Genomic DNA, 56,314 nt, shown 5'->3' with positions numbered 1-56,314 from the left:
ACGAACACCACTTTTGCGCCGTCAAGGTTGTCGGAAATCCCCTGTAGATCCAGCTGCCAGTTTTCAAGCGCGGGAACCGTCCGGCGCTCTACGCCAATGGTTTCGGCGCTGACGCTGTACATACCGTAAGTGGGCGGACAGTAGAGAATGGCGTCTTTCCCCGGTTCGCAGAAGGCGCGGATCACCAGTTCGATCCCTTCATCCGCGCCGCGGCTGACCAGCACCTGCTCCGGCTTTACGCCAGCATATTGAGCGTAGTTTTCAATCACGGCCTTTGGCTGGCATTCCGGGTAGCGGTTAAGCGTTTGTTGGGTGAGCTGAAACTCCACCGCTGTCGGGAATTCATTCGCGTTCAGCCAGACATCGCCATTACCGCCCAGACGGCGGGCAGACTGATACGGTACCAGGTTGCGGACATTTTCACGGGCTAAGTCAGCGACGCTGAGAGTGTTTTCAGTGCTCATGCTTGCTCCTTGAGGGCGTTTACGCGCAGGGTCACGGCATTTTTATGGGCGGTCAGACGTTCTGCCGCCGCCAATGTTTCAATGGTTGATGCCAGAGCGGAAAAGCCCGCTTTCGACAGTTCCTGAACGGTCATCCGTTTCTGGAAATCCGCTAACCCAAGGCTGGAACAGGTAGCAGTATAGCCATAGGTCGGTAAGACATGGTTGGTTCCGGAAGCGTAATCACCGGCGGATTCCGGCGACCAGTCGCCGAGAAATACCGAGCCTGCGCTGGTAATCGCATCCACCAAATCGCGCGCATTGCGCGTCTGGATGATTAAGTGTTCCGGCCCATACTGATTAGAGATGGCGACGCACTGCGCTAAATCTTTGGTCACAATCAGACGACTGGCGCTCAGGGCCTGCCGGGCGGTGTCCGCGCGCGGCAGCTCCGCCAGTTGACGTTCTACCGCCTCCGCCACCTTGCGGGCAATGTCAGCATCAGGCGTCAGCAGAATCACCTGGGAATCCGGACCGTGTTCTGCCTGGGAGAGCAGGTCAGAAGCGACGAAATCCGGTGTTGCGCCGCTGTCGGCGATCACCAGCACTTCAGACGGCCCGGCTGGCATATCGATAGCCGCGCCGTCGAGGCGTTGGCTGACCTGACGCTTGGCTTCGGTTACAAAGGCGTTGCCGGGGCCAAAAATTTTATCCACTTTCGGTACGGACTCGCTGCCGAAGGCCAGAGCGGCAATCGCCTGCGCGCCGCCGACGTTAAAGATTTCCTGCACGCCACACAGTTGCGCCGCATAGAGGATTTCATCAGCGATGGGCGGCGGCGAGCACAGAACCACGTTCTGGCATCCCGCAATGCGCGCCGGCGTCGCCAGCATCAGCACCGTTGAGAAGAGCGGAGCCGAGCCGCTGGGAATATACAGACCGACAGACGCGACGGGACGCGTAACCTGCTGGCAACGCACGCCTGGCTGGGTTTCCACATCTACAGGCGGTAGCGTCTGCGCGGAATGGAACGTTTCAATATTTTTGACGGCAGCGGCCATCGCCTGTTTTAATTCGTCGCTCAGACGCGCGCCGGCGGCGGCGATCTCTTCAGGGGTGACGCGTAGCGCTGTCACTTCTGTTTTATCAAATTTAGCGCTGTATTCACGCAGGGCATCGTCACCGCGCGTTTTTACATTATCCAGAATATCGCAGACCGTCCGGGTAATACTGTCAGAGGCGGAAATCGCCGGACGTGTCAGCAGCGCACACTGCTGTTCAGGGCTACAGCTGTTCCAGTCAATCAGGGTATTGAAGCTCATGGTCTTTACTCCATCACAGGGTTCCGCCTTATCCGGCCTACAGAACCCAAAATATCAACGCATTACGTAGGCCTGATAAGCGCAGCGCCATCAGGCGTCAGATCACTCCATCATCTTCTCGATCGGCAGTACCAGAATCGAGCTGGCGCCAAGCGCTTTCAGTTTCTCCATGGTTTCCCAGAACAGCGTTTCGCTGCTGACCATGTGCATCGCCACGCGCTGTTGCTCGCCCGCCAGCGGCAGGATTGTCGGCCTTTCGGCGCCTGGCAGCAGGGCGATAACCTCTTCCAGGCGTTCACTTGGCGCGTGCATCATGATGTATTTCGATTCGCGCGCCTGAATCACGCCCTGAATACGGGTCAGCAATTTATCGATCAGCTCTTGCTTGCTCTGTGCCATCTCACCGTCGCGCTGAATCAGACAGGCTTTAGAGCGGTAGATAACTTCGACTTCACGCAGGCCGTTAGCTTCAAGCGTCGCGCCAGTAGAGACCAAATCGCAGATAGCGTCGGCCAGCCCCGCGCGCGGCGCGACTTCGACAGAACCATTTAACAGACACGATTTAAAAGAGACGCCTTTCTGGTCGAGGTAGCGTTTGAGGAGGTGCGGATAAGAGGTAGCGATACGTTTACCGTCCAGCGCGGCCGGGCCGTCCCAGGCTTCGTCAACCGGCGTTGCCAGCGATAAACGGCAGCCGCCGAAGTCAAGACGGCGCAGGGTAAAATAGCGCGGATCTTCGCCCTGCGCGCGGCGGTTGAGTAGCTCTTCTTCCAGCACGTTCTCGCCGATAATGCCGAGATCGACCACGCCATCCATCACCAGACCCGGAATGTCATCATCACGCACGCGCAGGATATCAATCGGCATGTTTTCCGCCATCGCAATCAGGCGCTGAGTGTGTAAATTAATTTTTATGCCGCAGCGGGCCAGCAATTCTCGTGAATCATCGCTTAAACGGCCTGATTTCTGAATAGCTATGCGTAAGCGGGTGTTGTCTAACATTCTGCGTTCCTCTTTATCCTGTCTGAACCGGTCTGTATCGCGCGCCAAAAAAAAGCCCCCGGAAGATGATCTTCCGGGGGCTTTCTCATGCGTTCATGCACCACTGGAAGATCTGAATGTCTTCCAGCACACATCGCCTGAAAGACTAGTCAGGATGATGGTGATGATGGTGGTGTTTAAATTGAACGCGTGTCATAAAAATTCCGATGAATGCTTATTCATTTGATACCTTTTAACCTAAACCACTTTTACGCCTTAAAGCAAGCGCTTTTTTCATTTCGCATTTATAGTATGAATTGTCAGTCACGGCGGGCTGGCGTAGCCTTATGTATAAGGCGTTAAAGTCAGGAGAAAATGGATGAAAAAGGTCGCAATTGTCGGTTTAGGTTGGTTAGGCATGCCGCTGGCAATGTCGCTGGCAGCGAGAGGCTGGCAGGTTACCGGCAGCAAAACCACCCTTGACGGGGTGGAAGCGGCCCGTATGAGTGGAATTGAAAGCTATCCGCTGCGTCTGGAGCCGGAGCTGGTCTGTGAGGCGGACGATCTTGACGCTCTGCTGGATGTCGATGCGCTGGTGATAACACTGCCCGCGCGCCGTAGCGGTCCGGGAGAGGATTTTTATCTGCAGGCGATGCAGGAACTGGTCGACAGCGCGCTGGCTTATCGTATCCCGCGTATTATTTTTACCAGTTCGACGTCTGTTTACGGCGATGCGCAAGGCGTGGTGAAAGAGAATACGCCGCGTAATCCGGTCACGGCCAGCGGGTGTACCCTGAAGGAACTGGAAGATTGGCTGCATAATCTGCCGGGCACGTCAGTGGATATTCTGCGGCTGGCGGGGTTGGTCGGGCCTGGACGCCACCCCGGACGTTTCTTTGCTGGAAAAACCGCGCCGGATGGTCAACACGGGGTCAATCTGGTGCATCTTGAAGACGTGGTTGGCGCAATTACCCTCTTGCTACAGGCGCCGAAAGGGGGGCACATCTATAATATATGTGCGCCGGCGCATCCAGCCCGCAACGTGTTTTATCCGCAAATGACGCGTTTGCTGGGAATGGCGCCGCCGCATTTTCGTGACGCACCGGACAACGGCAAAGGGAAGATTATCGACGGTAGCCGGATTTGTAATGAGCTGGGATTTGAATATCAATATCCCGATCCGCTGGTGATGCCGATGGAGTGAGTCGCTGTCCAGCAGGTGGTCGCCATATAGCGCAAGGGGACGAGTATGAAACCACTGCTGGACGTTCTGGTTATTCTTGATGCGTTAGAAAAAGAAGGCAGCTTCGCGGCGGCGTCGGCAAAATTATTTAAAACGCCGTCCGCCCTCAGTTATACCGTTCATAAGCTGGAAAACGATCTTAATATCCAACTGCTCGACCGTAGCGGGCATCGCGCGCGATTTACGCGAACCGGTAAGATGCTACTGGAAAAAGGCCGTGAAGTGCTGCACACCGTTCGCGAGCTGGAAAAGCAGGCGATTAAACTGCATGAAGGCTGGGAGAACGAACTGGTCATCGGTGTGGATGATACCTTTCCCTTTTCTCTTCTGGCCCCGCTTATCGACGCTTTTTATCAACGCCACAGCGTGACGCGCCTTAAATTTGTTAATGGCGTTCTCGGCGGTTCATGGGAGACGCTGACGCAGGGAAGGGCGGATATCATTGTTGGCGCCATGCGCGCGCCGCCGCCTGACACCGGCTTTGGCTTTGCAAGACTGGGCGATCTTGAACTGGTGTTTGCTGTCGCCCCGCATCATCCGCTGGTTCATGAAGAGGAACCGCTTAGCCGCCAGACGATCAAACGTTTTCGCGCGATTGTGGTTGGCGATAGCGTCCATTCCTCGCGATCAATAGGGTCTGAACTGCTCGACGCTCAGGAAGCGATTACCGTGTTTGATTTTAAAACCAAGCTGGAGCTGCAAATTAGCGGCCTGGGATGCGGCTATTTACCGCGTTATCTGGCGCAGCGATTTTTGGAAAGCGGCGCGCTTATAGAGAAGAAAGTGGTGGCGCAAATCGTCTATGAACCGGTGTGGGTTGGCTGGAATGAACAGACCGCCGGGCTGGCCAGCGGCTGGTGGCGGGATGAAATTTTAGCAAATAATGCTATTGCTGGGGTGTATGCAAAATCGCCGGTTTAAAAATCAATCGCTTATGAAAAATAATTTTTTGAACGCGCTCGCATTCTCTTGTCATTTCACTTCAATTTAGGGCAGAATACGCCGCTTGCAAAAAATGACACTAACCGACGTTTTAATACGCGTCGGTTATTTTTTTGCTTCAAACACATCATTCAATACCAAGAGGCCGGGCTTCGTACCGGATAGATACTTACTTAAAAATCGACAGTTGTTGTCGCTGAGGAATCCAGAAAATGGGGCAATTTTTTGCTTACGCGACGGCATTCGCCGTAAAGGAGAATGACCATGTCGCATAACGTTACTCCAAACACCTCTCGCGTGGAATTACGTAAAACGCTTACGTTAGTTCCGGTTGTAATGATGGGTCTTGCCTATATGCAGCCGATGACGCTGTTCGATACATTTGGTATCGTTTCAGGCCTCACTGACGGTCACGTACCGACGGCGTATGCATTCGCGTTAATCGCGATTCTGTTTACGGCGTTGAGCTACGGGAAACTGGTGCGTCGCTACCCTTCCGCGGGTTCGGCGTACACCTACGCCCAGAAATCCATCAGCCCGACTGTTGGCTTTATGGTGGGTTGGTCTTCTCTGCTCGATTATCTGTTCGCGCCGATGATCAACATTCTGTTGGCGAAAATTTATTTTGAAGCGCTGGTGCCCTCCATTCCGTCATGGGTGTTTGTCGTGGCGCTGGTGGCCTTTATGACGGCCTTTAACCTGCGCAGCCTCAAATCGGTCGCTAACTTCAACACCGTGATTGTAGTGCTACAGGTGGTGCTGATTGCGGTCATTCTGGGCATGGTGGTTTATGGCGTATTTGAAGGCGAAGGCGCCGGTACGCTGGCGAGCACCCGTCCGTTCTGGTCCGGCGATGCGCACGTTATCCCGATGATTACGGGAGCGACGATCCTGTGCTTCTCCTTTACCGGCTTTGACGGCATCAGTAACCTGTCGGAAGAGACCAAAGATGCTGAACGCGTGATCCCGCGTGCGATTTTCCTGACCGCGCTGATTGGCGGCCTGATCTTCATCTTTGCAACCTATTTCCTGCAATTGTACTTCCCGGATATCTCTCGTTTTAAAGATCCGGATGCGTCTCAGCCGGAAATCATGCTGTACGTGGCGGGTAAAACCTTCCAGGTGGGCGCGCTGATCTTCTCTACTATCACCGTACTGGCTTCCGGTATGGCGGCGCATGCAGGCGTAGCGCGCCTGATGTACGTTATGGGGCGCGACGGCGTATTCCCGAAAAGCTTCTTCGGTTACGTTCATCCGAAATGGCGTACGCCAGCGATGAACATCATCCTGGTCGGGGCGATCGCGCTGCTGGCGATTAATTTTGACCTGGTGATGGCGACGGCGCTGATTAACTTTGGCGCGCTGGTCGCGTTTACCTTCGTTAACCTGTCGGTGATTTCGCAGTTCTGGATCCGTGAGAAGCGTAATAAGACGTTGAAAGATCACTTCCAGTATCTGTTCCTGCCCATGTGCGGCGCGCTCACGGTTGGCGCGTTGTGGGTTAACCTGGAAGAGAGCTCAATGGTACTGGGCCTGATCTGGGCGGGTATCGGGCTGATTTATCTGGCCTGCGTAACTAAAAGCTTCCGCAACCCGGTTCCACAGTACGAAGACGTCGCGTAATCGCGCGTATTATCGGCAATAGTAAAACCGGAGGCAGTGCCTCCGGTTTTTTGTCTGTCATCCAGCACGTTTACCAGATGGCTGCGTCACTCTTTATCCGCTCTGGATTAACAATGCCCGTCAGGCATTGGTCAATTACACAATCTCAGTTGCGTACTGCCACAGTGATTTCAGCAACCCCAGCTTCGTTTTATCTTCCGCATACTGCTGAGAAAGCATCTGCAATTCGTTGGCATACTGTTGTAAAAACTCCGGCGTCAGTACCTGACGGCGATGCTCCAGCCAGCGCTGCTGCTCTGCGTCATCCAGCGTACCGGGAAAATTGCGTGCGCGGTAATTAAACAGCAGCTTCTCAATGCGCTTATCGACAAAGGTAATGTCCAGCGCGGGCAGGTTACGTGGCTCGGTTTCGAGTACGATTTTCATGGCTGCGCGATCGGCATCGCTGAAAAAACCATCATAGAGCTGGGCATCAACGTTATCCGAGGCGGCAAAAGGTTCGGCTTCGGCAAAAATCGCCACCACTTTGTCGCGGACCTGCGGGTTTTCACGCAACACTTTCAGGTTATCCAGGCAGTGCTGGCGGTTAATTCCCAGCCGGTCGGCATCCTCCGGGCGCAAGGTATTCGCCTGCGCCAGTACCGGACATTTATTGATATGCACCAGCTTTACCGGCACTGCGGCGAGATCGCCAAGATCGGCTTTGGCCGTATAAAGCCGCTCGCGAAGGGTGTCGCTGTCCAGCTCAAGAAGAGGAGAAATATCGCCTGCTAAATCGACCATGATCACCGCGTTACGGTTTTCAGGATGCCACGCCAGCGGCGCGACCCAGCTTGTATTACCGCGCCACGCGCCAAACATGCCGGAGACATGCACTAGCGGCTTCATTTGCGGAACGTCAATCAGCGCCGCCAGTTTATGTTTACTGCGGTGGCTATAAAGATAATCAAACAGCCGCGGCTGGCGTGTTTTCACCAGTTGCGCCATCGCAATAGTGGCGTAGACATCCGCCATCGCATCATGCGCGTTGCTGTGTTCGATCCCGTTCGCCTGGGTTAAATGTTCCAGACGAAAGCTGGGCAGGCCGTCGTCGTTTTCCGGCCAGTTAATTCCCTCCGGGCGCAGCGCATAACAGGCGCGCATGACATCCAATAGATCCCAACGTGAATTATCATGCTGCCAGCTCCAGGCATAGGGATCGTAAAAGTTGCGATAAAAAATATTGCGCGTGACTTCATCATCAAAGCGCACATTGTTGTAGCCCACAACGCAGGTTTTAGGAACGGTAAACAGCGCATGAATGCGTCTGGCGAAAGCGGCTTCGTTTTCTCCTTTCTCACGCGCTTCCTGCGGCGTGATGCCGGTAATCAGCACTGCGCCGGGCTGCGGTAGATAATCATCGGCGGGTTTGCAATAAAACACCTCCGGCTCGCCAATAACGTTGAAGTCGTTATCCGTACGGAGCGCGGCGAATTGCGCAGGTCTGTCGAGGGCCGGATGCGTACCGAAGGTTTCGTAATCGTGGAAGAGGAATGTGCTCTGTATGCTGTCGTTTTTAACTGTCACTTGATGTACACGCCTGATGTTATATGTATATGAAATATTTTATTCTTTTATTTTGTCGTTGATTGATTGTATTTGTACACCAATTGATATTGTTGCTAATGTTCGTACATGCGATGGTGAGTACAAAATACTAAAATGACCATCAGCGACACTAAGCTACGCTCCCTCTATGGTAAACCATATTCCGGTTCATCTGAAATTACTGATTCCGATTTAGTACTGTATGGAATTTAGGCCAGGGTCAATCTGGCCGGGATCTCAAAAAATGCATGGACTAAAACGGGTCTATTTACAGAGGGACACAACGCTGTGTCCCTTAATTCCATACGGGTTAAGGCTGGACTACGCCCAGGCCAGTGGCAGGATGGATGACAGAACACTCGGGAAATATTTTCTGGCATGACGTTGCATACTATCCGCCACAACGCTGGTACAGGTAAAGGCGCCATGGAGGCCGTGAAAACGGTCGGACCAGTCGGTAAACTGTTCGCTGGACGGGAAGATCGCCGGAGACAGCTCCCAGGCTTTCTGCATCAGCGCCTCCGCATAGCCTCTCAGGGCCGGCGGAGAGTCATGCTCAGTGCCGAAAATGGCGCTGGAGGAATAGCGTGCGAATGCGGTACTGAGACAGAACAGGGTTTCCGCCTGCTTCTGTGGGGTGGCGTCAGTCAGGTGATAAGCACTGAGGATGTGCTGGTAGTGTGCCGGGCTGAGTTTGCCTTCAGGAAGCAGGGGGTCAAAAATGGTGTTCAGACGCGACACTGAGGCATCATCAATCAACTTCACGGTGGAATGTTTCTGGTTCGTGGCGGCAATAAACTGCTGGTTCAGCTCCCCGTGCTCTTCAGTGCTGAGGATGATATCAATCAGTTCCCCAAAGCGTCGCTGCACGGCCTGCTGATTAAATGCGGCGAGAAACACCGGAAAGTCATGACGGAATAACTCTACCGGAGAGATTTGCGCGGTGGAAACGTTCTCTCCGGCTCGCAGCAGGTAAAAGTTGTCCCATGCAGTGTCAGGAGTAGGGTTTAGCATTGTTAACAGCGTGTCAGTGGAGAGCATCATCGCCGTGTCTGAATCCTGGGAGGAAAGCAGCAGGAAATTATCTGCAGCGCGGGTTGTCCAGTCCGGGCTGCCGTCATAATTGCCGAAGAGCCCATTATGGATGTGGGGAGACACCGCCGGGTGAGCAAGATACTGTTCATAAAGCGCTGCAGCTTTCTGGCGGATGCCATCAGTGCAGTCCACGCCTGTCATACAGTGTAAAATCACCTGATTAAAGAGTCCGCTGTGAGTGGTCATGGCGGCGCTGTTCCTGTCAAACGAATCCAGCAACACAGGCAGTATGCGCTGCTGATAATATGTGTCAGGAGCCGGCAGGGGAACGTCATTATAGGTCTGGCACTGGTGGGCAAAAAAACGTTCCTGAACAGGCCTGATCCACTCGCTGATAAGCGCACTTTGCGTATAGGGGGGGTGGGCCAGTACGCTCACCAGCGAGCTTTCAACTGGCCGGATACGTGCCTCTGTTAAGCGGCCACTCCGAAATGACTTTACCAGATCTTCCATTGCCCGGACTTTTTCCTGTCTGTATTTATCGGGCAGGTTGTTAATGGTCATCAGAATACTTTTACCATTATTATGTTCATGATTTAAAAATCCATCCACAGCGTTCTCAGTCCAAAGGAGTGGCATTTGCAGCCAGATATCACCTAGACGAATAAAATTTCCGCCCCCTGACACTGACGGAGGTGATGAATTATCCGGTTCATTTAAAATAACGTCGGAGAGGTTGGCTTTGTGAGGTATAAGCGTATTTTTTAAGGTTGTATTAATAAAAGAGGGCTGTTGTTGTGTAGTAATTGAATACAGTAAAGACACTTCATTCATGTCTGAATTACTAAATTTCGTATTACTGCAGACTACATCATTCAGTGTCGAATAAGTGAATCGGCATTCGTCAAAATGTAAATGAGATATATCAGAATAAGTAAATTTTGAATTTGAAAAGTTGAACCCCTTGATAATATCGCCGTCTCGCTTCATGAAGTTGGGGGGCAATATTTTGCTGAATTTAATATTACGGAAATCTGCGTTTGAAAAATCGCGATCTGCGGTCGTAAGGGGTTCTCCGGCTTGCTGTCGTAAAACTGCATCCGTGAGTTTCTTAGCCCAGTCGGCAGGTGATGACGGGGAAGACGTAGCCTGAAGTGAGAGGGAGGGGGATACTGGTGGTGTTCTACCTTCAGAAACCGTTGGCCTGTTATTGGCTGATACAGAGACTCCACCGGGGAGCGGGGCCGCACCTGTCACTCTGTAATTATAATCACGTGATTGATTTGCAATATGCTTGCGCATGAATGCTGCAGTCATTTTTGAGGCATCTTCTTCTGAAATATTTTTCTTACCTGTATTATTTGTATCTTTAATATTTTTAACAGTAATCAATGTTTTGTTTAAGGTGTTTTTATCTTTCCGCTGAAAGAAGTCTTTTATTTTTTGTGGTAACGTGAACTCAATCGGTGAGTCCTTTCCTGTTTTAAATTTTTCATTTAAAGATGTATGCGTGTTTTTAACACTGGTTATTTTTGAGGCGATCCCGTTTTTCGTATGTTCACGAATAGAGGTAATTAATTTTTTAACCTGGTTAGGAATAGTAGAAAAATTAATTGTGCCTGATGATATTTTCATTAGAATTCCTTATCAACATCATTATGGAAAAACGGTCTGGATTTTTAACGCCTTAGAAGTAAGTTTCATATGTCGGTATGGCGATGGAGATCACAATTCACCATGTTATCTGGCAGGTTTCTTTCAGAAAGTGTCCATCCTGCCATCATGTCACCGTATTGTGGGATGCTGACGTATCTGCGGAAAAATCCATGCATAAGAGAGCGGGTCGGGTAATGAAGCCTATAAGTGCGCAAAAGTAAACCCGCTTTGATGCTCAATCAGCGTTTTTTCGCCGGCATTCGGGATATCGTCGGCGGACGGTCCGGCGCGTATGAGAAAGAACTGCGAAAAGCCGCGCGAAATCGCTTTTCAGGAACTAATCGTTTTTTTTAAAATATTATTACGTGTTATTGGAGTTGTATCATTTTTATAATTAACAGTGGGTTGTTTGATAATTCTGCTGATTATTCAATGACAGTCGATGTGCGTGTTCAGAAAATATAAAATTTTTATAAAACAAAAGGTTTTATCGTGTTGGCGTGTTCATTTTAACAACTATTTCAAATTGTGATTGAAGCCGACATTTCATAATACAAATTAAATATAATCTTCAGCTATATCTAATAACAGGAGGTTATATGAGCATTAGTCGTCGTTCTTTTTTGCAGGGGGTAGGCATCGGCTGCTCTGCCTGCGCGCTGGGCGCTTTTCCGCCCGGGGCGCTGGCGCGCAACCCGATTGCCGGCATTAACGGTAAAACCACGCTAACGCCAAGCTTGTGCGAAATGTGTTCCTTTCGTTGCCCTATTCAGGCGCAGGTAGTCAATAACAAGACCGTTTTTATCCAGGGCAATCCTTCTGCGCCGCAGCAGGGGACGCGCATATGCGCCAGGGGCGGGAGCGGCGTCAGCCTGGTCAATGACCCGCAACGGATTGTAAAACCTATGAAACGCACCGGGCCACGCGGCGACGGTGAATGGCAGGTGATTAGCTGGCAACAGGCTTACCAGGAAATCGCGGCGAAAATGAATGCCATCAAAGCGCAGCATGGCCCCGAGAGCGTGGCTTTCTCTTCCAAATCGGGCTCGCTCTCCAGCCATCTTTTCCATCTGGCTACGGCCTTTGGTTCGCCTAATACCTTTACTCACGCCTCAACATGCCCTGCCGGGAAAGCCATTGCGGCAAAAGTGATGATGGGCGGCGATCTGGCGATGGATATCGCTAACACGCGCTATCTGGTTTCGTTTGGCCACAATTTGTATGAAGGGATTGAAGTTGCCGATACCCATGAGTTAATGACCGCGCAGGAGAAGGGGGCCAAAATGGTGAGCTTCGATCCGCGTTTGTCGATATTTTCCAGCAAGGCGGATGAGTGGCACGCTATTCGTCCCGGGGGGGATTTAGCGGTTCTGCTGGCGATGTGCCACGTCATGATTGATGAACAACTCTACGATGCGTCTTTTGTTGAGCGTTATACCAGCGGATTTGAACAGTTAGCACAGGCGGTAAAAGAGACGACGCCGGAATGGGCCGCCGCGCAGGCCGATGTCCCGGCCGACGTTATTGTCCGGGTGACACGCGAACTGGCCGCCTGCGCGCCTCACGCTATTGTCAGTCCTGGTCATCGCGCGACGTTCTCGCAGGAAGAGATCGATATGCGGCGTATGATTTTTACGCTTAATGTACTGCTCGGTAATATTGAGCGCGAAGGCGGGCTATATCAGAAAAAAAACGCGTCGGTTTACAACAAACTGGCCGGAGAAAAGGTCGCGCCAACGCTGGCGAAACTCAACATTAAAAATATGCCGAAACCGACGGCGCAACGCATCGATTTGATCGCACCGCAGTTTAAATATATCGCCGCTGGCGGCGGCGTGGTGCAAAGCATTATTGACGCGGTGTTAACCGAGAAGCCTTACCCGATAAAGGCGTGGATTATGTCGCGGCATAATCCTTTCCAGACCGTCACCTGTCGTTCGGACCTAGTAAAAACCGTTGAGCAACTGGATCTGGTGGTCAGTTGCGATGTCTATTTGAGCGAGAGCGCGGCATATGCCGACTATCTGCTGCCGGAATGCACCTATCTCGAACGGGACGAAGAGGTATCGGATATGTCGGGACTGCACCCGGCTTACGCTCTGCGCCAACAGGTCGTAGAGCCGATTGGCGAGGCGCGTCCGAGTTGGCAAATCTGGAAAGAACTTGGCGAGCAGTTGGGATTAGGGCTGTACTATCCGTGGCAGGATATGCAGACGCGCCAACTCTATCAGTTGAACGGCGACCATGCCTTAGCGAAGGAACTGCGACAGAAAGGGTATCTCGAATGGGGAGTTCCGCTGCTATTACGCGAACCAGAATCCGTTCGCCAGTTTACGGCGCGTTACCCCGGCGCTATCGCGACGGACAGCGACAACACCTATGGCGAACAGCTTCGCTTCAAATCGCCCTCCGGCAAAATCGAACTTTATTCCGCAACCCTGGAGGAATTGCTCCCAGGCTACGGCGTTCCGCGCGTTCGTGACTTTGCGCTTAAAAAAGAGAATGAGCTTTACTTCATTCAGGGCAAGGTGGCCGTGCATACCAATGGCGCGACGCAGTACGTACCTTTACTCAGCGAGCTAATGTGGGATAACGCGGTCTGGGTCCATCCGCAAACGGCGCAAGAAAAAGGCATTAAGACCGGAGATGAGATCTGGCTGGAAAATGCTACGGGTAAAGAGAAAGGTAAGGCGCTGGTGACGCCCGGTATCCGTCCGGACACGCTTTTTGTCTATATGGGATTTGGCGCTAAAGCTGGGGCCAAAACGGCGGCGACGACACACGGTATCCACTGTGGCAATTTACTGCCGCATGTGACGAGTCCGGTATCCGGTACGGTAGTGCATACCGCAGGCGTGACGCTGAGCCGGGCATGAGGGAGGAGGGAACCATGAATCATTTAACGAATCAGTACGTCATGCTGCATGATGAAAAACGTTGTATCGGCTGCCAGGCGTGTACCGTTGCCTGCAAAGTGCTTAATGACGTACCGGAGGGATTTAGCCGCGTACAGGTACAAATTCGCGCCCCTGAACAGGCATCCAACGCACTAACCCATTTTCAATTTGTCCGCGTCTCCTGTCAGCACTGTGAAAATGCGCCATGTGTCAGCGTTTGTCCTACCGGAGCGTCATATCGTGATGAAAACGGGATCGTGCAGGTGGATAAATCGCGCTGTATTGGCTGCGATTATTGTGTTGCCGCATGTCCTTTCCAGGTGCGCTATTTGAATCCGCAAACCGGCGTCGCCGACAAGTGTAACTTCTGTGCCGACACGCGGTTGGCGGCTGGCCAGTCTCCGGCGTGCGTATCCGTTTGCCCAACGGACGCGCTGAAATTCGGCAGACTGGATGAGAGCGAGATCCAGCGCTGGGTCGGTCAGAAAGAGGTCTATCGCCAGCAGGAGGCGCGTAGCGGCGCGGTCAGTCTGTACCGTCGTAAAGAAGTCCATCAGGAGGGTAAAGCATGAATACTATCTGGGGAGCGGAACTACATTATGCGCCAGATTATTGGCCGCTGTGGTTAATTTACGCAGGCGTCGTGGTGCTGCTCATGCTTGTTGGGCTGGTTATCCATGCGTTATTGCGCCGGATGCTGGCGCCAAAAACGGCGGGCGGCGAAGAGCATCGTGACTATCTCTACTCGCTGGCGATTCGCCGTTGGCATTGGGGAAATGCGTTACTGTTTGTTTTATTACTGTTAAGCGGTTTATTTGGTCATTTTTCTCTCGGCCCTGTAGCGCTAATGGTACAAGTGCATACCTGGTGTGGTTTTGCCTTACTGGCTTTCTGGGTCGGGTTTGTGCTGATCAACCTCACCACAGGTAACGGGCGTCACTATCGGGTAAATTTTTCCGGACTGGTGACGCGCTGCATACGCCAGACGCGTTTTTACCTTTTTGGCATTATGAAAGGGGAAGCGCATCCGTTCGCGGCAACAGAGCAGAATAAGTTCAATCCACTGCAACAACTGGCATATCTGGCGATTATGTACGCGCTGGTACCGCTGTTAATCATCACCGGTTTGCTGTGTCTCTATCCGCAGGTTGCGGGTCTGGGCCCTGTGATGCTGGTGCTGCATATGGCGCTTGCTATCATCGGCTTACTGTTTATTTGCGCGCATCTCTATCTGTGTACTCTTGGCGACACGCCGGGACAAATTTTCCGTAGCATGGTTGACGGCTATCATCGTCATCGTACCGCGCCGCGCGGGGATAAGTCCGCCGTCTGAGCGTATCCATAAAATAAAGTCAGCAAGAAAATGTGCCTTGTGTCACATTTTCTTGCAATTTATCCATGTTTGTTTAACTGAACTTCCGTAAAAAGAACGGCAAATAGAGACCATCCTGAGGACATGCTGTTGAAACGCCGTTTGTTTATTGCCGCTTCTTTATTCGCAATGCACCTTTCTCCTGCGCTTGCGGCCGATGCCGTAAGTTTTGCTCCCCAACCGCCAGCCATTGATGCAGGCGCCTGGGTGTTGATGGATTACACTACGGGACAGGTTCTTACCGCCGGTAATGAACACCAGCAACGTAATCCTGCCAGCCTTACCAAGCTAATGACGGGCTACGTCGTCGATCGCGCCATCGATAGTCATCGTATCAGCCCTGACGATATCGTCACCGTTGGGCGCGACGCCTGGGCGAAGGATAATCCGGTGTTTGTCGGCTCCTCGTTGATGTTTTTAAAAGAAGGGGATCGCGTGTCGGTGCGTGATTTAAGCCGTGGCTTAATCGTGGATTCCGGTAACGATGCCTGTGTGGCGCTGGCGGATTATATCGCGGGCGGGCAGCCGCAGTTTGTGGCGATGATGAACAGCTATGTGAAAAAACTCAATTTGCAGGATACCCATTTTGAAACCGTCCACGGTCTGGATGCGCCGGGACAACATAGCTCCGCGTATGATCTGGCCGTACTCTCCCGGGCGATTATTCACGGCGAACCTGAATTTTATCACATGTACAGCGAGAAAAGCCTGACCTGGAACGGCATCACGCAGCAGAACCGCAACGGCTTGTTGTGGGATAAGACCATGCATATTGATGGGCTTAAAACCGGACACACATCGGGGGCGGGATATAATCTTATCGCATCGGCGGTGGACGGGCAGCGTCGACTTATCGCTGTTGTGATGGGAGCGAAAAGTTCGAAAGGCCGTGAAGAACAGGCGCGAAAACTGTTGCAGTGGGGCCTGCAAAACTTTGCGACGGTGCAGATTTTGCACAGCGGTAAAAAAGTGGGCAGCGAGCGAATCTGGTATGGAGACAAAGAAAAGATTGCGCTGGGTACGGAACAGGATTTCTGGATGGCGCTGCCTAAAGCGGAAATTCCGCATATCAAAGCAAAATATGTGCTGGATAGAAAAGAGCTGGAGGCTCCAATCGCCGCTCATCAACAGGTAGGTGAAATAGAGCTCTACGATCGGGATAAACTGATCGCTCAGTGGCCGCTGGTCACTCTGGAATCGGTGGGTAAAGGCGGTATGTTCTCTCGTCTGAGCGACTATTTTCAGCATAAAGCGTAAGCCGTTGTCACATACCGTTCACCGTCATCTGAGGTGTCAAAAGGGCGGGATTGCGAGGTTGCTCACAAAATGATCACGCTGTCCTTGTGACCGTAAAATGCTGTAATTATACTGTACATTCATACAGTATGGTAAAGTGACGGAGGCAGCATGGATTACGAAATCAGGCAGGAACAAAAACGCAAGATAGCAGGTTTCCACATGGTCGGTCCATGGGAACACACCGTGAAGCAGGGTTTTGAACAACTGATGACGTGGGTGGATCGACAGCGGATCGTGCCAGTTGAATGGATTGCCGTCTATTACGACAATCCAGATGTCGTACCTGCAGAAAAACTCCGCTGCGATACCGTGGTGTCCGTGGCAGAGAATTTCATCCTGCCGGACAATAGTGAAGGCGTAATCGTGACCGCCATTGAAGGCGGCGAATATGCCACTGCTGTCGCGCGAGTGGAAGACCGTGACTTTGCGAAGCCGTGGGAACGGTTTTTTGACGTCCTGGAGCAGGATAGCGCTTATCAGATAGCCTCTGCGCCCTGTTTTGAAACCTATCTGAATAACGGTATGGAAGATGGATACTGGGATATTGAAATGTATATTCCGGTACAGCGGAAGTGATCGACTGGTTTCCTGTCTGAAAAGAGCGGACGGATAATGTGTTCCGTCCGCCAGTGCGCTATTTTTGCTATAAAGCAGGTACAATGCATTTTTTGCCATTCCCGTAAGGAGCGCAAGCGTGCGTGCCGATAAGTCATTAAGCCCTTTTGAAATACGGTTGTACCGTCATTATCGCATCGTGCATGGCATACGTATCGCCCTGGCGTTCATTCTTACCTTTCTGCTGGTTCGTCTGTTTTCTATTCCCGAGGGCACATGGCCGCTAATCACGTTAGTGGTGATTATGGGGCCCATCTCATTCTGGGGAAATGTAGTGCCTCGTGCTTTTGAGCGCATAGGCGGTACGATCCTGGGCGCGGCGTTAGGGTTGGTGGCGCTACGCCTGGAGCTCTTTTCCTTACCGCTGATGCTGGTGTGGTGTGCGATAGCGATGTTTTTGTGCGGCTGGCTGGCATTAGGGAAAAAACCGTATCAGGCGCTACTGATAGGCATAACGCTCGCCGTTGTTGTCGGCGCTCCCGCTGGTGATATGAATACGGCATTATGGCGTGGCGGGGATGTGATTTTGGGGTCGCTACTGGCGATGTTGTTTACCGGCGTCTGGCCCCAGCGCGCCTTTTTGCACTGGCGCATCCAACTGGCGCATTGCGTCACGGCGTATAATCGGGTGTATCAGGCAGCGCTGTCGCCGAATTTGCTGGAGCGCCCCCGGTTGGATAAACATTTGCAACGGTTGCTGAACGATGTCGTCAAAATGCGCGGGCTGATAACGCCCGCCAGTAAAGAAACCCGGATACAAAAATCTATTTTCGAGGCCATTCAGACCATCAACCGCAATCTGGTTTGTATGCTTGAATTACAAATCAATGCCCACTGGGCGACGCGCGCCAGCCATTTTGTGATGCTTAACGCGCACACATTGCGTGAAACCCAGCAGATGACGCAGCAAACCTTGCTAACGATCGCCCACGCGTTGTTTGAAGGCAACCCGCAGCCGGTACTGGCAAACACCGGTAAACTGAATGATATTGCTGCCGAGTTGCGGCAGCTAATGAACGAGCAGCAGGGTGACGCGGTGGCTGAAACCCCCATCCACGGCTATGTTTGGCTAAGTATGGAAACGGCCCGACAGTTGGAACTGCTTTCGCATTTGATCTGCCGGGCTTTGCGCAAATAAAAAGCAGATGGGGCGAATGAATTTGTTGCTGCTTCGATTCAGCAAAGATTAAGAGTATGATACTAATATAAGGATAAAATGAGTGCTACTGGCAACGATTTTATCTCCGAACCTTCAGGTTTCCCCAGACGGCGACGTAACGGTGTTTCCTCTGGCGGCTTGAAGTATGACGGGGATAAACGTAATGTTTATCCACTAGCAGTTGCTTAACGAATCCGAATCTCACATTATCAGGGGTGTAAAAATGGAAACAACCAAGCCTTCTTTCCAGGACGTGCTGGAGTTTGTTCGTCTGTTCCGTCGCAAAAATAAACTGCAACGTGAAATTCAGGACATTGAGAAGAAGATCCGTGACAACCAGAAGCGTGTGCTGCTGCTGGACAACCTGAGCGACTACATCAAGCCAGGTATGAGCGTTGAGGCGATTCAGGGTATCATCGCCAGTATGAAAAGCGACTATGAAGATCGTGTTGATGACTACATCATTAAAAATGCCGAAATCTCCAAAGAGCGTCGCGACATTTCCAAAAAGCTGAAAGCGATGGGCGAAATGAAACACGCCGATGTAAAAGCCGAATAATGCGCTACGGCAGTGGGAGCGTATATCAGGCTCTCACTGCAGTTTGACCCCGCCTGTGACCATCTTGAGTAAATGTTGTTTTGGCCAGTGTCGGGTAAGTTTTTTCTCTGCCAGCTTACCTTTCAGACGCGCAATATCATGACGTTTCCGGTCCAGCATCAGACCCACCACGCTACCGCTATGCGCCACGTTCAATCCGTATAAATCACACTCTTCGACTAGCGACAGCAGGGCGGTAAAGCCCGGCTTAGGTAACAGCGTCTGGCTGGCGATAGCGCTAAGCGTAGCCGCCTCACCCAGTCGGAGCGGATTTTGCGTTATACAGGCTTCCTGCACCAGATTCCAGGCCTGCTGCAAGGTTGCTGAACTTGCTATTAATTTCTGCTGGCGAGGGAGACGGTGGTAATCTTGCGTGCGCAGTGTGACCGGGCTTTCCAGTACCAGCAAATCGATTGGCGGCGGTGGCTCGCAGGCGATTTGCGTGGCCGCATTATTATGATCAAACAGCGTTAACTGATGAAAAACGGTGCTATCAGTGGGTTCGATTGAGACGCAAAGCTGTGCAAGGGTGGTTTCATCCAGCGAATGGCCAAGATGATGCGCCGTTGCCACTGCCGTAGCGGCAATATCTGCGGTGCTGCTGGCCATGCCTTTGGCAACAGGAATTGACGAACGCACATCGACGCGAATCTCGTTACTCCAGTGCGCAGGATACTGCCAGTGCGCCAAAACGCGCTCCACCATCGCCCGCGACGATGGGCGCTCGTTTACCAGCGGCGGCGCAGCCGTGACTGCTACGGTGCTGTACCAGTCAACAGGGCAGGAGATCAGTTTCTCACTGCCCAGAATCCATCCCTGGATAAGTTCCCCGCATGAGGCGGGGCATTGCGCAACAGCCACGTTATCACCTTTCAGGTACGAATAGTGTGCGCGCATAGTGTCATGGTAAAAGCGTTATTACCATGACTTGCCGCAATGCGTCGTATAACCCTCTCAGGCTGGTACACAAAGCCCTTCCGTGGCCGGTAGCGCAATGCGCATAACGTCTTGTGCGATCATTAACTCTTCGTTGGTGTTGATGACGGCGACTTTCACCAGGGCGTTCTCCGTCTGGATAAATGTCGCATTACGTTGATTTTTCTCTTCATCAACGGCTAAGCCCAAAAATTGCAAATTATGGCACACCGCCGATCTGGCGCGCGCTGAGTTCTCGCCAATGCCCCCAGTGAATACCAGCGCATCCAGTCCTCCCATTTGCATAATATAGCTGCCAATGGTGGCGCGAATGCGTTCGGCAAACAGAGTGAGAGCGAGTTTAGCCTGCCGGTTACCGGTATTGGCTGCCTGTTCGACATCGCGGTAATCAGACGACACGCCAGAAACGCCCAGCAAGCCTGACTCATTATTTAATAACTGATTCAACTGTTGCGGCGTTTTGCTTTCGCGCTGGGCTATCCACGGCAGAATAGAGGGATCAATATCTCCGCTACGGGTGCCCATCATCACGCCTGACTGCGGCGTGAAGCCCATCGACGTATTGACCGAACGCCCGTTCTTGATAGCGCAAATGCTGCTACCGTTTCCAAGATGACAACAAATCACCCGTAATGCGCTGAGTGGTACGCCCAGCTTTTCAGCCAGAACGCCGCTGACATACTTATGGCTGGTGCCATGAAAGCCATAACGGCGAATCCCCAGTTCAGCGTAATAATGCCAGGGAAGCGGGTAAATATAAGCGGGTTCATCCAGCGTCTGGTGAAATGCCGTATCAAACACGGCTACGGAAGGGGCATCAGGCAACAGTTGACGAAAAACGTGAATACCCAACGCGTTTACCGGGTTGTGAAGCGGAGCCAGTTCGGCAAGACGTTCGATTTGCGCTAACGTTTCATCCGTGACCAGCGTCGAGTCTTTAAAAAACTCACCGCCGTGCGCCACACGATGGCCCACCCCGTCAATGTCCCGCAGACTGTTAATGATTTGATAACCCAGCAGCTTTTCCAGAAGCAGCGTTACCGCATCGCGATGATCGGCAACGGGGACGGTTTCCTGCCATTTTTGGCTGTGCGTCTTAATTGTCACCTGCGCATCCGCCATACCGATACGTTCAATCAGCCCCTGACAGAGCATGTCGCCCTGCGGCATCTCCAGCAGCTGGAATTTTAACGATGAGCTGCCGGCGTTAATGGCCATTATTTTGTAAGACATAAAGGTTCCTTCGAATTCAGAAAATCCAGCACGGCGTCGAGACCCGAATTATTCAACGCGCTGGTAATAAAAATCTGCCGGGCGCCAGCCTGCGTAAGCCATTCCGCAACCAGCGAAATACGCTGCGGCTCGGCGAGATCGGCCTTGGTGACCAGGCCAATCGTCGGGCGGTTCATCGGGGCGGTAAACCCCGGAGAAAAGGGCGACCACTGGGCGTCGGCATTCAGCACCAGCGCGATGACGTCGGCCTCGCAGGCGCTGGTCAGCAGGGCGCTATACAGGCAGCGGTTCTCCAGATATTCGCCCGGCGTATCGATAGTCATCGGAGACCATTCAATGGCCTGGGTTTTCTGATAATGGAGCGCTTCGCCGCGCAGGCTTTGGGTTAGCGAGGTTTTCCCGCACTGGCTGGGGCCGATAAACATCAAACGCTTCATGACGTTACGTCCGGGTGATCGAGCAAGTGGTGAACTGCATCATCTCGCCCAGGGTGCGCGTCACCTGTTTAAGGGCATATTCCACGGCGGAAACATCGCCAGTCAGCACCACCGCGCCGGTAAAGCGGTCAAGAAAACCAATCTCCACCGCGCCGGATTTGGTAGCAATATCGCAGGCAATAATAGATGCTTCGCTCGGCGTGATGGTAAGGATGCCAATGGCGGACACCGCATCCGGCAGGCCCAGCTTCTTAAATAAATCTTTTCCCGGATTGGCAATCAGGTGCGCGAGAGTGACCTGTTTCCCCGGCACGTATTCCTGAATCATGCGATCCGTTGTTGGCTGTCTTTCCATTATCCCTCCACCATCTGTCGCCACATGGCTTCATGCGGGCGCGGGATCACCGAGCGGTAAACCAGCAACCCTTTCTCGCCCGCGCTTTCGCTGGCGACCGTCACGGCGTTGTTGACGTCAGAAACATCGCCTGCCACCACCATGTAGCATTTACCGCCGATGCCGAAGGCCATATGCACCCGCACCAGGGTGACGTTTGAGCCTTTCACCGCCCGGTCTGCGGCGCTGATGCAGGCCGCCACGCTCCAGGTTTCGACGATACCTACCGCCTGGCGCTTATCGACGCTGTTCAGGCCGCTGATGGCCGGAAGTACGCTGGGATGAATATTTGCCAGCACCAGGCTGTCGACGAGCATCTCGCCGGCCTGCGACGTACCGGTTTCAATAGCCTGCTGGACAGCGCCGATATCCCCGCCGAGCATCAGTAAAAACTTCCCCGGACAGATGGTCTTGCTGACCAGCAGATCGACGTTGGCGCTTTTCAGCATGGCATCACCAAGCTCCATGCCTTTGGCGATGCTGGTGAGTTCTAAAATTCCTATAGCCTGAGACATGGTTAACCTCTTACAACCGTGATGGCCTGTTCGCTGATGGCCGAAACAATGCCGTCGATGCTGGCGTGAATGGGGGTGCCGAGCGCGCCAGGCGGGACATCGGCAACGCACTGTCCGCGCGTCACGCGCTCGCCGACGGCAACAGTCGGTACTGCGCTGGCACCAATATGCTGGCGCAGCTGCAAAGTGACTTTTTTTACTGACGGCTCTTCTTCAACCAGCGGAGCTTCCTGGTACCAGGGGCTTAGTCCCAGTTTGGCGATCAGCCGCTTCACCGGCACCAGGCGATATTTCGCCATTTCGTCGGCCGGGTTCAGCGGCCCTTCGTAGCGCTGGTTTTGCGCCCGCAGCTCGCGTTTTAACATGCGGTTGATGCGCATCGGCGAGATCCCCACCGGGCAGGCCACGCTTTCGCAAACGTTGCATTCCGAGCAGGTAAGGGCGCTCAGCAGCAACTGCGGCGTGGCGGCCTGGTGAAAGTTCACCGCCCGCACCAGCAGGTGCGGGGAGAGTTCGTGGCCGATCAGGTGTCGCGGACAGAGATCGGTACACAGTCGGCACTGTTCGCAGACGGTGCGCGCGACGGAAAGCACCGTGCGCTCGTCCTGTATTCTCCGCTGGATAAGCGGATGGTTTTTGGGGAGCACCAGCAGGCCGCCGGTAGTTTTCGTCACCGGGTTATCAAGAGAGGTAATCAGGCCACCCATCATCGGGCCGCCGTTAATAAAACCAGGGTCGTCGACCGTTGCGCCGCCCGCCAGCACCAGCACTTCATGCAGTGACATGCCGACAGGAACGGTAACGGTCAACGGTCTGGCGACCGCGCCGTTCACGGTCAACGTGCGACGAGTGACCGGAAACTGCTGCTCGACCGCCCGGGCAATATTCAGCACCGTTTGCACGTTATTGACGACCACGCCGACGCTGGCCGGTAGCGCAGCCGGGGCGACCCGGCGGCCGGTTGCCATCCAGATAGTCAGCACCTCATCGCCCGCAGGATAAACATCCGGCAGGATATGCAGGCGGATACCGGCTGGCAGCTGTGGGGTAAGGGCATCGATGGCCCGGCGGTATTTTTCTTTCAGGGCTATCACCCCTTCGCGCGCGCCGGTTGCCGTCATCGCGTACTGCACGCCGCGCACAAGGCGCGCAGCTTGCTGCCACATCAGTTGCTGGTCAACTTTGAGCATCGGTTCACATTCGGCGGCGTTCACCAGAAAAATCTCTACCTGCGCCTGTAGTTTGACGTGAGCGGGAAAACCTGCGCCGCCCGCACCCACAACGCCCGCTGCGCGGACGCGCTCGCGAATTTCATCGGCGCTATGGGACATTTCAACGCTATTGATGGCGGCGCTCATAGCAGTTCCTCCAGCAGCTCGCGAATTTCCTCGGCGCTGGCCGGGCGCGGGTTGGTGCGCAGCGTGATATCCGCCAGCGCGGCCTGCACCATCGCCGGAATACGTGCGGAAAAGTCGGATCTTCCTTCTTTAAGCGCAACGGCCAGTGAGGGAAGGGCGCAGCGTTGCTTAAGCAGTTCGATTTGCTGAATCAGCGCATTGATTGCCGCAACGTCATTGGCTTCTGCCGGGCAAAAACCGCAGGCTTTGGCCATTCGCGCGTAGCGTTTGGCTGCGCGCGGAACTCCGGCGTTAAAACGGATCACCGTCGTGAGCAGCAGCGCATTGGCCAGCCCGTGCGGCAGATGGAACTGTCCGCCTAGCTGGTGAGCTATCGCGTGGTTAAGCCCCAGCCCCGCCTGGCTGAAGGCCATCCCGGCGAGCGTTGAAGCGTTGTGCATTTTCCCGCGCGTCGCCACGCAGTCGCCTTTTTCCACCGCCGTGGGCAGGTACTGAAACACCAGTTTGGCGGCTTTTTCCGCCAGCGCGTCGGTAAAGTCGCTGGCGTGCGGTGAAACCCACGCTTCCAGGGCGTGGGTCAGCACGTCCATGCCGGTGTTGGCGGTAATCTGCGGCGGTACGCTGACCACCAGCTCCGGGTCGAGGATCGCCATATCCGGATACAGCGCATTATTGAACAGCGGATACTTGATGCCTTTATCCGGGTCGCTAATTACGCAGGCGCTGGTCACTTCCGAGCCGGTGCCGCTGGTGGTCGGGATCGCCACGCAGGTTTCGATATTGATGCCGCTTTGCTGGCTAAACCAGACAATCGCTTTTGCCGCGTCCATTGCCGAGCCGCCGCCAAAACCGATCACCACCTGCGGTTGCAGGGCCTGCATTTGCGCAATGCCCTGCACCACGGTATGGATGGTGGGGTCCGGCGTTATCTCGCTAAAGACGCTGATGCGGTTATCTGCGGGCAGCGCGTTACGCAGCGTATCCAGCAGCGGAGAGCGCGCCAGAAAACCATCGCAGATTATCCAGATGTGCTTATTGGTAAAGCGCTTGAGCACCGCCAGGCTGCCCTGACCGCTGTACAACCGCGTTTGTAGTGAGAAGGTATTCATCGCGACCTCGGTTAGCGAATAGAAAAGCCGTTGGTCAGTACGCAGCGCCGGGAGCGGGCAAAAGTACGCGCTGACGTGGTCCCTTCACCGGTTGGCGTGGCAATAGTAAAGGTGGTAAAGCCTTCGCCGCCGACGCCGATCCCGGCATAGGAGGGGCCGTTTTTGACGAATATCGAGGTTTGCAGCGTGCGGGCCGCGAGGTTCAGGCGCGACACGTTCTGCGAGTGCATAATGGCGGTATGATGCAGCCCCTCTTCAACCTTCAGGGCCAGCGCCAGCGCGCTATCGAAATCGCTGACTTTTACCACCGGCAGCATCGGCATCAGCTGTTCGCTGGTGACCCACGTATCGTCGGCGTTGACAACGGCAATCAGCAGACGCGGCGCTTTTGCCGGGACAGCGATCCCGGCGGCTTCCAGCATGGCCGATGGGCTCTTGCCGACCAGTTTTTTATTCGCCTGGCCTTCAGGCAGGCAGACGGCGCGGAGTTTGTCGGTATCGGCAGGGCTTAGCAGCAGCGCGCCGAAGGTTTGCATTTGCTGCACCAGACGCTCGGCGACGCTCTCCACTACGATCAGGCTCTTTTCGGCAATGCAGGGCAGGTTGTAATCGAATGACGCGCCGTTAATGATATCTTCCGCCGCTTTCACCAGGTCTGCCGTTTCATCGACGATGCAGGGCGGGTTACCCGCGCCAGCGCCAATCACCTTCTTACCGCTCTTCATGCCCATTGCCACAATGCCCGGGCCGCCGGTAATGGCCAGTACTGCGATTCGCGGGTGGGCCATCATCTGCTGGGTCGCTTCGAAAGTCGGTTCAGCCACGGTCACCACCAGATTGCGGATGCCGCAGCAACGGAAGGCAATCTCTTCAATCAGGCTAATCAGCTTCAGAGAGACCTTTTTCGCTCCCGGATGCGGGCTAAAGTAAATACTATTGCCCGCCGCCAACATGCTGATGCTGTTATTGATGATGGTTTCCGTCGGGTTGGTGCTTGGGGCGACCGAACCGATGACGCCAAACGGCGAGTATTCAAAGAGCACCATGCCGCCGTCACCGGTCAGCGCGGTGGTGGTGAGATCTTCTACGCCCGGCGTGTTGTCCAGCGCAGCCTTGTTCTTGAGGAATTTATCTTCTTTGTTGCCCATCCCCGTTTCATTGGCGCTCTCTTCCGCCAGGGTTGCCAGTAGCGGCGTCAGCTCCTGACGCATCGCGCTGATAATGGCGCTGCGGGTTTTTAGCGGGCACTGCTGATAACGTAAGAACGCCTGGTGCGCGGCGTCGATGGCCTCGCTCACGGACTGGAAAATCCCTTTGCCCTGAGGCTGGGCCGGCGTTTGCGCCGGCGTGGTTAATTGCTCGCTAAGAATGGTGCGAATCAGGGTTTCGAGTTCAGAAGTATTCATTGATGAGTTCCCACGTTAATAGCCGCGATGGCGGTCTGTGCTATGTCCATGTCCTGCTCAACGCTGCCGCCGCTGATGCCAAGACCCCCAATTAATATGCCGTCGCGCCACAGGGCGTAACCGCCGCCAAAGGTGACCACTTTTCCCTGTAAATGACTTTCCAGGCCATAAAGCGCCGCGCCCGGCTGAACAACATCGCTCAGCTCATGGGTCGCCGTTTTCATCGCCACTGCGGTCCAGGCCTTTTTCGGCGCCAGTTCGCTGCTGACCAGCAGGGCGTCCGGCATCCGCCAGGTCACAGTTTCCGTGCCGTGCGCGTCAACGATGCTGACGACTACCGGAACCTGCAGTTGCTGCGCGCGTTCAACGGCGGCGCGGGTGAGCTGGTGCAGATCGTGGAATGAGAGGGCCACGGGCGTTGTCTCCTTGCTGCGGGTCGGCTGGCTGGCAGCCAGATAGCGCTTGCTAACTTCACGGATGATGTTGGCCTGGTGCGCATCGCTATCTTCCGCGCGGGCCAGGGCGTACAGGCAGTCCGATAAGCGGTTGATGTAGCGCATCAGCACCTGACGTACGTTGACTTCCGCCGCCAGCTCAACCAGACGGCGTTCGGCGCGGCGCGCCAGCGTGCGGGCAAAATGTAAGCGGCTCGCGGCTTCGCAGCGTCCGGGTAAAATAAAGCTGTGCAGCGGTTCGACGCGGGCCATTGCCCGATCGATAGCGGCTTCCAGGGCCGAAATCTCTTCGCTGCTGATGTAGCGCTGTTTGGGCGACGGCTGCTCGCTGTCGCTGGCCAGCTCTGCGCTAAACCAAAAAAGTTGCTGCTGGATGGCCTCGAGTAAGGTGCGGTGATTTTCATCCGCAGCGGCGCAGGCGCACAGGCTCAGCGCGGCGTTCAGCTCATCCAGCGTGCCGTAGGCTTCAACCCGCGGGTGGGTTTTGCTCACCCGCTGGCCGGTAAACAGTGATGTGGTGCCAGCGTCACCTGTTCGGGTATAAATCGCCATAACCGCCCCTTAACGCGAAAGCGTATCTACAATGCCGACAACGGCGAGGTCGATGGCCTCATTTGGCCCGGAAAAAACGTGCCTGGCGCTGGAGCCGCCGCTGAGCAAAACCAGTTCGCCGACGCCCGCGCCGACGGAGTCCACGGCCACTTCATCGCCGGAGGTGGGCGAGGCGGGGAGTTCGCCATCGGCGCTGACCCGACGCACCAGCAGCAGCTTTTTCCCAATCAAAGAAGGTGATTTTTGCGTGGAGACAACCGCGCCCGTGACTCGTGCCAGATGCATGATTTACTCCTGCTTAATTAATTGAATATTCCGCGCATTGGCCGCGTCACGCGCCATGGCGGTCACGATGCATTTGCGGTGGACAACCACACGCCCCCGGCTTAGCAGCGCGACATCGCGATAGCTCAGCACCGAACCCGCATGCAGAACCAGCGGCAGTCCGTGCTCATCGGTGAATACCAGCGGCAGACGAGCCAGTTTTTTTACCGGGATAACCGGCAGCAGCTGGCTGTGCAGGCTGAGCTGTACGCGGATGCCAAACGCCAGCGCGTCGTGAATTTTCCGGGCTGCGGCATCGTCGGTTTCTGCATCCGCAAGCTGACCCAGCAGCGGCAGGTCGACGAGCAGGATGCGTAGCGACGCGTGCTGACAGAACAGCGCTGGACAGTCGGCATCGCGAAGTTGCGTAACGCTCAGCGTCGCCGTGCTCTGGGCACGGCGCTGCAGCCGGGAGACAATCTCCTCGACAATGCGCTGCAGGGTTTCGCCGTTCATCGCGGGCCTACCAGCCGGGCAAAGGCCTGCGGGTTATCGGCACCAGCGGCGTTGGCTTCATCGGTATCAATGTGCATTTCGAGGCGCATGTCCGGTGAAACGCGAATCGCCACGTTGTTGAAAATCAGCCCGCGCTCGTCGCCTTCAATCGCCACTGAAACCCTATCGCCGTGGGAAACCCGCAGGATCAGCGCATCAAGCGGCGACATATGGATATGCCGCTGCGCGACGATAACCCCGGAAGGTAGCTCCAGTTCGGCAAAGGGGCTGACCAGGCGGATGCCCGGCGTCCCCTTCAGGTTGCCGGACATTCTCAGCGGCGCGGCAATCCCCAGCGTTCTCGCATCGGTACGCGAAATTTCCACCTGGCTTACCGAGCGCAGCGGACCGAGCAGGCGCACATTTTTGAGCTGCCCTTTCGGTCCCACCAGGGTGACGGTTTGCTCCGCGGCGTATTGTCCCGGCTGCAGCAGCGCTTTTTTCTCGCTGATGGGATGGCCGGGAAACAGCCGCTCATAATCCTGTGCGGACAGGTGGATATGACGGTTTGAGACGCTCAGCGGGATAGGCCGCAGGCGCATCTCATCAAGAACTTTACTGACCGTTGATTGCAGAAGCTCTTTATCCATTACGCTTCACCTCGCTTACCGGGATGAATGCAAAGCGTACGAGGTTCGCCCTTCTGGCGAGGACATTTTGGATCCAGACACAGGTTGCAACTGACCAGTTCTGATTCCTGCGGGGCCTCTTCTGCTGTCGCTTCAGAAACGACATCAGCTATCTCTGACGCTTCAGGCTCAGGTTCAATGACGGAGGGTGGGGGGGGCTCTGCGAGCAGGATCCCTTCTCCGGGCCTGGCGATAACCTTGTGGGCCACCAGGCCATTCCGCTGTTCGGCGAAATGCGCACCGGTGGTGATAGCCGCCTGAACGGAGGCCACATCACCGGTAATTTTAATCACCATCCAGCCTGAACCATTGGTCTTTTCGAGGGCGAGCAGCGTGATAGAAGCGGATTTCGCCATGATATCGGCGCAGCTGATAGCCAGTGCCAGACCACAAACTTCAAGTAATCCCAGTGATTGCTTCACGCGGTGCTCCTTATTTGCCATCGATTAGGCTGATTTCGGTAAAATGGCCTCAACATCGCTGTGCGGACGCGGGATAACGTGGCAGGATTTCACTTCACCCACGACGCTTGCCGCCGCGCTGCCTGCATCTACGGCTGCTTTAACCGCGCCGACATCGCCGCGAACCATGACGGTAACCAGGCCAGAACCAATTTTTTCGTAGCCCACCAGCTGTACGTTGGCGGATTTAACCATTGCATCGGCGGCCTCAATGGCGCCGACCAGCCCTTTTGTTTCAACCAGTCCCAGTGCGTTATTCATACTGCAGTTCTCCTGTTGCTTAGCTATTCAGATCCCGGAAAGGGATCCCTTTGACCAGCCGTGCCGCGTTATTACCGGTGTTGCGTTGGGCCTGACTGTCCTGATGATGCATCAGCGTAAAAAGCGGCGCCGATGCGGGTAAATTCTTGTAATGCACGACCAGCGAGTGTCGATCGCAGGCAATGCCAACCAGCAGCGGCGAGCTGCGCGCCGCCTGCCAGGCGCTGTCAACGACCTCTCCTGCCGGATGATGCTGAAGCAGGAAAGGGATGCCTTCCTCTTCAATGCCCAGCAGCACTTCGTGCCAAAGGCTGGCGCAGTCGCTGATAACGGTAATGACGATGGCCGGGGCGCTGTGATTACTGTCCATGTGCAAACTCCTTATGCCAGGAGAGAATCAGGCCGGTGGCTACCGCGTTTCTTGGGCCTTCGCTGCCGCGAATATTTCCTCGCCCGGCGACCAGGCGGTAGTGCGCCAGCGCATCGGTGACCAGCTGCGGAACTTCGAAATCCAGCGACGAGCCGCCGACCAGCACCACGAACGGAATATCGCGAATGTTGCCGGTTGGACTGACCTGACGCAGCGCGCGCAGGGCGTTGGTGACAAAGACGCGCTCTTTGGCGCTGCGGCGAATGGCGCGCACTTTTTCCAGCACTAAGTCGCCGGGAAGCGGCACCAGTTCGTCCGGTTTCACCACGCAGACGCGGGCGAACACGGCGGGAGGCAGCGGCGTCGGGAAGAACTGGACGCTGCCGTCCTCGTGGCGTAAGTGGAACAGGCTTTCGACCTTAGCCAGCGGGTATTTTTTGATCTCTTCCGCCAGATAGCGGTCTTCCAGCCCCAGTTCGCGGGCAATAATCATCGTGACCATGTCGCCTGCCCCGGCGAGATGGGTGGCGATGATTTCGCCTTTAGGGTTGATGATGGAGGCATCGGTGGAGCCCGCGCCGAGGTCGAGGATCGCCAGCGGTCGGGTGGTACCCGGCGTGGTCAGCGCGCCCAGAATGGCGGCTTCAGCCTCAGCGCCGCCGATCTGCACGTCGATATTGAGCTTCTGTTCGATTTCGCGGGCAATCATCGCCATTTGCAGACGGTCTGATTTCACCATCGAGGCGATGCCGACGGCCTGCTCCAGCGAGAACTCCCCGGCCAGACCGCCGGTGACGCTCACCGGAACCGAGGTGTCAACGGCCAGAAGATCCTGAATGAAAATCTCGCTGCTGGGCTTATTGGTTAGCTCGGCCATGGTCTGGCGCACGTGCTCCAGCATGCCGCCGATATTGGTCCCGGCCTCGCCGGTGACGTTGTCGAGTTTGCCGCAGCCGTCGACCGCTTTCATGATAGCTTCGGCACCGGCGGCAACATCCACGCGCACGGTACGACCCTGAGCCTGCAGCTCCAGGTTACCGGCGGGTATTGCGCGCGCTTTGACGTCGCCGGATGGCGTTTTAACCACCACGGCGGAACGGTTGCCAATCAGCGCGCGCGCCATCGGAACGATGTTTTTCGTCTCATCGGCGTTGAGATTAAATACGGTGGCGATGCCGTAAGGGTTAGAGAGGGTTTCGATAACCTTTCCCGGCACGGCGACTTCAATCGCCGCCAGCATTCCCAGCGGAATGCGGTCGATGTACAGAACTTCGTCAACGATCGGCAGCGATTTTTCCAGCCGGTTGCTGACCAGTACGCCATCGTCGCGCTGCAAAATGACGCCGGTAATCTGGTATCCGGCGCGCATTGAGGCGTTGATAACATTGGCGATATCGGCAAAATCAAAGGCTGACGATACCACCAGAATATAGGACGAGTCCGCAGGGCGGGTTAACAGCTCCTCCGGCGTAATCGTGATACCCACACCAAGGCCTACTCCCCCCGGCGTTTTTGGGTTATGGCCGATCATTGTCGATTCGGTGATGATGGTTTCGGTAATGGTTTCCATCGCCACATCGCCAATCACCGGCGTGGCTTCGTTAATGCGGATGAGCGAAATATCGCTGACATTGATCCCCGCGCGCTTTGCGACGAGGGCGAGCGCTTCCTGAATGCCGAACACGTTACGCAACGTGCCTTTGATCCCGGTCGTTTCCGCCAGCGCGCTGTGGGTGATTGTCAGCGCGCCAGCCTCATTCAGAGTCGCCAGGGCGACTTCCGTCGATGAGTTGCCGATATCAATGCCAGCTATATATCGCATCACATACCCCTGTAATTAATCGTCGCCTTTGAGTTTTTTACGCTCAACGTACAGCCCTGCCGCTTCACGAACGAAAGCTGCGCAAATCTTTGCCTGATAACGGTTTTCGAGATCGTCGGCGATAGCGAGCAGCTCTTCTTTCGTTGAACGATACGGACGAAGGGCGTTGTAGATTTCAAGAATGCGATCGTCCGGTACCGCGGTCAGTTCGGCGGCGCGTTCGAAGTTCATCGCCAGCCGGTCGCGGCCCGCATCTTTGGCGATAGACGCCTGTAAGCGCAGGGTTTCCGGGGTAATACGCATATCCTGAGCGGTGACTTTATTGCTCAGCACGTTTTCCAGCGTAAAGTCGTCCAGCGTTTTATTGGTGGCGGTTTTCACCCATTCCGGGTGCTTGTTCGCCAGCGGGTAGTCGCTGACCTTTGCGCTGCGGGACGTGCCGCCTGCCGCAGGAGCCGCTGCTGGCGCATCGCCCTGCAGGCTGTTCATGCGGCTCAATACGTCCCGGACCATCGATTCAATTGCGTCGGTATTCATGGAGTTATCCTTTATCAAAGCGCCACGCGCAGTTCCTGCGGGTTTTTGCCCGTCACGACGTACTTGGTCTCTTTAATGTGCAAAATGGCCGACTTTGCCTGGTACTTCGGGCGTGCCATCTGGTCATTGAGCGTAGGAACCGGCTGCGGTGATTCGCGTTTCGCATAACGGGCGGCGTTTTTACCAATCTGACGGTAGGTTTCCAGCGTCAGCAGCGGTGCCTGCGGGAACAGCTCCAGGTTGGAGAGCGGCGGTAGCCCCTGCTGGTGGATAACCGTAGTACCTTTCGACTGGATGCCGATGGAGATGCCGGAGCCGCTCAGGCGGTTACCTTCAACGGCGACGAACGCCACGTCGGAAGATTTAAAGCAGCGAATCACGCGCGCCTTGATGCCTTCTTCTTCAATACCGGCAATGACTTCGCGCAGAATGCTCTTATGCGGTAAGCCGACGATATTGACGGTTTGCGCCAGGCCAAATGCCGGGCCGACGGCGATAATGACTTCGTCCTGCTGAGTGCCCTGGCGCGCTTCGCCCACTTCGGTCAGAAAGCCGTCGCCCGCAGGCGCAGCGGTCTGTGGTGCTGTGGATGCCGCAGGCGCATTAAACGAGACGGGTTTATCGCTGCCCTTCATATCGCGGAGCACGTCTTCAATTATCTGGCGCAGCAATTTTTCATTAATTTCCATTTCTCACCCCTTAATCAATCTCGTTGGGATCAAGAGCGCCAGGGATGTTTTTAATCTCTTCCCAGCGTTCTCCCTGCAGGCGATAACCTGTTGCCGGACCGGCATAGTCATTGACGTCATTAACCGCAGAGAGCACTTGTCCGTCGCCGACGATAATGGCGGAGGTGTGCAAATAGTCGCCGGTTAGCTTGGCTTTCTGGATGTTGAGCATGTCCTGGGCCACGTCGGTAAACCCGCCCTGCGCCAGCGCTTTAACGACTTCCAGACCGTTGCGGTTTTTATTGATGATTTCCTGGGCGAACTTGATGTCTTCGACGATGTTACGCTCCGGCATATCTTTCGAACCGTGGGCATAGGTCGCGGCTTCAACTTCTTCATCGGTAATCGGCGGTAGTCCCATTCCGGCAAACACGGCCTGCAGCGCGCGGGCGGCTTTGTTACGGATGGCGATAACGTCCTCTTCGCGAACCGGGCGCAGACCGCCGTCCACTTTCAGGTCACGCTGGATAACGTTGTAGTCGTCAAAGTCTTCCGCATCTTCGTTGGAACCGGCGAACATGTTGTCGTAGTTCGGCACCGCGGAATAACCAGAGGAGATAAAGTCGGTACCCGGCAGGAACTGCATCAGCAGGCGCGCGGTACGACGCATATCGGAGTGGGTGAAGGTCTGGTCGTTACTGGAGGCGCATTCCAGATCCAGCGACGAGCAGATCAGGTTTTCCGCCAGCACGGCACGAATGCCTGACGGCACGGCAGACGGTACGCCGATGCAGCTTACGGAGCCGTTTTGCAGACCCTGAACGCCAGCTGCTTTGGTGATATAGATGCAGCGCGCTTCCAGATACAGCATGGATTTGCCTTCGGCGTAGCCCATCTGCACTTCTGAGCCGGAGCCGGAGGTGAAGCGCATTTTCAGGCCGCGAGAGGCGTAGGAAGAAGCTAAGAAGCCCTTCGACCATGGTGTATCGTCACCGTCGGTGAAGACCGGCTCGGTGCCGTAAACGGAGATGGTTTCGGCGTAGCAGGTGTGGCCCAGCATGCCGAGCTTAAGCTCGGTGGCTTCTTCCAGGGAGCACTGCGTCAGTACGCCCGGACGACCAACCTGAGAACCGACCAACAGCGCGATGGCGTTGAACGGCGCGTAGCGTGCTACCGCAACCGTGGTTTCTTGTTCGTCAAACCCGCGCCATGCGCCTTCGGCGGCATCGGCGGCAATTTGCACCGGGTTATCCTTGACGTTGGTGACGTGCGCTTGCTGAGATGGCGTGCGGCGGGCGCGCATTTTCTGCATCGCCATCATCATCTCAACCACGTTCATATGCGAAACCACTTCAACAATTTTCGCCGGGGTCATGGCGGTGGTCAGCGGAACGATTTCGCTGCGCTTGACGTTAGGATCGCACAGCATATTGGCAAGCTTGACCGAATCCATCGCCATCACTTCTTCGGCGCGGTTCAGGTTGATGCCGTAGCGGGCGATAAAGTGGTCGATCAGGTCGAATTCGCTAACCGGTTTTCCGTCCAGCTCGGTCACCGCGCCGTTAACGATTTTAATCGACGGTTTCGGGTCGTTCGGGCTTTCCATTGCGATAAAGCCTTCTTCGATCCACTCCTTAACAAAGCCGTCCTGATTCACAGGGCGTTTCGCCAGTGCTTCAAATCTTTTCGATCTCATGAATCAGCCTCGTGGGTATCAGATGTAGGACGGGCGATCGTTTTTCGGTTCAGAACCGAGGGTCGCAAGGACGGTTTTGCCGATTTCGCGGGCGGAGATCACCGCCTGACGGACCGCGCCGGAGTCGCCGGAAATCACCAGAATGGCTTCGTTACTAAAGCTGGTGCCGTGCGCCGGAGAGCTGTACGCCACGACTTCAACGTTGGCTGACTTCAGGGCGGTATCGGCCATCAGTACGCCGACGGAAGCCGGAGCGCCGACGATGACGCCGCAGGCACGGCCAATCGGCGCGCCGAACGCTTTTTCCAGGGCGTAGCTGGCGCGAGCGGTGTACTGCAGCTCGATATGCCCGGCTTCGTTGCCGTAAACATCGCCGAAGGTGCGGTCCAGCTCTTTCAGCGCGACTTCGATACCGCGCTTGACGTCGGACACGTCGTTACCGCCTAAAATAATCAGCGAACCGTGGCCCGCGCCGCCTTTGGTATCGCGCGGCAGCTCAATGCTGACCACTTCGGTGTTGGTGGCTTTCACCGCTTCGTCCGCCGCCATAATGTGCGGGCCTGCGCCAGTGCGGGCGCCGAGAATACCTATGGAACGATAGCGCTTCTCAAGCTTCATCGCGTCCAGCAGGGCGGCATCGACGTTGGCGATAACCAGGCCCAGGGTATCGCCAATGGCGGTCCCGACAAATTCCGTTAAACTGCAGCTTTTTTCTGCCATAGCCGTCTCTCGTATAGGTTGGGGTTGACCAGGGATGGCCTGTTGTTCCGGCGTTGCCACACGGGCAATCACCTGCGCCATGATCTGTTCCACCAGCTCATTGCTGCTCATTGGCTAATTCCCTTCGGTAAGATTTTTTCTACATCGGTGTGAGGGCGTGGGATGACGTGTACGGCTTTCACTTCACCCACGTTGCGTGCGGCTGCGGCACCTGCATCGGTGGCCGCTTTGACCGCGCCAACATCGCCGCGCACGATGACGGTTACCAGCCCGGAGCCAATCTTTTCATAGCCCACTAACATCACATTGGCTGACTTAACCATTGCATCAGCGGCCTCTATGGCTGCGGTTAAGCCTTTGGTTTCTACCATTCCTAGTGCTTCTTGTTGCATAAAGACCTCGCATGGAGTGTTCCGATAGTGGGGACTATAAGAAGATGCGAGGAAAAAGAATGGCTGACTTGCTGTTGAGCATCAGAAAATAATGGGAAAACAATATGACTAAATTGTCTTTTGCTTTTATAACTTATTGATAAATTACATTTAATTTATTATTGTCTATATGATTATTTTGTTTTTATTATTTCATTTTTACATTTTTGTTAGTGACGAGAGTATTTTTATTTGATATGGCGAAAGACGCAAAATGTGATGTTTATTCGAAATTGATAAGTTGGCTTGTGCAATATTTTATTATTTCAACAGGCGTATTTTATAGCTCAAATTTCCCGTGTGATGGGCTGATAAAAATATCGGAAAAGCAAAATTTTGCTATCGCAACACGATTTTTCCGGAAGGCAGGCCCGCAGGTTGCCAACAATTTACAGGTGGCACTTTTTATAGTGAGGTTAGCTGTACTCTACCGCCAGCCGAAACTTGCGCTGGCCAGGACACGAACTTTGCTCAGAAGGTGTCACATGAATGATTCTCTAAAGGCGCAATGTGGTGCGGAATTTTTAGGCACCGGACTCTTTTTGTTTTTTGGTATCGGTTGTTTGAGCGCACTCAAAGTCGCAGGCGCCAGCCTCGGATTATGGGAGATTTGCATTATTTGGGGGCTTGGAATTTCACTGGCCGTTTACCTTACGGCCGGGATCTCCGGCGGACATCTTAACCCTGCGGTGACGATTGCGCTGTGGCTGTTTGCCTGCTTCCCCAAACAGAAAGTATTGCCTTATATTATTGCCCAGTTTGCCGGCGCTTTTGGCGGCGCTCTGCTGGCGTATGTGCTTTATAGTAGTCTTTTTACTGAATTTGAGACTGCGCATCATATGGTGCGCGGTAGCGTCGAAAGTTTGCAATTAGCCAGCATTTTCAGTACCTATCCGGCCGCAGCGCTAAATGTATGGCAGGCTGCGTTGGTGGAAGTGGTCATTACCTCGATTCTGATGGGCATGATCATGGCATTGACGGATGATGGCAATGGCATTCCTAAAGGGCCGCTTGCACCTTTGCTTATTGGGATACTGGTTGCCGTTATCGGCGCGTCTACTGGACCTCTTACCGGTTTTGCAATGAATCCGGCGCGTGATTTCGGTCCCAAACTGTTCACATGGTTAGCGGGGTGGGGGAACATGGCGATGAGCGGTGGGCGAGAGATCCCTTATTTTATCGTGCCGATTGTCGCGCCTGTTATCGGCGCCTGTGCCGGAGCAGCCATATATCGCTATTTTATTGGTAAGAATTTACCTTGTAACCGCTGTGAACTGTAAGAAAATGCGAACCAGATTCACAGCAATGATATATCGTAAAAACAGGTGAGATAATTTCGTGATCTGCTTTCACGAACTGATCAAAACGTCTCCCAGCAATGGGAGACTTTTGATATTGTCATTGTACTTTTTATCAGGGCCAGGATAATGCTAATAAAAAGTGAATGTAAATAATGTGTTTTGTTTATAACAATAAATTAACTGAGGGGTTTTATCATGATTTCTGCGAGCGCTCTGAACTCAGAACTCATTAATAAAATCGCACAGGATTTTGCACAAGCCACCGGTCTGGCGGTTGTGGTTGTCAATATTCATGGTGATGAAATATCTGAGCTATTCAATTTCACGCCGTTTTGTCAGTTGATGCGGCAGCATCCCCAGCATAGTACACGTTGTCGTATGAGCGATCGCTGCGGGGGACTGGAGGCATCGAAGTCCGATCAACCCTGTATTTATCGTTGTCATGCCGGTCTAACGGATTTTTCTATTCCGCTGGTAATCGCAGGGCATTTAGTTGGCTTTGTTTTATGCGGGCAGGTTCGTTTAAGTAATGACGTGGAGCTGGTAAACATTCTTAATGTCGACGATCGCTGGCAGGCTGACCCTGAGCTCTTGAATGAATTTCGGAATGTGCCAGAGATGGACTATTCACGCGTTATCGCTTCCGCCGATCTCCTTAAACTGATTGTTGAGAATTGCCTGAAAAAACAGCTCAATTTCGTGGTTATCAAAGACAATCCGCAGCAATCGGAGGCAAATAAAGCCGCTCGTGGTCCCACTCCGCATGACAGTAAAATGAAAAAAGCGCTTCGCTATATTGATGCGCATTTGTCCGACGATCTTCGTCTTGAGGATGTCGCCTCACATGTCTATCTCAGCCCCTATTACTTCAGTAAGCTATTCAAGAAATATCAGGGAATCGGATTTAATGCGTGGGTGAACCGCCAGAGAATGGTTAGCGCCAGAGAATTGCTTTGCCATAGTGACTGGAGTATTGCCAGTATTGCGCGTAATTTAGGCTTTTCGCAAACCAGCTATTTTTGTAAAGTCTTCCGCCAGACCTATCAGGTTACGCCGCAGGCTTATCGCCAGCAGATAAATGAGAATTCTCATCCTCCATCGTTATGAATAGCAATATTTTGCTATTGCCGATTTTTGATAGTGTTTTGTATCTTAATCATTTCAGAAAGAAAATTTATCTGGTGTAACAATAAATTGTCATAGCGCAACAAAATAATAAAATTTATGGCATAAACTGCACCAGTTTTTATTTTTGTGATGAAGTACAGTGTCAGGAAAGATAAGTTTTATTACGCTTTGTCGATACGTTTTATCGTCAATATACCGGTAAGGATGAGTAGATTAACGTCAGATGAGCAACCGCTCAGGTTATTGCTCACAGAAATGTAAAACGTAGCACATTATTAATTGCCGTTATGGGTGTGCCGTACAGCCATAACGTAAACCAACAGGTTTGCCACATTTGTAGTAGGGAAGGGGGTGAAAATCCCCCGCAGCCCCCGCTGCTGTGATGCTGACGACCCCGTAAAGACCACTGATCGCAAGATTGGGAAGGACGGGCGAGGAGGACGCTAAGCCAGAAGACCTGCCTGTCGGTGATAACCAACAACTTCGGTGGGAAGTGGGTTGCGAAGACGCGTACAGTCGAAAGACTGAACATGCGCGTACCTGTATACCCCTACCACCCTGAACAGGATCAGGGTAATGGCGGCAAGGCATCACGCATTTATTCTTGCAGGCACAGGAAGCGGTTGCGGCAAAACCACGGTGACGCTTGGTTTGTTGAGGCTGCTGCAAAAACGCGCGCTGCGCGTACAGCCGTTTAAAGTTGGGCCAGATTACCTTGATACCGGCTGGCATACCGCTATCTGTGGCGTGGCGTCCCGTAATCTTGACAGTTTCATGCTTCCTCCTCCTGTTCTCAACGCCTTATTTTGCGAACAAATGCGGCAGGCGGATATCGCCGTCATTGAAGGGGTCATGGGGCTGTATGACGGCTATGGCGTCGACCCCAATTATTGCAGCACAGCCGCAATGGCGAAACAGCTTGGTTGCCCGGTCATCCTACTGGTGAACGGCAAGGCTGTTTCAACGTCGCTTGCGGCTACCGTTATGGGATTTCAGCACTTCGACCCGACCCTCAACCTCGCGGGCGTGATTGTGAATCGCGTCACTAGCGACGCCCACTATCAGCTCCTCAAAAATGCCATTGAACATTATTGCTCACTGCCGGTACTGGGGTATGTCCCTCCTTGCGACGGCGTCGCATTACCTGAACGCCACCTGGGGTTGATTACTGCCAGAGAATCCCTCGTCAATCAGCAATCATGGCATGGTTTTGCCGCCACGCTGGAACAAACAGTGGATGTGGATGCGTTACTCTCGCTGAGCGTGTTATCAGCGCTTCCGACGGGAATGTGGCCTGAGCGCCCCGATAACACAGCGGGGGCAGGGCTGACGCTTGCTCTGGCGGATGATGAGGCCTTTAACTTTTATTACCCCGATAACATCGATTTGCTGGAGCGTGCCAGCGTTAACATTGTGCGTTTTAGCCCACTGCATGACCGCGCATTGCCTGATTGTCAGATGATCTGGCTGGGCGGTGGATATCCTGAATTATACGCCGCAGAGCTGGCGGCAAATACGGCGATGTTAAAACATTTGCGGGTGGCGCATCAGCGCGGCGTGGCGATTTACGCGGAGTGTGGTGGTCTGATGTATTTGGGGAGCACTCTGGAGGATAGCGGCGGGGAAATTCATCAGATGGCGAATATTATCCCCGGTCACAGCAAAATGGGTAAGCGACTTACCCGCTTTGGTTACTGTGAGGCGCAGGCTATGCAGCCAACGCTATTGGCGGTGCCTGGCGAGATAGTGCGCGGCCATGAATTTCACTACTCAGATTTTATCCCCGAAACACCCGCCGTTATGGCCTGTCGTAAGGTTCGCGATGGTCGCGTGTTACAGGAATGGACCGGCGGCTGGCAGACAGGCAACACGTTTGCCAGCTATCTGCACGTCCATTTCGCCCAGCGTCCGGAAATGTTGCAGCACTGGCTGGCGGCGGCGAGGCGCATATTATGACGATCCTTGCCTGGTGTATCGCCTGGGTGCTGGATTTTATCATCGGCGACCCTCAACACTGGCCCCATCCGGTACGCTGGATAGGCCGTTTAATCACGTTTGTGCAGCGTATTGTGCGTCGCTATTGTCCCGGCGATAAAGCGCTGCGGATTGGCGGCGGCGTAATGTGGGTTGTGGTTGTCGGGGCGACCTGGGGCGTGGCATGGGGCGTACTGGCGCTGGCGCAGCGGATTCACCCCTGGTTTGGCTGGAGCGTCGAAGTCTGGATGATCTTTACCACGCTGGCCGGACGCTCTCTGGCCCGCGCCGCGCAGGAGGTTGAACGACCGTTACGGGAGGACGACCTTGCGGAAAGCCGCCTCAAACTCTCATGGATCGTCGGGCGCGATACGTCACAACTTCAGCCAGCGCAGATCAATCGCGCCGTGGTGGAAACGGTTGCAGAAAACACCGTTGACGGCATTATCGCGCCGCTCTTTTTCCTCTTTCTCGGCGGCGCGCCGCTGGCGATGGCCTACAAAGCCGTCAATACCCTGGATTCAATGGTGGGCTACAAACATGAAAAATACCGGGCGATTGGTATGGTCAGCGCCCGTATGGACGACGTAGCGAACTATCTTCCCGCCCGCCTGAGCTGGCTGTTGCTGGGCATTGCGGCAGGACTGTGTCGCCTGAGTGGTTGGCGGGCGCTGCGTATTGGCTGGCGTGACCGTTATAACCACAGTAGCCCAAATTGCGCCTGGTCGGAAGCGTGTGTGGCCGGCGCCTTAGGAATCCAGCTCGGCGGCCCAAATAACTACTTTGGCGAGCGTGTGGACAAGCCCTGGATCGGCGACGCGCAGCGCGATATTTCCGTGGACGATATTTCCCGAACGATTCGATTGATGTGGGTCGCTTCAACCCTGGCGCTGGCGCTGTTTATTGTAGCGCGGTGCGGGTTATCTGGCGTGGCCTGAGGACGACAGTATGCATTATATCCAGCAGCCCCAAACCATTGAGGCCAACAGTTTCACCATTATTAGCGACATTATTCGCGAAACGCGTCCTGATTACCGTTTCGCCAGTCCGCTCCATGAGGCCATTATCAAGCGGGTTATTCATACCACCGCCGATTTCGACTGGCTGGACATTTTGTGGTTCTCTGCCGATGCGCTGGAGCAGCTTTGTGATGCGCTACGCCAACCGTGCATTATTTATACCGATACCACGATGGCGCTGTCCGGCATTAATAAAAGATTACTGGCGACGTTTGGCGGCGAGTGTCGCTGTTATATCAGCGATCCGCGCGTGGTGCGCGCCGCAAAAACGCAGGGGATTACCCGTTCAATGGCCGCCGTCGATATCGCTATCGCCGAGGAGGAGAAAAACAAGCTCTTTGTTTTCGGTAATGCGCCGACGGCCCTGTTCCGTTTGCTTGAACATAACGTGACGGTGAGCGGCGTGGTGGGCGTACCGGTAGGCTTTGTCGGCGCGGCGGAGTCCAAAGAGGCACTCACCCATAGCCATTTCCCCGCGGTTGCCGCGTTAGGGCGTAAAGGCGGCAGTAACGTGGCTGCCGCTATCGTCAATGCGCTGCTCTATCACCTCCGGGAGGCCTGATGAGCGAGCTTTCTTTTGACGCGCCGGTCTGGCACCACGGTAAAGCGTTACGTAAAGGATATACCACCGGTTCCTGCGCGACGGCGGCGGCAAAAGTCGCCGCGCTGATGGTATTGCGTCAACATCTGATTCATCAGGTCTCCATCGTCACGCCGTCGGGCGTCACGCTATGCCTGAACGTGGAGTCGCCGCACATTGAAGGCCAGCAGGCGATAGCCGCAATTCGTAAAGATGGCGGCGATGACGTGGATGCCACGCACGGGATGCTGATTTTTGCCCGTGTTACGCTCAACGACAGCGGTGAGATTACGCTCACTGGCGGTGATGGCATTGGTACGGTAACGCGTAAAGGGATTGGACTGCCGCTCGGGAGCGCCGCCATCAATCGTACGCCGCGCCATACCATTGAGTCAGCGGTGCGCGAAGCGATAGGCCCGGCGCGTGGGGCCGATGTGGAGATTTTTGCCCCGGAAGGCGAAGCGCGGGCGCAAAAAACATATAACTCGCGGCTTGGCATTCTTGGCGGCATTTCCATTATTGGCACTACCGGCATTGTGACGCCGATGTCGGAAGAAAGCTGGAAACGCTCGCTATCGCTGGAACTGGAGATCAAACGGGCGTCAGGATTAACGCGGGTGATACTCGTGCCGGGCAACCACGGCGAACGGTTTGTTCGCGAACAAATGGGCGTCGACACACAGACGGTCGTCACCATGAGCAATTTTGTCGGCTACATGATTGAAGAGGCGGTACGGCTGGGATTTTGCCAGATAGTGCTGGTGGGGCATCCTGGAAAATTGATCAAAATCGCCGCCGGGATCTTTCATACCCATAGCCATATTGCCGATGCGCGCATGGAAACGCTGGTCGCGCATTTAGCTTTACTGGGCGCGCCGCTGGAGTTACTCACCCTGGTCAGCGATTGCGATACCACCGAAGCGGCAATGGAGCACATTGAAGCATATGGCTTCGGGCATATCTATAACCATCTTGCCAGGCGTATTTGTTTGCGAGTCATGCAGATGCTGCGTTTTACCAAAACGCCGCCTGTCTGCGACGCCATCCTGTTTTCTTTTGATAACCATATTCTCGGCAGTAATCGTCCCGTCGACGAGATTGCTAAGGAGCTGCAATGCTAACGGTCGTGGGAATGGGGCCCGCCGGACAGCATTTGATGACGCCTGCGGCGCTGGAAGCGATAGACCACGCCGATGCGCTGGCAGGCGGTAAACGGCATTTGGCGCAGTTTCCGGCGTTTGGCGGCGAACGATTTACGCTGGGCGCGGATATTGGCGCGTTGTTGTCATGGATTGCCGCCCGTCGGGATAAAGGGATCGTGGTGCTGGCCTCCGGCGATCCGCTGTTTTATGGCATCGGTACACGCCTGGTGGCGCATTTTGGTATCGAACAGGTTCGCATTATCCCTGGCATCAGCGCCGTACAGTATCTGTGCGCACAGGCTGGAATTGATATGAATGACATGTGGTTGACCAGTAGCCACGGTCGTTGCGTCAGCTTCGATCAGTTAGCGAACCATCGCAAAGTGGCGATGGTCACGGATGCCCGCTGCGGGCCGCGAGAAATCGCGCGGGAACTGGTCGCGCGGGGCAAAGGGCATCGCTTAATGGTGATTGGTGAAAATCTGGCGATGGAAAATGAGCGGATCCACTGGCTACCCGTCAGTGCGGTCAACGCCGACTATGAAATGAATGCAGTGGTGATCCTGGATGAAAGATGAGCTTTTTCTGCGCGGCGAGAACGTACCGATGACCAAAGAGGCGGTACGGGCGCTGGCGCTGTCGAAACTTGAGCTCCACCGCGCCAGTCACCTGATTGACGTCGGGGCGGGAACGGGAAGCGTCTCAATTGAAGCGGCGCTGCAGTTTCCTTCGTTGCAGGTGACGGCTATCGAGCGTAATCCTGCCGCGCTACGGCTGCTTGATGAGAATCGTCAGCGCTTTGCCTGCGGCAATATCGATATTCTCCCCGGCGAAGCGCCAATGACCATAACCGGGAAAGCCGATGCGGTGTTTATGGGCGGCAGCGGCGGGCATCTGACGGCGCTGATTGACTGGGCGATGGGCCATCTGCATCCCGGTGGCCGTCTGGTGATGACCTTTATCTTGCAGGAAAACCTTTATAGCGCGTTGGCGCATCTTGCGCGCATCGGCGCATGTCGAATGGACTGTGTACAGCTTCAGCTTTCATCGTTAACGCCGCTGGGGGCGGGACACTATTTCAAACCGAACAATCCTGTTTTTGTTATCGCCTGTCAGAAGGAAGAAAACCATGTCAGAGACATTTGATCCACGCTGTGTATGGTTCGTCGGCGCCGGGCCGGGCGATCGCGAGCTGATCACGCTTAAAGGCTACCGCCTGCTGCAACAGGCGCAGGTAGTTATCTATGCCGGTTCGCTGATCAATACCGAACTGCTGGATTACTGCCCCGCGCAGGCAGAACGCTACGACAGCGCCGAACTGCATCTTGAGCAGATTATCGAGCTGATGGCCGCGGGCGTGAAAGCGGGAAAAACGGTGGTGCGGTTGCAAACGGGCGATGTCTCGCTGTACGGCTCCGTGCGTGAGCAAGGCGAAGAGTTAACCCGCCGTGGTATCGACTGGCAGGTAGTGCCTGGCGTTAGCGCGTTTCTCGGCGCTGCGGCGGAGCTGGGTGTGGAATATACCGTACCGGAGGTATCGCAGAGTCTCATTATTACCCGTCTGGAAGGGCGTACGCCAGTACCGGCGCGCGAACAACTGGAGGCGTTCGCCAGTCACCAGACGTCGATGGCGATTTATCTCTCCGTTCAGCGTATTCACCGGGTGGCAGAACGTCTCATTGCCGGCGGTTATCCGGCAACTACGCCTGTCGCAGTGATCTATAAGGCTACCTGGCCGGAAAGCCAGACCGTTCGCGGCACATTAGCGGATATTAGCGACAAAGTACGTGATGCTGGCATCCGTAAGACGGCGCTAATCCTGGTCGGGAATTTTCTGGGTAAGGAGTATCACTACTCAAGACTTTATGCAGCGGACTTTAGCCATGAATACCGTAAAGCCTGAATCCATTGCGTTGTTTTGCCTGACGCCCGGCGGCGTGGCGCTGGCAAAGAGACTCGCCGCGATGCTGCCGTTAACCTGCTTTACCAGTGAAAAACTGCGGGAAGAGGGATTTATTCCCTTCGATGGCGGATTCGCTAATACCGCGCGGCAGGCTTTTACCACTTATACCGCGCTTATTTTTATCGGCGCGACCGGCATTGCCGTTCGTGTCCTGGCGCCGTTAGTGAACGACAAGTTCAGCGATCCGGCGGTGGTCGTCATTGATGAACGTGGTCAGCATGTCATTAGCCTGCTTTCCGGTCATGCGGGCGGGGCCAATGCCTTGACGCGCTACCTGGCAGGAATGTTAGGCGCCGATCCGGTGATTACCACGGCAACGGATGTCAATGAGATGTCCGCGTTGGACACTTTAGCTTTCCAGCTTAACGCCCGCATGACCGATCTTCGCACGGCGGTAAAAACCGTTAACCAGATGTTGGTCAGTCATCAACGTGTGGGGTTATGGTGGGATGCCGAACTAACGGAAGAGATCGGCCAGTGCGATATTCGCGGTTTTATCCCTGTTGATGATTTGCAGCGGTTGCCTGAGCTGGATGCGCTTATCTGCGTCTCTTTGCGTAATGACCTCCCTGAGCTTCCCGTACTGCACTGGAAACTGGTGCCCCAGCGTGTGGTGGCGGGAATTGGCTGTCGCCGCAATACGCCATTTCCCCTGTTAGCGACATTACTGGCGCGCCAGCTTGAAGCGCAGAAACTCGATCCGCTGGCGTTAAAAGCGATTGGCAGCGTCACGCTCAAAAAAGGGGAGCCGGGGCTTATTCAGCTCGCCTCCTGCTGCCGCGTGCCTTTTAAAACCTTTACCGCCGAAGCGTTGCGCGAATTCGAACACCATTTTCCCGGTTCTGGCTTCGTCAGAAAAACGGTGGGCGTTGGCAGCGTATCCGGCCCGGCTGCGTGGTTATTAAGCCAGGGACAATTGTTAGGCGAGACCCTGCGAGAACAGGGCGTCACTATTACTTTAGGAGTTGCACACTGATGTTGAGCGTAATTGGTATTGGCCCCGGTTCGCAGGCAATGATGACGATGGAGGCGATTGAGGCGCTTCAGGCGGCGGAAATCGTCGTGGGCTACAAAACCTATACCCATCTGGTTAAAGCATTTACCGGCGATAAACAGGTGATCAAGACCGGCATGTGTAAGGAAATTGAACGCTGCCAGGCGGCTATTGAACTGGCGCAGGCCGGGCATAACGTCGCGCTCATCAGCAGCGGGGATGCGGGAATTTACGGCATGGCGGGCCTGGTGCTGGAACTGGTCGGCAAGCAAAAACTGGACGTCGAGGTGCGGCTCATTCCTGGCATGACCGCGAGCATCGCCGCCGCCTCTTTACTGGGCGCGCCGCTGATGCATGACTTCTGCCATATCAGCCTCAGCGACCTGCTGACCCCGTGGCCGGTAATTGAAAAGCGCATCGTTGCCGCCGGAGAGGCAGACTTTGTTATCTGTTTTTACAACCCGCGCAGCCGCGGGCGCGAAGGGCATCTGACGCGCGCGTTTGACCTGCTTGCCGCCAGTAAAAGCGCGCAAACGCCGGTTGGCGTGGTGAAATCCGCCGGACGTAAGAAAGAGGAAAAATGGCTGACTACGCTCGGCGATATGGATTTTGAACCGGTAGATATGACCAGTCTGGTCATCGTTGGTAATAAAACGACCTATGTTCAGGATGGGCTGATGATAACGCCGCGAGGTTACACGCTGTGAATGAGGGAGATGTGCTGGTGGTGGGCGGCACCAGCGATGCGCGCGCGTTATGCCGACAACTGGATGCGGCGAACGTCGCATACACCTTATCCGTGGCGACGCCAGCCGGAAAAGCGCTGGCTGGCGACATTAAAGGACAGGTGCGCTGTGGTCGTCTGGAGTACGGGCAGATGGTCGCCTGGCTAAAAGAAAACCGTACTCGCTGGGTAATAGATGCGTCGCATCCTTATGCAGAAATGGTCAGCCATAACCTCCTTCGCGCCTGTGAAACGGCAGGCGTGTTGTTAAGTCGTTATCAGCGTCCGGAGCAGCTTAGCAATCTGACGCATCCGCTTCTCTATACGGCGCGCAGTATTGCCGATGCCTGCGAGATAGCGAGGCGTTTTGGTCCGCGCGTGTTACTGACGACCGGCAGTAAAGATCTGGCCGTCTGGCGTGCCGGACTGGCGGAAAAAACGTTGCTGGTGCGCGTACTGCCCGTGGCGGAGGTGATTCAACGCTGCAGCGAACTGGGGTTCGGCGTTGGAGAAATTTTCGCACTGTGTGGGCCGTTCAGCGCTGATTTTAACGCCGCGTTTTACCACCAGTGCCGGGCCGACGTGGTCATTACCAAAGCGTCCGGCGCGGAGGGGGGATATCAGGAAAAAGTTCAGCCCTGTCTGGATGCGGGCATTCCCTGCATCGTTATTGCGCGCCCGACGCCGCTTGTGACGGGTGATGAGTTACTGGAAAGCCAGGCCGCCTTTGCGCAGCGTTTATCGCGCTGGCTGGCCGCAGCTAAGGAGTAAAAATGAAAAAAGCGCTTCTGGTGGTCAGTTTTGGCACCAGCTATCACGACACCTGTGAAAAAAACATTGTGGCGTGCGAACGTGATCTGGCGGCGTCCTGTCCCGATCGCGACCTGTTTCGCGCCTTCACTTCCGGAATGATCATTCGCAAGCTTCGCCAGCGTGACGGTATCGACATCGATACGCCATTACAGGCTTTGCAAAAGCTTGCCGCACAGGGATATCAGGACGTGGCGATTCAGTCGTTGCACATTATTAACGGCGACGAATATGAAAAAATTGTCCGTGAAGTACAACTCTTGCGTCCGTTATTCACTCGCCTGACGCTGGGCGTGCCGCTGCTGAGCAGCCATAACGATTATGTGCAGCTAATGCAGGCGTTGCGACAACAGATGCCATCGCTCAGACAAACGGAGAAAGTCGTTTTTATGGGCCACGGCGCCAGCCATCACGCATTCGCAGCTTATGCCTGCCTCGATCATATGATGACCGCGCAGCGCTTTCCGGCGCGCGTCGGCGCCGTAGAAAGCTACCCGGAGGTCGACATCCTGATCGACAGCCTGCGTGACGAAGGCGTCACCGGCGTACATTTGATGCCATTAATGCTGGTGGCGGGCGATCACGCCATTAATGATATGGCTTCAGACGACGGAGACTCATGGAAAATGCGCTTTAACGCGGCGGGCATTCCGGCGACGCCGTGGCTGAGCGGGCTGGGAGAAAACCCGGCTATCCGGGCGATGTTTGTCGCGCATTTGCACCAGGCGCTGAACATGGCGGTAGAGGAGGCGGCATGAACGGTAAATTATACGCATTAAGTACCGGGCCAGGCGCGCCCGACCTGATAACCGTCCGCGCAGCGCGGATTCTTGGCTCGCTGGACATTCTGTATGCGCCCGCCGGTCGTAAGGGGGGCGATAGTCTGGCGCTGTCGATTGTGCGCGACTATCTCGGCAAGCAGACGGAAGTACGTTGTTGCCATTTCCCTATGAGCGCTGACGGCGCCGAGAAAGAAGCGGTCTGGAACGAGGTTGCCGCCGCGCTTACCGCAGAGGTGGAAGCGGGTAAACAGGTCGGTTTTATTACCCTGGGCGATGCGATGCTATTCAGTACCTGGATTTTTTTACTCCAGCGTATCGGCTGCCCGGAGTGGCTGGAGATTGTCCCCGGCGTCACGTCCTTCGCCGCGATAGCCGCCCGCGCGAAAATGCCGCTCGCCATAGAACGGCAATCGCTGGCGGTTATTTCTTGTACCGCGCCGGAAGCGGAAATAGCCCAGGCGCTACAACAGCATGATAGCCTGGTGTTGATGAAAGTGTATGGCCGATTCGCCCGTATTAAAGCGTTGCTGGCGCAGGCTGGCCTGCTGGAATGCGCCTTAATGATGTCCGAGGCCACGCTGCCCGGCGAGCAGTGCTGGCGCCATCTCCACGAGGTCAACGATGATCGACCGTTGCCCTATTTTTCGACCATTCTGGTCAATAAACAGTGGGAGTATGCAGAATGAAACTTGAACAGCAGCTTAGACAGGTGTCTTTCAGTGGACTGGCTGCAGCGCTATTGCTGATGGTTGTCCCGCAACAGGCGTTTGCGATGCATATCATGGAGGGCTTTTTACCGCCAGTGTGGGCGCTGGCCTGGTGGTTACTGTTTTTACCCTGCTTGTGGTATGGGCTGGTGCGCTTACGGCGTATTGTGCAGGAGGATAATCATCAGAAGGTACTGCTGGCGCTGTGCGGCGCGTTTATTTTTGTCCTGTCCGCGCTCAAAATTCCGTCGGTAACGGGGAGTTGTTCACATCCGACCGGCGTTGGTCTGGCGGTTATTTTGTTCGGGCCCGGGGTAGTGGCGATTCTCGGCGCGGTTGTGCTGTTGTTTCAGGCGCTATTGCTGGCGCACGGCGGCCTGACGACGCTTGGCGCAAATGGAATGTCGATGGCGGTGATTGGCCCGGTTGTCGGTTATCTGGTGTGGAAAATGGCCTGCCGTGCCGGACTGCGCCGCGATGTCGCCGTTTTTCTGTGTGCGATGCTGGCGGATTTGGCGACCTATTTTGTGACTTCAGTCCAGCTTGGCGTTGCGTTTCCCGATCCCCATGCCGGAGCGACAGGGTCTGTTGTGAAGTTTATGGGGATTTTCTGCCTCACACAGATTCCTGTCGCCATTGCCGAAGGTTTATTAACCGTCATGATTTATGACCAGTTAACCAAACGGCAAGTGATTACCGTACAAGGACATTAAAATGAAAAAAACGTTGATGTTGTTAGCGATGGTGGTGGCGCTGGTGATTCTGCCGTTTTTTATTAACCATGGCGGTGAATATGGCGGTTCAGACGGCGAAGCGGAAAGCCAGATTCAGGCTATTGCGCCGCAGTATAAACCCTGGTTTCAGCCGTTATATGAACCTGCCAGCGGTGAAATTGAAAGCCTGCTGTTTACCCTTCAGGGCTCTCTTGGCGCGGCGGTGATTTTTTATATCCTGGGGTATTGCAAAGGTAAACAACGCCGTGATGACCGGGCTTGATCGACTCAGCTATCAAAGCCGCTGGGCACACGTTGCGCCGCAGCGCAAATTTTTGCTGTGGCTGGCGATGATGATACTGGCGTTTGTTCTGCCGCCTGTAGGGCAGGGCATTGAGCTGCTGATCATTGCCGGATTGAGCTGTTGGCTATTGCGCATATCCCTCTGGCGCTGGTGTCGATGGATGGCGATACCTTTTGGATTTTTGTTGGTCGGCGTGATAACGATTATCTTCAGCATCAGCCGCGAGCCGCAAATGCTGCTGGCTGGCATCTCTGTCGGGCCGTACTGGATCGGGATCACCCGTGCGGGCGTGGTTACGGCGAATGACACGTTCTGGCGTAGCCTGACGGCGCTGTCCGCGACGTTGTGGCTGGTGATGAACCTACCGTTTCCGCAGTTAATTAGCTTGCTTAAGCGCGCGCATATTCCACGCCTGCTTACCGAGCAAATCCTGTTAACGTGGCGCTTTCTCTTTATTCTTCTGGATGAGGCGGCGGCAATTCATCGCGCGCAAACGCTGCGTTTTGGTTATTGCAGCCTGCCGAACGGCTATCGATCTCTGGCAATGCTGACTGGACTCCTGTTTACGCGGGTGTTAATGCGTTATCAGCAAATGACCACCACGCTGGATATCAAACTGTATCAGGGTGATTTTCACCTGTAAGGACTATTATGCTTGCCACTTCAGACCTGTGGTTTCGTTATCAGGATGAGCCGGTACTTAAAGGGTTAAATCTGGATTTTTCGCTTTCGCCTGTTACCGGTTTGGTGGGTGCGAACGGCTGTGGGAAGTCTACGCTTTTTATGAACCTGAGCGGCCTGTTGCGTCCGCAAAAAGGGGCCGTGTTGTGGCAGGGAAAACCGCTGGATTACAGCAAGCGCGGACTACTGGCGCTGCGCCAGCAAGTTGCGACGGTTTTTCAGGACCCTGAACAGCAGATTTTTTATACTGATATCGATAGCGATATTGCGTTTAGTTTACGTAATTTGGGGGTGCCGGAGGCGGAAATCACGCGCCGCGTCGACGAGGCGCTAACGCTGGTTGACGCCCAACATTTTCGCCATCAGCCCATTCAGTGTTTGAGTCATGGGCAAAAAAAACGTGTGGCTATCGCCGGAGCGCTGGTGCTACAGGCGCGCTATCTATTGCTGGATGAACCCACTGCTGGTCTCGATCCCGCAGGGCGCACTCAGATGCTTGCTATCATCAGGCGGATTGTGGCGCAGGGCAATCATGTCATTATCTCCAGCCATGATATCGATCTTATTTATGAAATTAGCGATGCCGTATACGTGTTACGTCAGGGCCAGGTCCTGACGCATGGCGCGCCTGGCGAGGTTTTCGCGTGTACGGAAGCGATGGAACAAGCGGGGCTAACCCAGCCCTGGCTGGTCAAACTTCATACTCAACTGGGACTGCCGCTGTGTAAAACAGAAACGGAGTTTTTTCATCGAATGCAAAAGTGCGCATTCAGGGAGGCGTCATGACACAGGCAGTTATGTTGCAGGGGACGGCATCCGACGTCGGCAAAAGTGTGCTGGCGGCGGGTTTATGCCGCATTTTTTATCAGGATGGTCTGCGTACCGCGCCGTTTAAATCGCAAAATATGGCGCTTAATTCTGGTATTACGCCGGATGGCAAAGAGATGGGGCGGGCGCAGATTTTTCAGGCGGAAGCCGCGGGGATCACGCCAGATGTGCGTATGAATCCGGTGCTGCTCAAACCGACCAGCGATCGCCAGGCGCAGGTCGTGCTGATGGGGAAAGTGGCGACCAATATGGATGCGGTGAGTTACCATGACTATAAACCGCGTTTGCGTGAGCAAATCCTTGCGGTCTATAACAGCCTGGCGCAGGAATATGACGTTATTGTGCTGGAAGGCGCCGGAAGCCCGGCGGAAATCAATCTGCGCGATCGTGATATCGTCAATATGGGAATGGCGGAAATGGCCCAGTGTCCGGTTATTCTGGTGGCGGATATCGACCGGGGCGGCGTATTCGCCGCTATTTATGGCACGCTGGCGCTGTTGCATAAACAGGAGCGTGACAGAGTAAAGGGCGTCATTATCAACAAATTCCGCGGCGACGTGGCACTACTCTATTCCGGTATCGAACAAATCGAATCGCTTACCGGCGTCCCGGTCCTGGGCGTGATGCCGTGGCTGGATGTGGATCTGGAAGATGAGGATGGCGTCGCGCTGCAAAACGATAAATATCGCGGTAACGCCCCCCGTGATATCACTATTGCCATTGTGCAACTGCCACATATTTCTAACTTTACGGATTTTAACGCTCTGGCGGCGCAGCCGGATGTGCGCATACGCTATATTCGCCGCCCGGAAGCATTGACTGACGTTGATCTGGTGATCCTGCCGGGCAGTAAGAATACGCTGAGCGACCTCGCCTGGCTGCGCGAAAGCGGGATGGCGGATGCGGTATTGCAGACACATCGGCAGGGCGTGCCGGTGATGGGAATTTGCGGCGGCTACCAGATGCTGGGCGACACCATTGTGGATGAGGTGGAGTCGGGGCTGGGTACGCAGCCGGGCCTGGGGCTGCTTAATACGATCACTCGCTTTGCACAGGATAAAACCACGACGCAGGTTAACGCGACAATGTCAGACGAGCTGCCCGGCTGGCTGGCTGCCGCAGCGGGGCTACCGGTACGCGGTTATGAAATTCACATGGGGGAAACGGTGCTGCAGGAAGGATGCTGTACGGCCATGACGTTACAGAAAAATGGATGCTCTGTGGCGGATGGTGCGGTCACCGCCGACGGACTGGCGTTTGGCACTTACCTTCACGGCCTGTTTGACAGCGATGCGTTTACCCGTGCGGTGGTCAATGGGTTACGGGCACGAAAAGGGCTTGCGCCGTGGGAAACGACTTTTTGTTATGCGGAGCATAAAGCGCGGCAATTTGATCTGCTGGCGGAAGCGATGCGGCAACATATTGATATTGATAAAATTTATACCATCATGCAACAATATCAGGAGCCGGTATGATGATTCTGGTGACGGGCGGGGCGCGTAGTGGTAAAAGCCGTCATGCTGAAACCTTAATTGGCGATGCGCCGCAGGTACTGTATATCGCCACCTCGCACATTCTTGATGACGAGATGGCGGCGAGAATTCAGCATCATAAAGATGGCAGGCCGGCACACTGGCGGACCGCAGAATGCTGGCGGCATCTTGATACGTTGATTACCGCGGATCTTGCCCCTGACGACGCGATTTTACTGGAATGTATTACCACCATGGTGACGAATCTGCTGTTTGCGCTGGGAGGAGAAAACGATCCCGAACAGTGGGATTACGCGGCGATGGAGCGCGCCATTGACGATGAAATTCAGATTTTAATTGCAGCCTGCCAGCGCTGCCCGGCGAAAGTGGTACTGGTGACAAATGAGGTGGGAATGGGGATCGTCCCGGAAAATCGTTTGGCGCGCCATTTTCGTGATATTGCCGGTCGGGTCAACCAACGACTGGCGGCAGCGGCGGATGAGGTCTGGCTGGTGGTCTCAGGTATTGGAGTCAAAATTAAATGAGTAAGCTGTTTTGGGCCATGCTCGCTTTTATTAGCCGCTTGCCCGTGCCATCACGCTGGTCGCAGGGACTGGATTTCGAGCAGTATTCGCGTGGGATCGTGATGTTTCCCTTTATCGGGTTGATTCTGGGGGGCGTAAGCGGCCTGATTTTCATCCTCCTGCAATCCTGGTGCGGTATTCCGCTAGCGGCGTTGTTCTGTATTCTGGCGCTGGCGCTGCTGACCGGTGGTTTTCACCTGGATGGGCTGGCCGATACCTGCGATGGCATTTTTTCCGCGCGCCGCCGTGAGCGAATGCTGGAGATTATGCGCGATAGTCGTCTGGGAACCCATGGCGGGCTGGCGCTTATTTTTGTGCTACTGGCAAAAATTCTGGTGGTCAGCGAACTGGCGTTACGTGGAACGCCAATGTTGGCGGCGCTGGCGGCGGCCTGTGCGGCTGGGCGTGGCAGCGCCGTTTTATTGATGTACCATCATCGCTACGCCCGTGACGAGGGGCTCGGCAATGTATTTATCGGTAAAGTCAGCGGACGGCAAACCTGCATTACTCTGGGATTGGCGGTAATCGTCGCCACGGTATTACTGCCTGGTATGCAAGGACTGGCCGCAATGGTGGTCACACTCGCGGCGATTTTCATCCTTGGCCAGTTGCTTAAACGTACGCTTGGCGGTCAAACCGGCGATACGCTGGGCGCGGCGATCGAACTTGGCGAACTGATCTTTCTGCTGGCTCTGTTATGAGCCGATTATTACGGACGAGACATCTTATGCAGACACTACACGCTTTACTCCGTGACATTCCTGCGCCGGACGCCGAGGCGATGGCGCGTGCGCAGCAACATATTGACGGCCTGCTCAAACCGCCGGGCAGCCTGGGCAGACTGGAAGCCTTAGCCGTTCAGCTCGCGGGAATGCCGGGGCTTAACGGTACGCCGCAGGTAGGTGAAAAGGCGATGCTGGTGATGTGCGCCGACCATGGCGTCTGGGATGAAGGCGTAGCGGTTTCGCCCAAAATCGTGACGGCGATTCAGGCGGCGAATATGACGCGGGGAACAACCGGCGTATGCGTGCTTGCCGCTCAGGCCGGTGCGAAGGTGCATGTCATTGATGTTGGTATTGATGCTGAACCTATTCCTGGCGTAGTTGATATGCGCGTCGCGCGCGGCTGCGGAAATATTGCCGTTGGCCCGGCGATGAGTCGCTCGCAGGCTGAGGCGCTTTTGCTGGAGGTTTCCCGCTACACCTGCGACCTGGCGCAACGCGGCGTGACCTTATTTGGCGTAGGGGAGCTGGGAATGGCGAACACCACGCCAGCCGCCGCGATGGTCAGCGTTTTTACAGGAAGTGATGCAAAAGAGGTGGTGGGGATTGGCGCGAATCTTCCGCCTTCCCGCATCGATAATAAAGTGGACGTCGTGCGGCGGGCGATTGCGATTAATCAGCCCAATCCGCGCGATGGCATTGATGTGTTGTCGAAGGTGGGTGGTTTCGATCTGGTCGGGATGACCGGCGTGATGCTTGGTGCGGCAAGGTGTGGCTTACCCGTATTGCTGGATGGCTTTCTTTCCTACTCGGCAGCGCTGGCGGCCTGTCAGATTGCGCCTGCGGTGAGACCTTATCTGATCCCGTCGCACTTTTCGGCGGAAAAGGGTGCCCGCATCGCGCTCGCGCATTTGTCTATGGAACCCTATTTGCATATGGCGATGCGGTTAGGTGAAGGAAGCGGCGCGGCGCTGGCGATGCCGATCGTGGAAGCCGCGTGCGCCATGTTCCACAACATGGGGGAGTTGGCGGCCAGTAATATTGTCCTGCCGGAGGGGAACGCAAACGCAACATAACCCGGGCGCACAACACCAGCCATGTGAGAAAAAAGCTATACTTAACGCACACCTGCCGCGACAAAGGAAGGGATATAATGCGTCGTATCACACCTTTTTTTCCGTTTTTCGTCTTGTTGGTAAGCCATTTCTCGCTGGCTATAAGCTATCCGTTGCCGCCCGAAGGCAGTCGTCTGGTAGGACAGCCTGTCACAATCACCGTACCGCAGAACAATACTCAGCCCTTAGAGTCATTTGCCGCCCGCTACGGTCAGGGGCTGAGTAATATGCTTGAAGCGAATCCCGGCGTGGATGTGTTTTTACCTCAGTCTGGTTCCACACTGGTGGTGCCGCAGCAGTTGATTCTGCCTGACACCGTTCGTGAAGGTATTGTGGTAAACGTCGCCGAGATGCGCCTTTATTATTATCCCGCAGGCACGAATACGGTTGAGGTGCTACCTATTGGTATTGGTCAGGCTGGCCGTGAAACGCCGCGCAACTGGGTAACTGCGGTTGAACGCAAACAAGATGGCCCGGTTTGGGTGCCAACGGCTAATACGCGTCGGGAATATGCTAAAGAGGGAAAAACGCTGCCCGCGATGGTGCCTGCGGGGCCGGATAACCCTATGGGGCTATACGCAATATATATCGGCAGGTTATATGCCATCCATGGCACTAATGCTAACTTTGGCATTGGCCTTCGCGTCAGTCAGGGCTGTATCCGTTTACGCAATGACGATATTAAATATTTATTCGACCATGTTCCTGTAGGAACCCGCGTTCAGATTATCGACAGGCCCGTTAAATTTTCGGTAGAGCCGGATGGCAGTCGTTGGCTGGAGGTACACGAACCGCTTTCTCGTAACCGTGCTGAATTTGAGTCAGACAAAAAAGTTCCATTGCCCGTTACGCCAGTGCTGCGCACGTTTATCAAAGGGGATGACGTTGATACTTCGCGGGTTAATGAGGTGCTGGAGCGCCGTTCCGGAATGCCGGTCAACATTAGCGCGGGCAGGTCTGGCCTTTAAATATCCTGCCACATTGCTGGTTTTCATGGGCTGGAGTATCTGTATTAGTAGTGAGTGTCATGGCAGGGGCTTCATTTTCTCAGCGAACCGCGAGCCCTCCGATTAAGCTCAAAGTCATAAATCTTTTCTCCGGCATCGCCGGAGATTTTTGTCTATGGAAAACCCCCAGCTAGGCTGGGGGTTCCGGAAAGCTTTCAGCTTTAAGCCAGTTATTAAAACCCC

The 56,314-nt window shown here is 54.7% G+C and carries 61 protein-coding genes, 2 pseudogenes, 1 riboswitch and 1 other annotated feature (1 of these 65 cut by a window edge); of the genes and pseudogenes, 36 read left to right on the top strand and 27 right to left on the bottom strand.

The genetic code is table 11. The annotated features are described in order from the left end of the window. From hisC to hisL, 4 genes are all read right to left on the bottom strand, one after another. On the bottom strand, positions 1–464 hold the 5' portion of the coding sequence (hisC, locus tag NA624_RS14915; RefSeq protein ID WP_000102706.1) for a histidinol-phosphate transaminase. The gene continues 616 nt to the left of window position 1, outside the view; only the first 464 of its 1,080 coding nucleotides appear in the window; its start codon is at positions 462–464; the stop codon falls past the left edge of the window. Next, positions 461–1,765, bottom strand: coding sequence for a histidinol dehydrogenase (hisD, locus tag NA624_RS14910; RefSeq protein WP_000009610.1), 1,305 nt, complete (start codon positions 1,763–1,765; stop codon positions 461–463). Before hisD ends, hisC begins: the two co-directional genes overlap by 4 nt. Positions 1,766–1,867: 102 nt before the next feature. After that, a complete protein-coding gene (hisG, locus tag NA624_RS14905; protein ID WP_000886599.1) occupies positions 1,868–2,767 on the bottom strand; it encodes an ATP phosphoribosyltransferase in 900 nt (299 codons plus the stop codon). Positions 2,768–2,813: 46 nt separating this feature from the next. Next, positions 2,814–2,937: a sequence feature (His leader region), on the bottom strand. Then, complete coding sequence (gene hisL / locus NA624_RS14900; RefSeq protein ID WP_001364200.1) at positions 2,913–2,963, bottom strand: his operon leader peptide; 51 nt, start codon at positions 2,961–2,963, stop codon at positions 2,913–2,915. Its footprint overlaps the feature before it by 25 nt. A 162-nt stretch (positions 2,964–3,125) precedes the next feature. On the opposite strand from hisL, the gene NA624_RS14895 reads away from it, so the two are divergent. The 4 genes from NA624_RS14895 (at position 3,126) to plaP (ending at position 6,554) form a co-directional block, all read left to right on the top strand. After that, complete coding sequence (locus NA624_RS14895) at positions 3,126–3,950, top strand: SDR family oxidoreductase (RefSeq protein WP_000754702.1); 825 nt, start codon at positions 3,126–3,128, stop codon at positions 3,948–3,950. Between the two features lie 45 nt (positions 3,951–3,995). Next, on the top strand, positions 3,996–4,910 hold the full coding sequence (locus tag NA624_RS14890) for a LysR family transcriptional regulator (RefSeq protein WP_000803384.1): 915 nt from the start codon (positions 3,996–3,998) through the stop codon (positions 4,908–4,910). Positions 4,911–5,143: 233 nt separating this feature from the next. Continuing rightward, the gene (gene yoeI, locus NA624_RS14885; protein ID WP_096335044.1) at positions 5,144–5,206 is read left to right on the top strand and encodes a membrane protein YoeI; all 63 of its coding nucleotides are present in this window, start codon (positions 5,144–5,146) and stop codon (positions 5,204–5,206) included. Continuing rightward, a complete protein-coding gene (plaP, locus tag NA624_RS14880; protein WP_001519005.1) occupies positions 5,196–6,554 on the top strand; it encodes a putrescine/proton symporter PlaP in 1,359 nt (452 codons plus the stop codon). The genes yoeI and plaP overlap by 11 nt, the downstream gene beginning before the upstream one ends. A 135-nt stretch (positions 6,555–6,689) precedes the next feature. Here the strand turns inward: plaP and sbcB are convergent, their stop codons facing one another. Then, positions 6,690–8,120, bottom strand: coding sequence for an exodeoxyribonuclease I (sbcB, locus tag NA624_RS14875; RefSeq protein WP_000216706.1), 1,431 nt, complete (start codon positions 8,118–8,120; stop codon positions 6,690–6,692). A gap of 135 nt (positions 8,121–8,255) precedes the next feature. Between sbcB and NA624_RS14870 the strand changes: the two are divergent. After that, positions 8,256–8,333: pseudogene (locus NA624_RS14870) on the top strand (hypothetical protein); the annotation flags it as partial. A gap of 129 nt (positions 8,334–8,462) precedes the next feature. Here NA624_RS14870 and sopA read toward each other — a convergent pair. Continuing rightward, positions 8,463–10,811, bottom strand: a complete 2,349-nt coding sequence (gene sopA, locus NA624_RS14865; protein WP_000704005.1) for an SPI-1 type III secretion system effector HECT-type E3 ubiquitin transferase SopA — start codon at positions 10,809–10,811, stop codon at positions 8,463–8,465. 267 nt (positions 10,812–11,078) lie between these two features. Between sopA and NA624_RS14860 the strand changes: the two are divergent. From NA624_RS14860 to NA624_RS14825, 8 genes and pseudogenes are all read left to right on the top strand, one after another. Continuing rightward, positions 11,079–11,172: pseudogene (locus NA624_RS14860) on the top strand (heavy metal-binding domain-containing protein); the annotation flags it as partial. 259 nt (positions 11,173–11,431) lie between these two features. Next, complete coding sequence (gene phsA / locus NA624_RS14855; RefSeq protein ID WP_000028216.1) at positions 11,432–13,708, top strand: thiosulfate reductase PhsA; 2,277 nt, start codon at positions 11,432–11,434, stop codon at positions 13,706–13,708. A 14-nt stretch (positions 13,709–13,722) separates the two neighbouring features. Next, complete coding sequence (phsB, locus tag NA624_RS14850) at positions 13,723–14,301, top strand: thiosulfate reductase electron transport protein PhsB (RefSeq protein WP_001016239.1); 579 nt, start codon at positions 13,723–13,725, stop codon at positions 14,299–14,301. Beyond that, positions 14,298–15,062, top strand: a complete 765-nt coding sequence (gene phsC / locus NA624_RS14845) for a thiosulfate reductase cytochrome B subunit (protein ID WP_001092553.1) — start codon at positions 14,298–14,300, stop codon at positions 15,060–15,062. Before phsB ends, phsC begins: the two co-directional genes overlap by 4 nt. Before the next feature lie 123 nt (positions 15,063–15,185). Beyond that, positions 15,186–16,358 (top strand): serine-type D-Ala-D-Ala carboxypeptidase DacD, encoded by a 1,173-nt coding sequence (dacD, locus tag NA624_RS14840; RefSeq protein ID WP_000925050.1) that lies wholly within the window; start codon positions 15,186–15,188, stop codon positions 16,356–16,358. Positions 16,359–16,508: 150 nt separating this feature from the next. After that, the gene (gene sbmC, locus NA624_RS14835) at positions 16,509–16,976 is read left to right on the top strand and encodes a DNA gyrase inhibitor SbmC (RefSeq protein WP_000384326.1); all 468 of its coding nucleotides are present in this window, start codon (positions 16,509–16,511) and stop codon (positions 16,974–16,976) included. A 118-nt stretch (positions 16,977–17,094) separates the two neighbouring features. Then, positions 17,095–18,153 (top strand): FUSC family protein, encoded by a 1,059-nt coding sequence (locus tag NA624_RS14830; protein WP_001200862.1) that lies wholly within the window; start codon positions 17,095–17,097, stop codon positions 18,151–18,153. Between the two features lie 244 nt (positions 18,154–18,397). Then, the gene (locus NA624_RS14825) at positions 18,398–18,733 is read left to right on the top strand and encodes a DUF496 family protein (RefSeq protein ID WP_000450405.1); all 336 of its coding nucleotides are present in this window, start codon (positions 18,398–18,400) and stop codon (positions 18,731–18,733) included. 33 nt (positions 18,734–18,766) lie between these two features. On the opposite strand, the gene pduX is transcribed toward NA624_RS14825, so the two are convergent. The 21 genes from pduX to pduA form a co-directional block, all read right to left on the bottom strand. After that, on the bottom strand, positions 18,767–19,633 hold the full coding sequence (gene pduX / locus NA624_RS14820) for an L-threonine kinase PduX (protein ID WP_031603252.1): 867 nt from the start codon (positions 19,631–19,633) through the stop codon (positions 18,767–18,769). 93 nt (positions 19,634–19,726) lie between these two features. After that, a complete protein-coding gene (gene pduW, locus NA624_RS14815) occupies positions 19,727–20,941 on the bottom strand; it encodes a propanediol utilization propionate kinase PduW (RefSeq protein WP_000120647.1) in 1,215 nt (404 codons plus the stop codon). Continuing rightward, the gene (gene pduV / locus NA624_RS14810; protein ID WP_000826284.1) at positions 20,926–21,378 is read right to left on the bottom strand and encodes a propanediol utilization protein PduV; all 453 of its coding nucleotides are present in this window, start codon (positions 21,376–21,378) and stop codon (positions 20,926–20,928) included. The genes pduW and pduV overlap by 16 nt, the downstream gene beginning before the upstream one ends. Before the next feature lie 4 nt (positions 21,379–21,382). Continuing rightward, on the bottom strand, positions 21,383–21,733 hold the full coding sequence (gene pduU / locus NA624_RS14805) for a propanediol utilization microcompartment protein PduU (protein WP_000441100.1): 351 nt from the start codon (positions 21,731–21,733) through the stop codon (positions 21,383–21,385). Next, positions 21,733–22,287, bottom strand: a complete 555-nt coding sequence (pduT, locus tag NA624_RS14800) for a propanediol utilization microcompartment protein PduT (RefSeq protein WP_000075774.1) — start codon at positions 22,285–22,287, stop codon at positions 21,733–21,735. The genes pduU and pduT overlap by 1 nt, the downstream gene beginning before the upstream one ends. A gap of 2 nt (positions 22,288–22,289) precedes the next feature. Then, positions 22,290–23,645 carry a cobalamin reductase PduS gene (gene pduS, locus NA624_RS14795; RefSeq protein WP_001271295.1) on the bottom strand — a complete coding sequence of 452 codons (1,356 nt, stop codon included), beginning with the start codon at positions 23,643–23,645 and terminating at the stop codon, positions 22,290–22,292. Then, a complete protein-coding gene (pduQ, locus tag NA624_RS14790; protein WP_001091458.1) occupies positions 23,642–24,754 on the bottom strand; it encodes a 1-propanol dehydrogenase PduQ in 1,113 nt (370 codons plus the stop codon). Before pduQ ends, pduS begins: the two co-directional genes overlap by 4 nt. An 11-nt stretch (positions 24,755–24,765) precedes the next feature. Then, positions 24,766–26,160: a CoA-acylating propionaldehyde dehydrogenase PduP gene (gene pduP, locus NA624_RS14785; protein WP_001097675.1), complete on the bottom strand. Its 1,395-nt coding sequence runs from the start codon at positions 26,158–26,160 to the stop codon at positions 24,766–24,768. Beyond that, positions 26,157–27,167: a two-domain cob(I)yrinic acid a,c-diamide adenosyltransferase PduO gene (gene pduO / locus NA624_RS14780; RefSeq protein WP_001029482.1), complete on the bottom strand. Its 1,011-nt coding sequence runs from the start codon at positions 27,165–27,167 to the stop codon at positions 26,157–26,159. Before pduO ends, pduP begins: the two co-directional genes overlap by 4 nt. 9 nt (positions 27,168–27,176) lie before the next feature. Then, complete coding sequence (gene pduN, locus NA624_RS14775) at positions 27,177–27,452, bottom strand: propanediol utilization microcompartment protein PduN (RefSeq protein WP_000549825.1); 276 nt, start codon at positions 27,450–27,452, stop codon at positions 27,177–27,179. A 3-nt stretch (positions 27,453–27,455) separates the two neighbouring features. Further along, on the bottom strand, positions 27,456–27,947 hold the full coding sequence (gene pduM, locus NA624_RS14770) for a propanediol utilization microcompartment protein PduM (RefSeq protein ID WP_001012966.1): 492 nt from the start codon (positions 27,945–27,947) through the stop codon (positions 27,456–27,458). Then, positions 27,944–28,576 carry a phosphate propanoyltransferase gene (locus tag NA624_RS14765; RefSeq protein ID WP_000356728.1) on the bottom strand — a complete coding sequence of 211 codons (633 nt, stop codon included), beginning with the start codon at positions 28,574–28,576 and terminating at the stop codon, positions 27,944–27,946. The genes pduM and NA624_RS14765 overlap by 4 nt, the downstream gene beginning before the upstream one ends. Next, positions 28,576–29,058, bottom strand: a complete 483-nt coding sequence (gene pduK, locus NA624_RS14760) for a propanediol utilization microcompartment protein PduK (RefSeq protein WP_001284380.1) — start codon at positions 29,056–29,058, stop codon at positions 28,576–28,578. Before pduK ends, NA624_RS14765 begins: the two co-directional genes overlap by 1 nt. A 3-nt stretch (positions 29,059–29,061) precedes the next feature. Next, positions 29,062–29,337, bottom strand: coding sequence for a propanediol utilization microcompartment protein PduJ (gene pduJ / locus NA624_RS14755; protein WP_001057755.1), 276 nt, complete (start codon positions 29,335–29,337; stop codon positions 29,062–29,064). 19 nt (positions 29,338–29,356) lie between these two features. Further along, positions 29,357–29,707 (bottom strand): propanediol dehydratase reactivase beta subunit PduH, encoded by a 351-nt coding sequence (gene pduH / locus NA624_RS14750; RefSeq protein WP_000377981.1) that lies wholly within the window; start codon positions 29,705–29,707, stop codon positions 29,357–29,359. After that, on the bottom strand, positions 29,697–31,529 hold the full coding sequence (gene pduG / locus NA624_RS14745) for a propanediol dehydratase reactivase alpha subunit PduG (RefSeq protein ID WP_001268900.1): 1,833 nt from the start codon (positions 31,527–31,529) through the stop codon (positions 29,697–29,699). Before pduG ends, pduH begins: the two co-directional genes overlap by 11 nt. 15 nt (positions 31,530–31,544) lie before the next feature. Further along, a complete protein-coding gene (gene pduE, locus NA624_RS14740; protein WP_001090597.1) occupies positions 31,545–32,066 on the bottom strand; it encodes a propanediol dehydratase small subunit PduE in 522 nt (173 codons plus the stop codon). A gap of 14 nt (positions 32,067–32,080) precedes the next feature. Beyond that, positions 32,081–32,755, bottom strand: a complete 675-nt coding sequence (pduD, locus tag NA624_RS14735; RefSeq protein ID WP_000405048.1) for a propanediol dehydratase medium subunit PduD — start codon at positions 32,753–32,755, stop codon at positions 32,081–32,083. 10 nt (positions 32,756–32,765) lie between these two features. Further along, positions 32,766–34,430 (bottom strand): propanediol dehydratase large subunit PduC, encoded by a 1,665-nt coding sequence (gene pduC / locus NA624_RS14730; protein WP_001256896.1) that lies wholly within the window; start codon positions 34,428–34,430, stop codon positions 32,766–32,768. Positions 34,431–34,448: 18 nt separating this feature from the next. Further along, positions 34,449–35,261, bottom strand: a complete 813-nt coding sequence (pduB, locus tag NA624_RS14725; RefSeq protein ID WP_000097491.1) for a propanediol utilization microcompartment protein PduB — start codon at positions 35,259–35,261, stop codon at positions 34,449–34,451. After that, positions 35,258–35,542, bottom strand: coding sequence for a propanediol utilization microcompartment protein PduA (pduA, locus tag NA624_RS14720; RefSeq protein WP_001183618.1), 285 nt, complete (start codon positions 35,540–35,542; stop codon positions 35,258–35,260). The genes pduB and pduA overlap by 4 nt, the downstream gene beginning before the upstream one ends. A gap of 524 nt (positions 35,543–36,066) precedes the next feature. Between pduA and pduF the strand changes: the two genes are divergently transcribed. The 23 genes from pduF (at position 36,067) to ldtA (ending at position 56,092) form a co-directional block, all read left to right on the top strand. Further along, the gene (gene pduF / locus NA624_RS14715; protein WP_001000023.1) at positions 36,067–36,861 is read left to right on the top strand and encodes a propanediol diffusion facilitator PduF; all 795 of its coding nucleotides are present in this window, start codon (positions 36,067–36,069) and stop codon (positions 36,859–36,861) included. A 216-nt stretch (positions 36,862–37,077) separates the two neighbouring features. Further along, complete coding sequence (gene pocR, locus NA624_RS14710; RefSeq protein WP_000622323.1) at positions 37,078–37,989, top strand: transcriptional regulator PocR; 912 nt, start codon at positions 37,078–37,080, stop codon at positions 37,987–37,989. Between the two features lie 325 nt (positions 37,990–38,314). Next, positions 38,315–38,489, top strand: a riboswitch (cobalamin riboswitch). Between the two features lie 97 nt (positions 38,490–38,586). Continuing rightward, entirely contained in the window at positions 38,587–39,966 is a 1,380-nt protein-coding gene (locus NA624_RS14705; RefSeq protein WP_000741265.1) for a cobyrinate a,c-diamide synthase, read from the top strand. Beyond that, positions 39,963–40,922 (top strand): adenosylcobinamide-phosphate synthase CbiB, encoded by a 960-nt coding sequence (gene cbiB / locus NA624_RS14700; RefSeq protein WP_000153651.1) that lies wholly within the window; start codon positions 39,963–39,965, stop codon positions 40,920–40,922. The genes NA624_RS14705 and cbiB overlap by 4 nt, the downstream gene beginning before the upstream one ends. A gap of 10 nt (positions 40,923–40,932) precedes the next feature. Then, complete coding sequence (locus tag NA624_RS14695) at positions 40,933–41,565, top strand: cobalt-precorrin-8 methylmutase (protein WP_000558993.1); 633 nt, start codon at positions 40,933–40,935, stop codon at positions 41,563–41,565. After that, a complete protein-coding gene (gene cbiD, locus NA624_RS14690; protein WP_001292904.1) occupies positions 41,565–42,704 on the top strand; it encodes a cobalt-precorrin-5B (C(1))-methyltransferase CbiD in 1,140 nt (379 codons plus the stop codon). Before NA624_RS14695 ends, cbiD begins: the two co-directional genes overlap by 1 nt. Next, positions 42,698–43,303, top strand: coding sequence for a cobalt-precorrin-7 (C(5))-methyltransferase (locus NA624_RS14685; protein ID WP_000958829.1), 606 nt, complete (start codon positions 42,698–42,700; stop codon positions 43,301–43,303). The genes cbiD and NA624_RS14685 overlap by 7 nt, the downstream gene beginning before the upstream one ends. Continuing rightward, the gene (locus tag NA624_RS14680) at positions 43,293–43,871 is read left to right on the top strand and encodes a decarboxylating cobalt-precorrin-6B (C(15))-methyltransferase (protein WP_000650993.1); all 579 of its coding nucleotides are present in this window, start codon (positions 43,293–43,295) and stop codon (positions 43,869–43,871) included. The genes NA624_RS14685 and NA624_RS14680 overlap by 11 nt, the downstream gene beginning before the upstream one ends. Further along, positions 43,855–44,628, top strand: coding sequence for a cobalt-precorrin-4 methyltransferase (locus NA624_RS14675; protein ID WP_000004870.1), 774 nt, complete (start codon positions 43,855–43,857; stop codon positions 44,626–44,628). Before NA624_RS14680 ends, NA624_RS14675 begins: the two co-directional genes overlap by 17 nt. Beyond that, the gene (cbiG, locus tag NA624_RS14670) at positions 44,609–45,664 is read left to right on the top strand and encodes a cobalt-precorrin 5A hydrolase (protein ID WP_001098922.1); all 1,056 of its coding nucleotides are present in this window, start codon (positions 44,609–44,611) and stop codon (positions 45,662–45,664) included. The genes NA624_RS14675 and cbiG overlap by 20 nt, the downstream gene beginning before the upstream one ends. Further along, a complete protein-coding gene (locus tag NA624_RS14665; RefSeq protein ID WP_000953640.1) occupies positions 45,664–46,389 on the top strand; it encodes a precorrin-3B C(17)-methyltransferase in 726 nt (241 codons plus the stop codon). The genes cbiG and NA624_RS14665 overlap by 1 nt, the downstream gene beginning before the upstream one ends. Further along, positions 46,386–47,177 (top strand): cobalt-precorrin-6A reductase, encoded by a 792-nt coding sequence (locus tag NA624_RS14660; RefSeq protein WP_439040275.1) that lies wholly within the window; start codon positions 46,386–46,388, stop codon positions 47,175–47,177. Before NA624_RS14665 ends, NA624_RS14660 begins: the two co-directional genes overlap by 4 nt. A 2-nt stretch (positions 47,178–47,179) precedes the next feature. Further along, positions 47,180–47,974 (top strand): sirohydrochlorin cobaltochelatase, encoded by a 795-nt coding sequence (cbiK, locus tag NA624_RS14655; RefSeq protein ID WP_000709784.1) that lies wholly within the window; start codon positions 47,180–47,182, stop codon positions 47,972–47,974. Further along, complete coding sequence (locus NA624_RS14650) at positions 47,971–48,684, top strand: cobalt-factor II C(20)-methyltransferase (RefSeq protein ID WP_001013566.1); 714 nt, start codon at positions 47,971–47,973, stop codon at positions 48,682–48,684. The genes cbiK and NA624_RS14650 overlap by 4 nt, the downstream gene beginning before the upstream one ends. Further along, positions 48,681–49,418 carry a cobalt ECF transporter S component CbiM gene (gene cbiM, locus NA624_RS14645; protein ID WP_000764339.1) on the top strand — a complete coding sequence of 246 codons (738 nt, stop codon included), beginning with the start codon at positions 48,681–48,683 and terminating at the stop codon, positions 49,416–49,418. The genes NA624_RS14650 and cbiM overlap by 4 nt, the downstream gene beginning before the upstream one ends. A gap of 1 nt (position 49,419) precedes the next feature. Further along, complete coding sequence (locus tag NA624_RS14640) at positions 49,420–49,701, top strand: energy-coupling factor ABC transporter substrate-binding protein (RefSeq protein WP_000753212.1); 282 nt, start codon at positions 49,420–49,422, stop codon at positions 49,699–49,701. Beyond that, on the top strand, positions 49,688–50,365 hold the full coding sequence (locus NA624_RS14635; protein ID WP_000147130.1) for an energy-coupling factor ABC transporter transmembrane protein: 678 nt from the start codon (positions 49,688–49,690) through the stop codon (positions 50,363–50,365). Before NA624_RS14640 ends, NA624_RS14635 begins: the two co-directional genes overlap by 14 nt. Positions 50,366–50,373: 8 nt before the next feature. Next, the gene (locus tag NA624_RS14630) at positions 50,374–51,189 is read left to right on the top strand and encodes an energy-coupling factor ABC transporter ATP-binding protein (protein ID WP_000881544.1); all 816 of its coding nucleotides are present in this window, start codon (positions 50,374–50,376) and stop codon (positions 51,187–51,189) included. After that, on the top strand, positions 51,186–52,706 hold the full coding sequence (locus NA624_RS14625; protein WP_000189661.1) for a cobyric acid synthase: 1,521 nt from the start codon (positions 51,186–51,188) through the stop codon (positions 52,704–52,706). The genes NA624_RS14630 and NA624_RS14625 overlap by 4 nt, the downstream gene beginning before the upstream one ends. Beyond that, positions 52,703–53,248 carry a bifunctional adenosylcobinamide kinase/adenosylcobinamide-phosphate guanylyltransferase gene (cobU, locus tag NA624_RS14620; protein WP_000973189.1) on the top strand — a complete coding sequence of 182 codons (546 nt, stop codon included), beginning with the start codon at positions 52,703–52,705 and terminating at the stop codon, positions 53,246–53,248. The genes NA624_RS14625 and cobU overlap by 4 nt, the downstream gene beginning before the upstream one ends. After that, positions 53,245–53,988: an adenosylcobinamide-GDP ribazoletransferase gene (gene cobS, locus NA624_RS14615; RefSeq protein ID WP_000040001.1), complete on the top strand. Its 744-nt coding sequence runs from the start codon at positions 53,245–53,247 to the stop codon at positions 53,986–53,988. The genes cobU and cobS overlap by 4 nt, the downstream gene beginning before the upstream one ends. Positions 53,989–54,014: 26 nt before the next feature. Beyond that, on the top strand, positions 54,015–55,085 hold the full coding sequence (cobT, locus tag NA624_RS14610; protein ID WP_001193968.1) for a nicotinate-nucleotide--dimethylbenzimidazole phosphoribosyltransferase: 1,071 nt from the start codon (positions 54,015–54,017) through the stop codon (positions 55,083–55,085). A gap of 77 nt (positions 55,086–55,162) precedes the next feature. Continuing rightward, positions 55,163–56,092, top strand: coding sequence for a L,D-transpeptidase (gene ldtA, locus NA624_RS14605; RefSeq protein ID WP_001252827.1), 930 nt, complete (start codon positions 55,163–55,165; stop codon positions 56,090–56,092). The last annotated feature ends 222 nt before the right edge of the window (positions 56,093–56,314 follow it).

The sequence above is a fragment of the Salmonella sp. NW38 genome, from assembly GCF_051807745.1.
GTDB lineage: Bacteria > Pseudomonadota > Gammaproteobacteria > Enterobacterales > Enterobacteriaceae > Salmonella > Salmonella enterica.
Note: the sequence above shows the minus strand (reverse complement) of the source record. Positions and strands in the feature narration are given on the sequence as shown.

Coding starts and splice junctions, on each gene's coding strand:
- pduM (WP_001012966.1), bottom strand. CDS start 27,947: ATGAACGGCGAAACCCTGCAGCGCATTGTCGAGGAGATTGTCTCCCGG.
- NA624_RS14685 (WP_000958829.1), top strand. CDS start 42,698: ATGCTAACGGTCGTGGGAATGGGGCCCGCCGGACAGCATTTGATGACG.
- dacD (WP_000925050.1), top strand. CDS start 15,186: ATGCTGTTGAAACGCCGTTTGTTTATTGCCGCTTCTTTATTCGCAATG.
- pduE (WP_001090597.1), bottom strand. CDS start 32,066: ATGAATACCGACGCAATTGAATCGATGGTCCGGGACGTATTGAGCCGC.
- phsC (WP_001092553.1), top strand. CDS start 14,298: ATGAATACTATCTGGGGAGCGGAACTACATTATGCGCCAGATTATTGG.
- NA624_RS14640 (WP_000753212.1), top strand. CDS start 49,420: ATGAAAAAAACGTTGATGTTGTTAGCGATGGTGGTGGCGCTGGTGATT.
- NA624_RS14675 (WP_000004870.1), top strand. CDS start 43,855: ATGTCAGAGACATTTGATCCACGCTGTGTATGGTTCGTCGGCGCCGGG.
- sbmC (WP_000384326.1), top strand. CDS start 16,509: ATGGATTACGAAATCAGGCAGGAACAAAAACGCAAGATAGCAGGTTTC.
- hisG (WP_000886599.1), bottom strand. CDS start 2,767: ATGTTAGACAACACCCGCTTACGCATAGCTATTCAGAAATCAGGCCGT.
- pduU (WP_000441100.1), bottom strand. CDS start 21,733: ATGGAAAGACAGCCAACAACGGATCGCATGATTCAGGAATACGTGCCG.
- NA624_RS14705 (WP_000741265.1), top strand. CDS start 38,587: ATGGCGGCAAGGCATCACGCATTTATTCTTGCAGGCACAGGAAGCGGT.
- pduG (WP_001268900.1), bottom strand. CDS start 31,529: ATGCGATATATAGCTGGCATTGATATCGGCAACTCATCGACGGAAGTC.
- pocR (WP_000622323.1), top strand. CDS start 37,078: ATGATTTCTGCGAGCGCTCTGAACTCAGAACTCATTAATAAAATCGCA.
- pduH (WP_000377981.1), bottom strand. CDS start 29,707: ATGGACAGTAATCACAGCGCCCCGGCCATCGTCATTACCGTTATCAGC.
- pduJ (WP_001057755.1), bottom strand. CDS start 29,337: ATGAATAACGCACTGGGACTGGTTGAAACAAAAGGGCTGGTCGGCGCC.
- NA624_RS14895 (WP_000754702.1), top strand. CDS start 3,126: ATGAAAAAGGTCGCAATTGTCGGTTTAGGTTGGTTAGGCATGCCGCTG.
- NA624_RS14635 (WP_000147130.1), top strand. CDS start 49,688: ATGACCGGGCTTGATCGACTCAGCTATCAAAGCCGCTGGGCACACGTT.
- pduQ (WP_001091458.1), bottom strand. CDS start 24,754: ATGAATACCTTCTCACTACAAACGCGGTTGTACAGCGGTCAGGGCAGC.
- NA624_RS14625 (WP_000189661.1), top strand. CDS start 51,186: ATGACACAGGCAGTTATGTTGCAGGGGACGGCATCCGACGTCGGCAAA.
- pduF (WP_001000023.1), top strand. CDS start 36,067: ATGAATGATTCTCTAAAGGCGCAATGTGGTGCGGAATTTTTAGGCACC.
- NA624_RS14680 (WP_000650993.1), top strand. CDS start 43,293: ATGAAAGATGAGCTTTTTCTGCGCGGCGAGAACGTACCGATGACCAAA.
- NA624_RS14695 (WP_000558993.1), top strand. CDS start 40,933: ATGCATTATATCCAGCAGCCCCAAACCATTGAGGCCAACAGTTTCACC.
- pduV (WP_000826284.1), bottom strand. CDS start 21,378: ATGAAGCGTTTGATGTTTATCGGCCCCAGCCAGTGCGGGAAAACCTCG.
- pduO (WP_001029482.1), bottom strand. CDS start 27,167: ATGGCGATTTATACCCGAACAGGTGACGCTGGCACCACATCACTGTTT.
- pduA (WP_001183618.1), bottom strand. CDS start 35,542: ATGCAACAAGAAGCACTAGGAATGGTAGAAACCAAAGGCTTAACCGCA.
- cobU (WP_000973189.1), top strand. CDS start 52,703: ATGATGATTCTGGTGACGGGCGGGGCGCGTAGTGGTAAAAGCCGTCAT.
- hisD (WP_000009610.1), bottom strand. CDS start 1,765: ATGAGCTTCAATACCCTGATTGACTGGAACAGCTGTAGCCCTGAACAG.
- pduC (WP_001256896.1), bottom strand. CDS start 34,430: ATGAGATCGAAAAGATTTGAAGCACTGGCGAAACGCCCTGTGAATCAG.
- pduP (WP_001097675.1), bottom strand. CDS start 26,160: ATGAATACTTCTGAACTCGAAACCCTGATTCGCACCATTCTTAGCGAG.
- NA624_RS14765 (WP_000356728.1), bottom strand. CDS start 28,576: ATGGATAAAGAGCTTCTGCAATCAACGGTCAGTAAAGTTCTTGATGAG.
- sopA (WP_000704005.1), bottom strand. CDS start 10,811: ATGAAAATATCATCAGGCACAATTAATTTTTCTACTATTCCTAACCAG.
- pduB (WP_000097491.1), bottom strand. CDS start 35,261: ATGAGCAGCAATGAGCTGGTGGAACAGATCATGGCGCAGGTGATTGCC.
- NA624_RS14630 (WP_000881544.1), top strand. CDS start 50,374: ATGCTTGCCACTTCAGACCTGTGGTTTCGTTATCAGGATGAGCCGGTA.
- NA624_RS14890 (WP_000803384.1), top strand. CDS start 3,996: ATGAAACCACTGCTGGACGTTCTGGTTATTCTTGATGCGTTAGAAAAA.
- plaP (WP_001519005.1), top strand. CDS start 5,196: ATGTCGCATAACGTTACTCCAAACACCTCTCGCGTGGAATTACGTAAA.
- pduK (WP_001284380.1), bottom strand. CDS start 29,058: ATGGCAAATAAGGAGCACCGCGTGAAGCAATCACTGGGATTACTTGAA.
- pduS (WP_001271295.1), bottom strand. CDS start 23,645: ATGAGCGCCGCCATCAATAGCGTTGAAATGTCCCATAGCGCCGATGAA.
- phsB (WP_001016239.1), top strand. CDS start 13,723: ATGAATCATTTAACGAATCAGTACGTCATGCTGCATGATGAAAAACGT.
- cobS (WP_000040001.1), top strand. CDS start 53,245: ATGAGTAAGCTGTTTTGGGCCATGCTCGCTTTTATTAGCCGCTTGCCC.
- cbiD (WP_001292904.1), top strand. CDS start 41,565: ATGAGCGAGCTTTCTTTTGACGCGCCGGTCTGGCACCACGGTAAAGCG.
- cbiM (WP_000764339.1), top strand. CDS start 48,681: ATGAAACTTGAACAGCAGCTTAGACAGGTGTCTTTCAGTGGACTGGCT.
- phsA (WP_000028216.1), top strand. CDS start 11,432: ATGAGCATTAGTCGTCGTTCTTTTTTGCAGGGGGTAGGCATCGGCTGC.
- cbiK (WP_000709784.1), top strand. CDS start 47,180: ATGAAAAAAGCGCTTCTGGTGGTCAGTTTTGGCACCAGCTATCACGAC.
- cbiB (WP_000153651.1), top strand. CDS start 39,963: ATGACGATCCTTGCCTGGTGTATCGCCTGGGTGCTGGATTTTATCATC.
- pduT (WP_000075774.1), bottom strand. CDS start 22,287: ATGTCTCAGGCTATAGGAATTTTAGAACTCACCAGCATCGCCAAAGGC.
- cbiG (WP_001098922.1), top strand. CDS start 44,609: ATGAATACCGTAAAGCCTGAATCCATTGCGTTGTTTTGCCTGACGCCC.
- ldtA (WP_001252827.1), top strand. CDS start 55,163: ATGCGTCGTATCACACCTTTTTTTCCGTTTTTCGTCTTGTTGGTAAGC.
- cobT (WP_001193968.1), top strand. CDS start 54,015: ATGCAGACACTACACGCTTTACTCCGTGACATTCCTGCGCCGGACGCC.
- NA624_RS14665 (WP_000953640.1), top strand. CDS start 45,664: ATGTTGAGCGTAATTGGTATTGGCCCCGGTTCGCAGGCAATGATGACG.
- NA624_RS14650 (WP_001013566.1), top strand. CDS start 47,971: ATGAACGGTAAATTATACGCATTAAGTACCGGGCCAGGCGCGCCCGAC.
- pduW (WP_000120647.1), bottom strand. CDS start 20,941: ATGTCTTACAAAATAATGGCCATTAACGCCGGCAGCTCATCGTTAAAA.
- NA624_RS14825 (WP_000450405.1), top strand. CDS start 18,398: ATGGAAACAACCAAGCCTTCTTTCCAGGACGTGCTGGAGTTTGTTCGT.
- pduD (WP_000405048.1), bottom strand. CDS start 32,755: ATGGAAATTAATGAAAAATTGCTGCGCCAGATAATTGAAGACGTGCTC.
- pduN (WP_000549825.1), bottom strand. CDS start 27,452: ATGCATCTGGCACGAGTCACGGGCGCGGTTGTCTCCACGCAAAAATCA.